51 protein-coding genes are annotated in these 56065 nt (G+C 71.5%); 22 read left to right on the top strand and 29 right to left on the bottom strand.

The annotated features are described in order from the left end of the window. Window positions 1-217: 217 nt before the first annotated feature. The 3 genes from ACFWBW_RS19685 to ACFWBW_RS19675 all read left to right on the top strand — a co-directional run bounded on the left by ACFWBW_RS19685 (window position 218) and on the right by ACFWBW_RS19675 (window position 2806). Window positions 218-841 (top strand): dTDP-4-dehydrorhamnose 3,5-epimerase family protein, encoded by a 624-nt coding sequence (locus tag ACFWBW_RS19685; RefSeq protein WP_385374102.1) that lies wholly within the window; start codon window positions 218-220, stop codon window positions 839-841. Between the two features lie 221 nt (window positions 842-1062). Then, window positions 1063-1881, top strand: coding sequence for a BTAD domain-containing putative transcriptional regulator (locus tag ACFWBW_RS19680; protein WP_385374100.1), 819 nt, complete (start codon window positions 1063-1065; stop codon window positions 1879-1881). Between the two features lie 16 nt (window positions 1882-1897). Beyond that, a complete protein-coding gene (locus tag ACFWBW_RS19675) occupies window positions 1898-2806 on the top strand; it encodes a glycosyltransferase (protein ID WP_385374098.1) in 909 nt (302 codons plus the stop codon). A gap of 132 nt (window positions 2807-2938) precedes the next feature. Here ACFWBW_RS19675 and ACFWBW_RS19670 read toward each other — a convergent pair whose 3' ends face one another. The 14 genes from ACFWBW_RS19670 to ACFWBW_RS19605 all read right to left on the bottom strand — a co-directional run bounded on the left by ACFWBW_RS19670 (window position 2939) and on the right by ACFWBW_RS19605 (window position 19103). Then, window positions 2939-3820, bottom strand: a complete 882-nt coding sequence (locus ACFWBW_RS19670) for an ester cyclase (RefSeq protein ID WP_385374097.1) — start codon at window positions 3818-3820, stop codon at window positions 2939-2941. Window positions 3821-3858: 38 nt separating this feature from the next. Next, window positions 3859-5070 (bottom strand): FAD-dependent monooxygenase, encoded by a 1212-nt coding sequence (locus ACFWBW_RS19665; RefSeq protein ID WP_385374095.1) that lies wholly within the window; start codon window positions 5068-5070, stop codon window positions 3859-3861. A gap of 92 nt (window positions 5071-5162) precedes the next feature. After that, complete coding sequence (locus ACFWBW_RS19660; protein ID WP_385374185.1) at window positions 5163-6158, bottom strand: aldo/keto reductase; 996 nt, start codon at window positions 6156-6158, stop codon at window positions 5163-5165. Between the two features lie 95 nt (window positions 6159-6253). Beyond that, entirely contained in the window at window positions 6254-7357 is a 1104-nt protein-coding gene (locus tag ACFWBW_RS19655; RefSeq protein WP_385374093.1) for a 3-oxoacyl-ACP synthase III family protein, read from the bottom strand. Then, the gene (locus ACFWBW_RS19650) at window positions 7354-9723 is read right to left on the bottom strand and encodes a beta-ketoacyl synthase N-terminal-like domain-containing protein (protein WP_385374091.1); all 2370 of its coding nucleotides are present in this window, start codon (window positions 9721-9723) and stop codon (window positions 7354-7356) included. Before ACFWBW_RS19650 ends, ACFWBW_RS19655 begins: the two co-directional genes overlap by 4 nt. 37 nt (window positions 9724-9760) lie before the next feature. Beyond that, window positions 9761-11062, bottom strand: coding sequence for a beta-ketoacyl-[acyl-carrier-protein] synthase family protein (locus ACFWBW_RS19645; protein WP_385374089.1), 1302 nt, complete (start codon window positions 11060-11062; stop codon window positions 9761-9763). Between the two features lie 28 nt (window positions 11063-11090). Next, window positions 11091-12362, bottom strand: a complete 1272-nt coding sequence (locus tag ACFWBW_RS19640; protein ID WP_385374087.1) for a beta-ketoacyl-[acyl-carrier-protein] synthase family protein — start codon at window positions 12360-12362, stop codon at window positions 11091-11093. An 18-nt stretch (window positions 12363-12380) separates the two neighbouring features. Next, window positions 12381-12809 carry a holo-ACP synthase gene (gene acpS, locus ACFWBW_RS19635; protein WP_385374085.1) on the bottom strand — a complete coding sequence of 143 codons (429 nt, stop codon included), beginning with the start codon at window positions 12807-12809 and terminating at the stop codon, window positions 12381-12383. Window positions 12810-12876: 67 nt separating this feature from the next. Beyond that, complete coding sequence (locus tag ACFWBW_RS19630) at window positions 12877-13290, bottom strand: acyl carrier protein (RefSeq protein ID WP_385374083.1); 414 nt, start codon at window positions 13288-13290, stop codon at window positions 12877-12879. Window positions 13291-13377: 87 nt separating this feature from the next. Then, the gene (fabD, locus tag ACFWBW_RS19625) at window positions 13378-14376 is read right to left on the bottom strand and encodes an ACP S-malonyltransferase (protein ID WP_385374081.1); all 999 of its coding nucleotides are present in this window, start codon (window positions 14374-14376) and stop codon (window positions 13378-13380) included. After that, a complete protein-coding gene (locus tag ACFWBW_RS19620) occupies window positions 14373-14618 on the bottom strand; it encodes an acyl-CoA carboxylase subunit epsilon (protein ID WP_385374079.1) in 246 nt (81 codons plus the stop codon). Before ACFWBW_RS19620 ends, fabD begins: the two co-directional genes overlap by 4 nt. Next, on the bottom strand, window positions 14615-16207 hold the full coding sequence (locus ACFWBW_RS19615; RefSeq protein WP_385374183.1) for an acyl-CoA carboxylase subunit beta: 1593 nt from the start codon (window positions 16205-16207) through the stop codon (window positions 14615-14617). Before ACFWBW_RS19615 ends, ACFWBW_RS19620 begins: the two co-directional genes overlap by 4 nt. A 165-nt stretch (window positions 16208-16372) precedes the next feature. After that, window positions 16373-18277: a BTAD domain-containing putative transcriptional regulator gene (locus ACFWBW_RS19610; RefSeq protein WP_385374077.1), complete on the bottom strand. Its 1905-nt coding sequence runs from the start codon at window positions 18275-18277 to the stop codon at window positions 16373-16375. 376 nt (window positions 18278-18653) lie between these two features. Continuing rightward, window positions 18654-19103: a DUF2871 domain-containing protein gene (locus tag ACFWBW_RS19605; protein ID WP_385374075.1), complete on the bottom strand. Its 450-nt coding sequence runs from the start codon at window positions 19101-19103 to the stop codon at window positions 18654-18656. Window positions 19104-19562: 459 nt separating this feature from the next. On the opposite strand from ACFWBW_RS19605, the gene ACFWBW_RS19600 reads away from it, so the two are divergent. Next, a complete protein-coding gene (locus ACFWBW_RS19600) occupies window positions 19563-20111 on the top strand; it encodes a hypothetical protein (RefSeq protein WP_385374073.1) in 549 nt (182 codons plus the stop codon). Between the two features lie 171 nt (window positions 20112-20282). On the opposite strand, the gene ACFWBW_RS19595 is transcribed toward ACFWBW_RS19600, so the two are convergent. Further along, a complete protein-coding gene (locus ACFWBW_RS19595; RefSeq protein WP_385374181.1) occupies window positions 20283-21485 on the bottom strand; it encodes an FAD-dependent monooxygenase in 1203 nt (400 codons plus the stop codon). A 270-nt stretch (window positions 21486-21755) separates the two neighbouring features. Here ACFWBW_RS19595 and ACFWBW_RS19590 point away from each other — a divergent pair, with 270 nt between their 5' ends. The 3 genes from ACFWBW_RS19590 (at window position 21756) to ACFWBW_RS19580 (ending at window position 24215) form a co-directional block, all read left to right on the top strand. Then, the gene (locus ACFWBW_RS19590; RefSeq protein WP_385374071.1) at window positions 21756-22721 is read left to right on the top strand and encodes an ABC transporter ATP-binding protein; all 966 of its coding nucleotides are present in this window, start codon (window positions 21756-21758) and stop codon (window positions 22719-22721) included. Then, window positions 22718-23539: an ABC transporter permease gene (locus ACFWBW_RS19585; protein ID WP_385374069.1), complete on the top strand. Its 822-nt coding sequence runs from the start codon at window positions 22718-22720 to the stop codon at window positions 23537-23539. Before ACFWBW_RS19590 ends, ACFWBW_RS19585 begins: the two co-directional genes overlap by 4 nt. A gap of 112 nt (window positions 23540-23651) precedes the next feature. After that, on the top strand, window positions 23652-24215 hold the full coding sequence (locus ACFWBW_RS19580; protein ID WP_385374067.1) for a YceI family protein: 564 nt from the start codon (window positions 23652-23654) through the stop codon (window positions 24213-24215). 135 nt (window positions 24216-24350) lie between these two features. On the opposite strand, the gene ACFWBW_RS19575 is transcribed toward ACFWBW_RS19580, so the two are convergent. The 6 genes from ACFWBW_RS19575 to ACFWBW_RS19550 form a co-directional block, all read right to left on the bottom strand. Then, the gene (locus ACFWBW_RS19575; RefSeq protein WP_385374065.1) at window positions 24351-25292 is read right to left on the bottom strand and encodes a thiopeptide-type bacteriocin biosynthesis protein; all 942 of its coding nucleotides are present in this window, start codon (window positions 25290-25292) and stop codon (window positions 24351-24353) included. Between the two features lie 14 nt (window positions 25293-25306). After that, entirely contained in the window at window positions 25307-26869 is a 1563-nt protein-coding gene (locus ACFWBW_RS19570; protein WP_385374063.1) for a hypothetical protein, read from the bottom strand. Window positions 26870-26951: 82 nt separating this feature from the next. Continuing rightward, on the bottom strand, window positions 26952-28892 hold the full coding sequence (locus ACFWBW_RS19565) for a TOMM precursor leader peptide-binding protein (RefSeq protein ID WP_385374062.1): 1941 nt from the start codon (window positions 28890-28892) through the stop codon (window positions 26952-26954). After that, a complete protein-coding gene (locus ACFWBW_RS19560; RefSeq protein WP_385374060.1) occupies window positions 28882-30606 on the bottom strand; it encodes a hypothetical protein in 1725 nt (574 codons plus the stop codon). Before ACFWBW_RS19560 ends, ACFWBW_RS19565 begins: the two co-directional genes overlap by 11 nt. Continuing rightward, window positions 30603-33167, bottom strand: coding sequence for a hypothetical protein (locus ACFWBW_RS19555; RefSeq protein WP_385374058.1), 2565 nt, complete (start codon window positions 33165-33167; stop codon window positions 30603-30605). The genes ACFWBW_RS19560 and ACFWBW_RS19555 overlap by 4 nt, the downstream gene beginning before the upstream one ends. Then, window positions 33164-34354 (bottom strand): hypothetical protein, encoded by a 1191-nt coding sequence (locus tag ACFWBW_RS19550; RefSeq protein ID WP_385374056.1) that lies wholly within the window; start codon window positions 34352-34354, stop codon window positions 33164-33166. Before ACFWBW_RS19550 ends, ACFWBW_RS19555 begins: the two co-directional genes overlap by 4 nt. A gap of 92 nt (window positions 34355-34446) precedes the next feature. Between ACFWBW_RS19550 and ACFWBW_RS19545 the strand changes: the two genes are divergently transcribed. Beyond that, on the top strand, window positions 34447-35013 hold the full coding sequence (locus ACFWBW_RS19545; protein WP_385374054.1) for a hypothetical protein: 567 nt from the start codon (window positions 34447-34449) through the stop codon (window positions 35011-35013). A gap of 208 nt (window positions 35014-35221) precedes the next feature. Here ACFWBW_RS19545 and ACFWBW_RS19540 read toward each other — a convergent pair whose 3' ends face one another. From ACFWBW_RS19540 to ACFWBW_RS19530, 3 genes are all read right to left on the bottom strand, one after another. Then, complete coding sequence (locus ACFWBW_RS19540; protein WP_385374052.1) at window positions 35222-35389, bottom strand: thiazolylpeptide-type bacteriocin; 168 nt, start codon at window positions 35387-35389, stop codon at window positions 35222-35224. Between the two features lie 33 nt (window positions 35390-35422). Beyond that, complete coding sequence (locus ACFWBW_RS19535; protein ID WP_385374050.1) at window positions 35423-35599, bottom strand: thiazolylpeptide-type bacteriocin; 177 nt, start codon at window positions 35597-35599, stop codon at window positions 35423-35425. A gap of 272 nt (window positions 35600-35871) precedes the next feature. Continuing rightward, window positions 35872-37383: a SagB family peptide dehydrogenase gene (locus ACFWBW_RS19530; protein ID WP_385374048.1), complete on the bottom strand. Its 1512-nt coding sequence runs from the start codon at window positions 37381-37383 to the stop codon at window positions 35872-35874. A gap of 252 nt (window positions 37384-37635) precedes the next feature. On the opposite strand from ACFWBW_RS19530, the gene ACFWBW_RS19525 reads away from it, so the two are divergent. The 4 genes from ACFWBW_RS19525 (at window position 37636) to ACFWBW_RS19510 (ending at window position 42827) form a co-directional block, all read left to right on the top strand. After that, a complete protein-coding gene (locus ACFWBW_RS19525) occupies window positions 37636-39102 on the top strand; it encodes a multicopper oxidase family protein (RefSeq protein ID WP_385374047.1) in 1467 nt (488 codons plus the stop codon). A gap of 58 nt (window positions 39103-39160) precedes the next feature. Then, window positions 39161-40741, top strand: a complete 1581-nt coding sequence (locus ACFWBW_RS19520; RefSeq protein WP_385374045.1) for a class I adenylate-forming enzyme family protein — start codon at window positions 39161-39163, stop codon at window positions 40739-40741. 121 nt (window positions 40742-40862) lie between these two features. Next, window positions 40863-41702, top strand: a complete 840-nt coding sequence (locus tag ACFWBW_RS19515; RefSeq protein ID WP_385374043.1) for a 2-amino-3,7-dideoxy-D-threo-hept-6-ulosonate synthase — start codon at window positions 40863-40865, stop codon at window positions 41700-41702. A gap of 15 nt (window positions 41703-41717) precedes the next feature. After that, on the top strand, window positions 41718-42827 hold the full coding sequence (locus ACFWBW_RS19510; RefSeq protein ID WP_385374041.1) for a 3-dehydroquinate synthase II family protein: 1110 nt from the start codon (window positions 41718-41720) through the stop codon (window positions 42825-42827). Window positions 42828-42922: 95 nt separating this feature from the next. Here the strand turns inward: ACFWBW_RS19510 and ACFWBW_RS19505 are convergent, their stop codons facing one another. Both ACFWBW_RS19505 and ACFWBW_RS19500 read right to left on the bottom strand, forming a co-directional pair. Beyond that, window positions 42923-43528 carry a LuxR C-terminal-related transcriptional regulator gene (locus ACFWBW_RS19505; protein ID WP_385374039.1) on the bottom strand — a complete coding sequence of 202 codons (606 nt, stop codon included), beginning with the start codon at window positions 43526-43528 and terminating at the stop codon, window positions 42923-42925. An 81-nt stretch (window positions 43529-43609) separates the two neighbouring features. Continuing rightward, the gene (locus ACFWBW_RS19500; RefSeq protein WP_385374037.1) at window positions 43610-44134 is read right to left on the bottom strand and encodes a hypothetical protein; all 525 of its coding nucleotides are present in this window, start codon (window positions 44132-44134) and stop codon (window positions 43610-43612) included. Between the two features lie 128 nt (window positions 44135-44262). Here ACFWBW_RS19500 and ACFWBW_RS19495 point away from each other — a divergent pair, with 128 nt between their 5' ends. Next, a complete protein-coding gene (locus ACFWBW_RS19495) occupies window positions 44263-45246 on the top strand; it encodes a LuxR C-terminal-related transcriptional regulator (RefSeq protein WP_385374035.1) in 984 nt (327 codons plus the stop codon). 41 nt (window positions 45247-45287) lie between these two features. Here the strand turns inward: ACFWBW_RS19495 and ACFWBW_RS19490 are convergent, their stop codons facing one another. Beyond that, window positions 45288-45536, bottom strand: coding sequence for a hypothetical protein (locus ACFWBW_RS19490; protein ID WP_385374033.1), 249 nt, complete (start codon window positions 45534-45536; stop codon window positions 45288-45290). A 377-nt stretch (window positions 45537-45913) separates the two neighbouring features. On the opposite strand from ACFWBW_RS19490, the gene ACFWBW_RS19485 reads away from it, so the two are divergent. Then, window positions 45914-46492, top strand: coding sequence for a DUF6000 family protein (locus ACFWBW_RS19485; protein WP_385374031.1), 579 nt, complete (start codon window positions 45914-45916; stop codon window positions 46490-46492). A 193-nt stretch (window positions 46493-46685) separates the two neighbouring features. On the opposite strand, the gene tpg is transcribed toward ACFWBW_RS19485, so the two are convergent. Next, window positions 46686-47195: a telomere-protecting terminal protein Tpg gene (tpg, locus tag ACFWBW_RS19480; protein WP_385374029.1), complete on the bottom strand. Its 510-nt coding sequence runs from the start codon at window positions 47193-47195 to the stop codon at window positions 46686-46688. A gap of 452 nt (window positions 47196-47647) precedes the next feature. Beyond that, window positions 47648-48760: a DUF418 domain-containing protein gene (locus ACFWBW_RS19475; protein WP_385374027.1), complete on the bottom strand. Its 1113-nt coding sequence runs from the start codon at window positions 48758-48760 to the stop codon at window positions 47648-47650. 914 nt (window positions 48761-49674) lie between these two features. Here ACFWBW_RS19475 and ACFWBW_RS19470 point away from each other — a divergent pair. The 8 genes from ACFWBW_RS19470 (at window position 49675) to ACFWBW_RS19435 (ending at window position 55750) form a co-directional block, all read left to right on the top strand. Beyond that, on the top strand, window positions 49675-50145 hold the full coding sequence (locus tag ACFWBW_RS19470) for a hypothetical protein (protein ID WP_385374025.1): 471 nt from the start codon (window positions 49675-49677) through the stop codon (window positions 50143-50145). A gap of 92 nt (window positions 50146-50237) precedes the next feature. Then, window positions 50238-50507 (top strand): hypothetical protein, encoded by a 270-nt coding sequence (locus ACFWBW_RS19465; protein ID WP_385374023.1) that lies wholly within the window; start codon window positions 50238-50240, stop codon window positions 50505-50507. A 45-nt stretch (window positions 50508-50552) separates the two neighbouring features. Beyond that, window positions 50553-51467 carry an ABC transporter ATP-binding protein gene (locus tag ACFWBW_RS19460; protein ID WP_385374021.1) on the top strand — a complete coding sequence of 305 codons (915 nt, stop codon included), beginning with the start codon at window positions 50553-50555 and terminating at the stop codon, window positions 51465-51467. Then, window positions 51464-52372, top strand: coding sequence for a hypothetical protein (locus ACFWBW_RS19455; RefSeq protein WP_385374019.1), 909 nt, complete (start codon window positions 51464-51466; stop codon window positions 52370-52372). The genes ACFWBW_RS19460 and ACFWBW_RS19455 overlap by 4 nt, the downstream gene beginning before the upstream one ends. A gap of 330 nt (window positions 52373-52702) precedes the next feature. Then, on the top strand, window positions 52703-53995 hold the full coding sequence (locus tag ACFWBW_RS19450) for an IS256 family transposase (protein WP_385374017.1): 1293 nt from the start codon (window positions 52703-52705) through the stop codon (window positions 53993-53995). A 329-nt stretch (window positions 53996-54324) separates the two neighbouring features. After that, window positions 54325-54912, top strand: coding sequence for a TIGR04222 domain-containing membrane protein (locus ACFWBW_RS19445; protein WP_385374015.1), 588 nt, complete (start codon window positions 54325-54327; stop codon window positions 54910-54912). A gap of 313 nt (window positions 54913-55225) precedes the next feature. Beyond that, on the top strand, window positions 55226-55534 hold the full coding sequence (locus ACFWBW_RS19440) for a hypothetical protein (protein WP_385374013.1): 309 nt from the start codon (window positions 55226-55228) through the stop codon (window positions 55532-55534). Between the two features lie 21 nt (window positions 55535-55555). Continuing rightward, window positions 55556-55750 carry a serine protease inhibitor gene (locus ACFWBW_RS19435; RefSeq protein WP_385374011.1) on the top strand — a complete coding sequence of 65 codons (195 nt, stop codon included), beginning with the start codon at window positions 55556-55558 and terminating at the stop codon, window positions 55748-55750. Window positions 55751-56065: the final 315 nt, after the last annotated feature.

Genomic DNA, 56065 nt, shown 5'->3' with positions numbered 1-56065 from the left:
GTCGAGCCGTTGCTCGGCGGGGCGGTGGTGCGTGCGGAGCGCGTGCGGTGCGCGTACGGGGCGCCGGGCCGTGGCACGGCTCCGGCGCACGGTGCGGCCGGGCTCCAGGGAGGCTCGAGGGCCGGCCGCGATCCTCTGACCGAGCGCACGGGGTGCGGTCCTCGGCCATCGGCGCTGCTCAAGCTGCTCTTGAGCGGCGGCGGCTACCTTCGTGAGCATGGAACTCCGCAGCCTGGAAGTCAGCGAACTGGCCCTGCCGGGCGCGTTCCTGCTTTCGCCCCGGGCCGTTGGTGACGAGGTCGTGGTCCGCTACGAGACGTTCCGCCAGGACGAGGTCGAGGCCGCGGTCGGAAGGCCCTTCTCGATCCGGTACAGCGAGCTGTCGACCGCGCGGCGCATGGTCCTGCGGGGCATCCACGGCACTGCCGGCGAGGGTGGCCGGCCCAGGCTCTTCGACTGTGTGCGGGGATCCGCCGTCCACGTCGTGGTGGACCTGCGTGTCGGGTCCCCGGACTACGGCCGGCACCAGATGGTCTGGCTGAACCACCGCGACCTGTGCGGGGTGTTCGTCTCCGAAGGTCTCGGCCACGCCTGGCTCGCGATCGAGGACGACACGGTGATCGCCTGTCACAGCTCCCTGCCGGAGACGCCCGGTTCCGGCTACACCGTCAGCGCGCTCGACCCCGCTCTGGCCCTGCCGTGGGGGCTCACCGGGGCGCCGGCGATGTCCGACCAGGACCTGGCCGCGCCCACCGCGGCGGAGGCACTGGCGAAAGGGATCCTGCCGGCGTACGAGGACTGTCTCGCGCTGTACGACCGCCCGGTGCCCACCGACGACTGAACCACTGCGGGTCCGGCTTTCCCCCCTCCGGCCGGACCACAGGCCCCGCGTGCCCTCACGGCGCGCGGGGCCTCAGTCATGTCCGCCACGGCCCCGCCCGTGAATCGGTCACACCCCTGAGCAGGACAAACACACCCGGCCAAGCGGTAGTGACGCACTGTCTGTGCGAGGTGGCCTCATGGGAGATTCAAGGTCCGATGACAGAGACATAAGGGGGCCGCATGCGAATCTCTGTTCTGGGGTCTTTGGAAGCCGAGCTGAAGGGCGTTCCGATCCTGCCCACCGCGGCGAAGCCGCGACAGATCCTGGCACTGCTCGCCATCTACGCGAACCAGGTGCTGCCGGTTTCCGCGCTGATGGAGGAGATCTGGGGCGATTCCCCGCCCCGCAGCGCGCTCACCACGCTGCAGACCTACATCCTCCAGCTCCGGCGCTGCATGGAGAAGGCGCTGGACGGAGAACCCGGTGGCTCCAAGGAACTGCTGCTGACCCGGCACGGGGGATACCTCCTGCACACCAAGCCGGGCAGCATCGACGCCCACGAGCACGACCGGCTGTCCTCCCTCGGACAGCGAGCCTTCGACCGCGGTGAGCACGCCCAGGCCGCGGAGCTGTTCCGGGAGGCCCTCGCCCTGTGGCGGGGCCCTGCCCTGGTCGACGTACGGACCGGCCCGCTGCTCGAGATCGAGGCGATGCGGCTGGAGGAGAGCCGCCTCGGGGTGCTGGAGCGGCGCATCGACGTCGAGCTCCGGCTCGGCCGGCACGGCGAGCTGCTCACCGAGCTCACCGCACTCGCCGCCCGCAACCCGCTGCACGAGGGGCTGCACGCGCAGTCCATGGTGGCCTTCTACCGGGCAGGGCGGCCCTCCGCGGCGCTCGACGTCTTCCAGAACCTGCGGACCCGCCTCGTGGAGGAGCTCGGCATCGAGCCCTCGCAGCGTCTGCAGCACCTGCAGCGGGCCGTACTCGGAAGCGACCCGGCGCTGGACGCCGACATCGGGGCCGGGAGCGGGCGGATGCTCGACCGCTTCGCCAGGTAACGGCCAGGGAGGAACTGTGCGTGTGCTCTTCTCGGCGGGCCTCGGCATGCCGGCGGCACTGCGCCTGGTGTTGCTGGCCAAGGAACTGCAGGCGGCCGGCCACGAGATCCGTTTCGCCGGCCCGGCCCGGACCCGCCACCGTGTGGTCCGGGCCGGTCTGGTTCCGGTACTGGCCACCCCTCAGCAGTTCAGCAGGGCCTGGCGGCCCGACCTGGTGGTCCACGATCCGCTGTGCCCGGACTCGACGGCCATGGCGGCCGAGTCCGGGGTGCCCACCATCGCCTATCTCCCGTTCGCCCACGAGCCGCTGTCGCCGCGGCCGACCGTCTGGATCGACCCCTGCCCCCCGCTGCTGCGGGACCGGCCGGAGCCCGAAGCCTGGCAAGTGCGCTGTGACGCCTACGAACTGCCGCCCCAGCCGGCGCCCTGGCTCACCGAGCTGTCGCTGCTTCCGCGCGTCTGCATCACCGGTATGCCGACCGGCAGCCGGCCCGAGGACCTGCGCCGCGCCCAGCTCTTCCGCCGGATCGCCGAGGGCGTCGAAAGCCTCGGCCTGCAGATCGTCGTACTGAACGGCGACGACCACCCCTGGAGCGCGGTGCTGCGGGGCAGCGTCGTCGTCGTGCACGGCGGGGACGAAGGGATCGTGTACGCGGCCGCCCGGTACGGGGTCTCCCAGCTGGTGCTGCCGACGGGGGAGGACGAGTGGCGGGCGGGCAAGCGACTGGAACAGGCGGGCGTCGGCGTCTGTCTGACCGACGACGACCTGGAGGGTGCCTCCAGCATGCTGCGGCTGCGCTTCCACATCGCCGAGCTGGTCAACGGCGGGCGGGTGCTTCCCGCGGCCGCGAAACTGGGCCAGAGCATCTCAGGCATGCCGAAGCCCGCCGACCTCGTCCCGGCCGTCGAGGCGCTGCTGAGCTGACGGCCGGCAAAGCAATCGACGGGCCCGCGCCGCCGGGGGATGTACGGCGTGGGCCCGTCGTCGGGAACGATCCCAGTCTGCCGACCTGATCTGGAGGGCGGCTGGAACTCGGATCGCAGAAACGTGCGCAGGTCAGCGGGATCCGTCGGGCCGGTCCCGGGTGAGCTGCGGCGGCGCCGTCCAGGCGAGACCGGCCTCCTCGTTGGAGGTGGCGGGGCCGGCCCAGGGGTCCACGCCGTGGATGTCGAGGATCTGCTCGCGCAGCCACTGGTCGAAGGGGTGCGTCGACTCCGCCCAGCGCTTGCGGGTCCGCTCCGGGTCCGCCGTCTCGAAGTGCACGATCACGTGGTCCCGGTCGGGCCGCGGGTCGACGCGCAGCACCTCGCTGGTGATGCCCAGCCTGCGCCGGGAGGCCTCGTACTCGAGCCGGCGCGGCCCCTGCAGCTCGACGGTGAGCTTCTCCCAGGCCAGCGGCTTGCCGGACTTGAGCGGAACGGTCCGGGTCACGGACCGGGCACCCTCCGCGGAGCGCCGGCGGCCCTTGCGCGGCGCCAGCATCCGCAGGCCGAGCGCGGCGAACATGTTGGACGCCACGTTGTGCTCCCAGCGCTCCGCGATCCTGCCCTCCTCGTCGAACCGCCAGATGACGATGCCGACGGACAGGAACGAACGGCCGGTGGGCGCGATGCCGAGCAGTTCGCCCAGGTGGGTGCCGCGCCAGGTGTTGTGGATGACGACCATGTCGTCGTGGGCGCTGATGTCCTCGATGGTGACGTTGAAGTCGGGGAACGCCTCGCGCAGTGCGGCGATGGTGTACTTCACGCCCTCGGCGCCCTCGGGTGCGCCGGGCAGGCCCGCGTGGTCGACGATGTCCGGCCGGTAGTGCTGGTCCACGATCGAGGCGTCGCCCTGGTTGACGAACTCGGTGAAGACGCGCCGGATGGTCGCCTGGTTTCGTTCCTCGGCGCTTTCACCCAGTGCTTGCGCCAGGTTGGTGGTGGCCGCAGTGGTCACAACAGCAGTCCTCTCGTCAGGGGCGGGTACGAACGTGCTCAGGCCGCGTTGGCGGTGGCGCCGGAGGTCCATCGGGTTCCGTAGGCGACGTGATCGCGTTCCGTGGACTGGAAGGTCTTGTTCCAGGTAAGGGACATCACCCGGTCGCGCAGCCAGACGGCGGCCGGGTTCTGCAGGGAGCCGAGCACGCCGATGCGGTGCGCCAGCAACTGCATCGGCCGGGTGCGCTCCTGGCGCTCGGCCTCGTAGGCGCGCAGGGCCTGGGTGACGGTGACACCGGGCGAGACGAGGTGTCCGGCCAGGACGAGGCCGTCCTCGATGGCCTGGCAGGCGCCCTGCCCGATGTTGAAGCTCATGGCGTGGGCGGCGTCGCCGAGCAGGGTGACCCTGCCCCGTCCCCAGACGGGGTCGGGCTTGCGGTCCAGGACGTCGCCGCGCAGGATGCTCTGCGGCACGGTGGCGTCGAGGATCCGCCGCACCATCGGGTCGCTCCAGCCGGCGTGCCGGGCGCGCAGCATGTCCAGGGTCTGCTCGGGCGTGCCCTCGTCGCGGCCTTCGGCGGGGCCGTCGGCGACACTCATCCAGTGCACGACGCCGGGGGCGATGTCGTAGTACGTGAAGCGGGTCCCCGGACCGAACAGGGCCTGGAAGGTGCCGGGCGCGAGCTCCTCGGGGCCGATCTCGGCGTGGCCGCGCCAGGCGATGTAGCCGGTGTAGTCCGGGGGCTGGGGGCCGAGCAGCTGGGCGCGGACGGCGGAGCGGACACCGTCGGCGCCGATCAGCAGATCGCCCTGCTCGGAGGTCCCGTCGGCGAAGTGGAGGCTCACCCCGTCTTCGTGCTCGGTGTACCCGGTGACCTCGGCGCCGGTGACTACGGGCGCGGTCACGGCGTCACGCAGGATGCCGTGCAGGTCGGAGCGGCCGATGGCGACCGTGGGCTGCCCGTAGCGCTCGACGAACTCGCCCACCGGCCACATGCCGATGGGCCGGCCGGCCGAGGTCGCGAAGTTGCACTCGGCCTGGGCGGGGGCGATCGCGGAGACCTGGTCGGCGACGCCGAGGTGGGCCAGGGCGAGCATGCCGTTGGTCCAGATGTGCAGTCCGGCACCGCCGTCGCGCAGTTGGGGGGCGCGTTCGAAGACGACGGAGTCGATCCCCTGCTGCTGCAGGGCCAGGGCGGTGGCGATCCCGCCGATCCCGCCGCCGGCGATGAGTACGCGGCGTATGGGACGAGGCGTCTGAGCGGACATGTCATTCTCCCGGAGAGCGGGTCGGAGGACGGTTTGCGTGGGGGTGAGGGTGTGGGGGGTGTGGCGCGTGTGGGGGGTGTGGTGCGTGGGCCTCAGCGGGTCAGCGCGGCCATCTCCGCGTCCGGGTAGCGGTTGCCGGCGGTGACGCCGTACGGGGCGATGACGTCGATCGCCGCCAGGACGTCGGCGGAGAGTTCGAGGTCGGCCGCGGAGATGTTCTCCTCGAGGTAGGTGCGCCGCTTGGTGCCGGGGATGGCGACGACGTCCTCGCCGCGGGAGAGCACCCAGGCGAGCGCGAGCCGGACGACGGTGGTGTCGGCCGCGGCGGCGAGCTCGCTGAGCTGGTCGACGACCGGCAGGTTCTGGCGGATGTTCTCGTCCTTGAAGCGCGGAGCGATGCGCCGGAAGTCGAGGCCCTCGGGAATGTCGGAGGTGTCGCGGATGGTGCCGGTCAGGAACCCGCGGCCGAGCGGGCTGTAGGCCACGAAACCGATGCCCAGCTCGCGCACGGTGTCCAGCACGCCGTTGACCTCGACGTCCCGGGTGAACAGCGAGTACTCGGTCTGCACCGCGGTCAGCGGATGCACCGCGTGAGCGCGCCGGATGGTCTCCGGCCCCGCCTCGGAGATCCCCAGGTGCTTGACGAGCCCGGCCTCGACGAGTTCGGCGAGCGCGCCGAAGCTCTCCTCCACGGGAACGTCCGGGTCGACCCGGTGCAGGTAGTAGAGGTCGAGGTGGTCGGTGCCCAGGCGGCGCAGGGTGCCCTCGATCGACTTGCGGATGTAGTCGGGGCGGCCGTTGATCCGCCACGTCAGCTGGCCGTCGGGGCCGATCTCGTTGCCCACCTTGGAAGCGAGCACCACCTTGTCGCGGCGCCCGGCCACGGCACGGCCGATCAGCTCCTCGTTGGAGTGCGGGCCGTACATGTCGGCGGTGTCCAGCAGATTGACACCGAGCTCCAGCGCTCGGTCGATGGTGGCCAGCGCCTCGTTCGCGTCCGCGTTGCCGTAACCGAACGTCATGCCCATGCAGCCAAGGCCCTGGGCCGGGACTTCCAGTCCGGGTGTACCCAGCTTGCGGTGCTTGATCGCCACGTGATGCCTCCTGGAATCGCGCCTCACGACGGAGGCGGCGTGCAATGAAGTGAATTGAGATGACTCGACAGGGCCGGGAAGGCGGCCGCTCAGGCCGCGGGCGGTGCCTGCCAGGTCAGTGACAGGCCGGTGTAGACGTACCGGCTGGCCTCGATGCCGAGCAGCACGATCCGGTCGCCGGGCTTGATGCGCCCCGAGGTCCAGCCCGCGTCCAGCGACAGCGGCACCGCGGCCGAGCCGGTGGCCCCCACATCGGCGAGGTTCTCCACGATCCGCCCGTTGAGCGCCTGGATGTCCTCGGGGGACATTCCGGCGGACTCGAACTCGTTGGCGAAGTAGTCGGCGTTGCCCTCCGGCAGCACGATCGCGTCGAACTCCCCGAGCGTCCGGCCGTCCTTCCGGGCCATCTCCTGGATCGCACGGACGAACACCTGCGGCCCGAACGTGGTGGTGCCGGGTACGTCGATCTTCATCTGGATCAGCTGGCGCCGGCGCAGCTGCTCCGCCTGCGGCACGTCCGTACCGCCACCGATGATCTCCATGCCGGGCTTGCGCAGGCCGCCCACGCACGCGTTGACGAAGGCGAACTCGTTCGGCTCGCCCGCCGACTCGCCCACGGGCTCGGCCCGCATCACCACGGCCCCCGCACCGTCACCGAACGTGTACAGCGTCAGGCGGTCCCGCATCCGCACGCGCGCCGGGTCCTTGCCCAGGAAGTGCGGCGCCAGCACCGGCGATCCGGCCTCGCTGCCCACGACCAGGGCGGTGCGCGCCGTCCCGTCGGCCAGCTGCCGCCGGGCCAGGTCCAGCGCCTGCACCCAGCCCGCGCAGGCCCCGCGGATCTCGATCGCGGCCACGCTCTCCAGACCCAGGTAGTGCTGCAGGGTGGTCGCCACGTTGGGCAGCGTGTACTCCGGCGTCGCCGTGCACACCACGATCAGGTCGACCTCTTCGGGCTCCACACCGGCCCGCTCGAGGGCCTGCCGGGAGGCACGCTCGGCCATCCGGCTGTTGTTGATCCGGTGCTCGCCCGTGACCGGGTCGATCATCCAGTACCGGGTCTTGACCTGGATGCCTTCGAGTACGTCGTCCGGCAGCGGCCCGACGTACTTCTCCAGCGTGGCGTTGTCCAGCGGCTCGCCGGGCAGGTAGGCGCCGGTGGAGAGGATCTTTACGTCGTACGCGGTGGTCATCGGCCGGGCTCCGTTGCGGGAAGGGGGACGGGGGACAGGACGAGCGAGACGTGGGTGCCGCCGAGGGAAGAGCTGTTCACAAGGACCGGGCGGGGATCCCCGCCGGCGCGCCAGGCGCCGACGGCGAGGACCGCCGACAGGTGGGCGCCCGCGCCGACCGGCTCACCGAGGACCCGCTTCGGGGCCTCGACGCGCACTCGCCCCGTGTCGAACACCCGCTCCACAGCGGCCTGTTCGGGACGGTCGGCGGCGGACAGACCCGCCGCGCTCGCCCAGACCGTCGCGATGTGCTCCGGCCCGAGCCCGGCGTTGCGCAGCGCCAGGCGCATCGCCCGCTCCACACCGTCACCGGACGGGTCCCAGCGGCCGATGCCGCAGGCGTCGGACGCGGTCGCGTGTCCCAGGACCACGGCATGGATCGGGGCGCCGCGCCGCTCGGCACTCTCCCGGCGCTCCAGCACCAGCGCGATGCCGGCCTCGGCGAAGGTGTACCGGCGCCCGGCCGCCGAACCGAACAGCGGGATGCTGCGGTACGCGGCCAGCGTGGCCGGCGAGAACGCCTCCACCGCCGGCACCAGCAGGCGCTCGGCCCGACCGGCACGCAGCATGTCGTACGCGACACCCAGGGCGGCGGCACCCGCCGCGTGCCCCGACGTCAGCGTCGACGTCGGCCCCTTGGTGCCCAGGGCCATGGCGACGTGGCCGGCCGCGCCGCTGTACACGGTGTTCGTGAACACGGCGGGGTTCGCCTCCCGCGCGCCGTCGGCCAGCAGCGGGACGGTGAACCGTTCGCTGCTCTCCATCGGCCCGATCGCGGTGCCCAGCACCACGCCGGTCGCGGCGACGGCGTCCGCGTCGCCGTCCGCGCCCGCGGCGCCCAGGGCGGCGCGGCACGAGGCGATGGCGAGCTGGGAGACCTTGTCCATGCGCCGGCGCTCCCTGGGGGTGCCGACGGCCGTGCGGTCGAACTCGGCCCGGGCCACGCGCAGTCCGTCCTCGGGCGCACCCTGCCGGCGTCCTGCCGCGTACGCCTCCCAGAGCGCCTCGGCCCCCTCGCCGGCCGAGGTGATCACGCCGAACCCGGTCACGACGACGTCGTCCGGGCCGACGGCCGGAGCCGGCGCGCCGGGGCCGCCGGGGCGGGCGAAGGCGATGGTGGCGTTGGCTCCGGCGAACCCGAAGTTGTTGGACAGCGCGGTGTCCAGCACCATCGGCCGGCCCGTCCCCGCCACCGGGTCCAGACCGCACTGCGGGTCCACCTCGGTGAAGGACGCGGTGGGCGGTGCCACCTGGTCGCGCAGGGCCAGCACCGTGACGATGCCCTCCACCGCGCCGGCCGCGCCGAGCAGATGGCCGATCATCGACTTGGTACTGGACAGCGAGACCTTCTCGGCGGCGGCCTCGCCCAGCGCGGCACGCACGGCCTTGCTCTCCGCCGAGTCGTTCTTCTCCGTACCCGTGCCGTGCCCGTTGACGTACCGGACGTCGTCCGGGGTCAGACCCGAGACGCTCAGCGCCGAGCGGATCGCCCGGGCCGCACCCTCACCCTCCGGGTGCGGAGCCGTCGGGTGGTGGCCGTCGGCGGACAGGCCGTAGCCGAGGATCTCGGCGACGACCGGCGCGCCGGTACGTTCGGCCACCTCCCGCGACAGAAGCAGAAGCATCCCGCCGCCCTCGCCCAGCGTCAGACCCGACCGGTCCTTGGAGTAGGGCGCCGCGGGCTGCGGGGAAAGCGACCACAGACTGCTGAACCCGGCGAACGCCGACTCGGTGAAGGCATCGCTGCCCCCCACGAGCATCGCGTCGGCCGCGCCCGCCCGGATCACCTCCAGGGCGTGCGCCAGCGCATGGGCACTGGCGGCACAGGCCGTGTTGGCACTGAGCACCGGGCCCTTGAGGCCGAAGGCGGCCGACAGCGCCTCCGCGCCGGCATGAGGCGGCACGAACGTGTAGCGCTGCCAGTCCGGCGCGCCACCCTCCTGCACCTCGCGCAGGGCGATTTCGGCGCTGCGCCAGCCACCGTGGCAGGTGCCGTAGGCGACCCCCCAGCGCTCGGCCGGGATGTCCGTGCCGACCCGCAGGCCCGAGGAGGCCATGGCCTCCTCGGCGGCGGTCAGCGCGAAGTCGATCGACCGGTCACGGGCCTCGGAGTCCGGCGCGTAGTCGTACGCGGGCGAGCAGGGTTCGGTGATCTCACCGCCCAAGCTGGTCTGGTAGTCGTCCATGGGCAGGCGGCGCACGGGCGAGATCGCCACCCGCCCGGCGCGCACCCCGTCCCACAGGGCCTCGGCCGAACCGCCGTGCGGGGTGATCGCACCCACTGCGGCGATCACCACGCCGACGGTCTGGTCAGGAACGTCAGTCATGCGTCAGCTTCCTTCTCTGCACGGGCTGCTCAGCCGTTCACACCGGCCTGGACAAGGTCAGGGCCACGGCCTGTCCCTCGATGCCCCGGGCCAGCGCCATCGCATGGGACGGCCTGCTCTCCCGGGCGCTGCCGCGGACGTGGTCCAGGGCGCACACCGGGTCGGGATGGTCGAGGTTGAGCGTCGCGGGCACGACCCCGTGGTGCAGCGCCAGCGCGGCCACGGCGGCGTTCAGCGCACCACCGCCGCCGAGGAGGTGGCCGGTCTGCGGCTTGGGCGTGCTGACCGGCACCGACGAGGCCGCCGTGCCCAGCGCGGTCCGCAGGGCGATGGCCTCGCTCGAGTCGCCCATGCGGGTCCCGGAGCCGTCCGAGGCGATGTAGCCGAGGTCGTCGGCGGCCAGGCGGGCGTCCTCGAGCGAGCGCCGCACCGCCCGGGCCAGACCGCGGCCCTCGGGGTCCGCCGCCGGCGGCGTACGGGCGTCGTGGCCGGCGCCGTAGCCGGTCACCTCGGCGTAGATGCGAGCACCACGCCGCAGCGCCGCCTGCTTCTCCTCCAGCACCAGCAGGGCCGCGCCCTCGCCGGGGAGACCGCCGCTGCGGTCCCGGTCGTAGGGCCGGTACGCCCCCTGCCCGCGGTCGTTGCGGGTGGTCAGGATCCCGAGCCGGTCCAGCAGCGTCATCGACCACCAACTGGTGGCGTCGTCGTAGCCGCCGGCGATCGCCACGTCCGCGTCCCCGCGGCGCACCGCGCGCATGGCCCGGCCGATCGCGGTGGCGCCGGCGTCCGCGTAGCCCGCGAAGAAGGTGCTGGAGCCCCTGATGCCGTACGTCTGCGAGATGTTGAACACCGCGCCGGCCGGCAGTCCCTCGACGAAGAACAGCGGCGGCATGATGACATCACCGTGCTTGGCGAGGTGCGCCAGGTCGGCTGTGCCGTCCGGGCGGCGGATCACCTTCAGCTCGTCGATCAGCTGCTCCATGCGCCCCAGCGACTTGTTGCCGCCCAGGTACAGGCCCGTCCGGTAGCCGAGCTCGTCACCACCGTCCTGCTTGTGCGGCAGGCCCGCGTCGTCGAGCGCGATCCGGGCCGCGGCCAGCGCCAGGCGGTCACCGCGGTTGATGGTGCGCAGCTGGCGCTTGGTGGCGTACCGGGTGGCGTCGAAGTCGGGGATCTCGCCACCGAGCCGGGTCTGCAGCGGCTCCGGGTTGTACGCCTCGATCGGGCCGATCCCGCACTCGCCGGCCACCAGTGCCTTCCAGTTGGCCTCGGGGCCCTCGCCCAGCGCGGTCACCAGGCCGATGCCACTGATGACGACCTGACGTCCGCTGTCGTTCATCGCGCTCCTCCATGTCGCTGTCGGGTCGTCATCGCTTCTCCTCGTAACGCCCCACGACCAGACCGACGTTGGTGCCGCCGAAGGCGAACGCGTTGATCAGGGCGTTGCGGACCTCCTGCTTGCGCGCCGTGTTCGGGACGAAGTCGAGGCCGAGCCGCCGGTCGGGCGTCTCCTGGTTGATGGTCGGCGGCACCACGCCGTGGTTGATCGCCCCGATCGCGGTGAGCAGGCTCAGCGCCGCGGACGCGGCGGTCAGGTGACCGGTCATCGACTTCGGCGAGCTGATCACCAGCCGCTCGGCGGCGTCGCCGAACACCTTCTTGATCGCCGTGGTCTCCGACAGGTCGTTGCCCGGGGTGCTGGTGCCGTGCGCCACGACGTAGTCGATGTCGCCCGGTTCCAGGCCGGCGTCCGCGATCGCCGCCTCGATGGATTCGATGGCGCCGCTGCCGTCCGGCGGCGAGTCCGTCATCCGCCAGGCGTTCAGGCTGGTGCCGTAGCCCAGGACCTCGGCGAGGATCCGCGCCCCGCGGGCACGGGCCGACTCCAGCTCCTCCAGCACCAGCACGACGCCGCCCTCACCGAGGACGAACCCGGAGCGCTTGTCGTCGAAGGGGCGGCTGGCCCGCTGCGGATCGTCGTTGTAGTCCTTCGTCAGCGCACCCAGCAGGCCGAAGCACAGCACGTCGAGCCAGGTCGTCAGCGAGTCGTAGCCGCCCGCGAGCATGAGCTTGGCATCGCCCTCCTGCAGGGAGCGGAACGCCTCCCCGACGGCGTGCCCGGAGGCCGAGCAGGCGGTGGACACACCCAGCATCGGGCCGGTCGCGTCCACCATCCGGGCCATCGCCGCGGACGCGATGTTCTGGCTGTAGGCCAGCGAGGCCGAAGGCGCGTAGGTGGTGAACGCGTCGTCCCGGCCGGTCTCGTCGCGCAGCGCCCCGACGTCCACCAGCCACTGCAGGTCCGGCCGGTCCACACACGCGCCCATGGCCACGCCCATGTCCGCGCCGTCGTACGTGTCCCCGTCCACCCCGGCGTCGCGCAGCGCTTCCCAGGCCGCGCCCACGCCGAAGGTGCCCGGCCGCAGCAGACGGCGCAGGCCGACCGAGGCGGGCACGGCGTCGTCCAGCCGGTAGTCCTTGACCTCGCCGGCGATCGTCACGTCGAAGCCGGTGGTGTCGATCGTGGTCAGCCGGCCGACTCCGCTGCGCCCGTCGACCAGTCCCTGCCATGTGCTCGGCGCGTCGTTGCCCAGCGGCGTGACGGCACCCACGCCGGTGATGACCACCCTGCGGCTCATCGCGGTGCCTCCGTCTCGTCAGGCCTCATGCCGTTCGTCTCCTTCTCCCGTGTGCGTGGTGCGGACTGGTGCGTCGTGCGGTGCCTCGGGCATGCACACCATGACGGCGTGCGCGACGGCGAGACCCCCGCTGTGGCTCATGCTGACGTCGATGGAGTGCATGCCGAGGGACCGGGCAACCACCTCGACCTCGCCGTGCAACCGCACCTGGGGGCGGCCGGCACGGTCGTTGACGACCTCGATGTCCGTCCACTCCATGCGCGGGCCCATGCCCGTACCCAGGCTTTTGAGTACGGCCTCCTTCGCGGCCCAGCGGGCGGCGAGGTGCTCACCACCCCGCTTGCGCCGGTCGCAGTAGGCCAGCTCGCGAGCGGTGAACACCCGCTCCCGAAGCTCCGGTTGTGAGCTCATCAGCTCATCGACCCGGGAGACCACGGCCAGGTCCATGCCCGTGCGCACCCGCAGCGGAGGCGGGGCGGCGCTGTCCCGGTACGGTGGCCCCCCCGCCCCTCGCTCACGCAGCGGCCGCGGCGAGGGCGGCACGCTCAGCCACCAGATCCGTCAGGTTCTGCACGGTGAACAGCGACAGCACCTCGTCGGCCGTAAGCTTCCCGGCCAGCTCCTCCACGTCGATCTGCGGCAGCGACTTCTTCAGCTGGGCCAGACCGACCGCGTTGATGATGTCGTCCTCGTCGGCGAACTCCTCGTCGGGTATCCCGCCCTGGAGGAGCTCGGCGATGTCCGAGACCTTGATCTTCACGTCCGCCGCCTTCTCGATGCGGAACAGGACGTCCAGCAGGTCGATGGACTCGGCGTCCAGATCGCCCAGCAGCGTGGCCTCGGGCACGGCCTCCTCGATGTCGATGCCCAGTGCGTCGGCTACCGCCTCCTGGACGATGGCGCCGAAGTCCTTACCGTCGTACGACATGTGTCTTTCAACCTTTCGTAGATATCGCTCGTGGATATCGCTGGAGATGGACGAACCGGGGCGGTGCGGCAGGCGGAACGTGCGACGTCAGGACGCCACCGGGTCCTGCCACTTCTCCGGTGACAGCTCGCCGTGCAGCGCCGTGAGCCGGCGCGGGTCTCCGGTGGAGCGGGTGCGGGCCTCGCCCAGGGTGCGGCGGGCGAGCCCGCTGAGCACCCGGCCGGGCCCGAGCTCGGTATACGCGCCCACCGGGTGCCGGGCGGCCGTGCGCAGCACCTCGACCCAGCGGACGGGACCGGTGAGCTGACGCCGCAGCAGCTGCCTGGCCTCTTCTCCCGAGCCGATGTAGGTGCCGGTGACCGAACTGATCACGGGAAGCTCGGGATCGGCGAACGGGTGGGCGGCGAGCGCCTCGGTGAACTCCTCCTCCACCGCCGACATCAGCGAGCAGTGGAAGGGCGCCCCCACGTCCAGCCGTACGACCTGGTCGGCGCCGGCTTCCAGCGCCGACCGGCCGGCCGATTCGACGGCCGACGCGTGCCCCGAGATGACCGTCTGGAGGGGCTCGTTGTAGTTCGCGACCTGGACCAGGCCGTGACCCTCGACGCTGTCGCAGGCAGCCAGCACGTCCTCCGCGGACAGGCCCAGTACGGCAGCCATCGCGCCGGGCACCTCGCGGGCCACCTCGCCCATCAGCTGGCCGCGCAACCGCACCAGCTGCAGGGCCGACTCCAGGGACAGCACCCCGGCGGCCACCAGCGCCGGGTACTCGCCGAGGCTGTGGCCGGCGGTCGCCGCCGGCCGGTAGCCGTCGGACCGCAGCAGTTCCCAGACGGCCAGGCTGGTCGTGGCGATCGCGGGCTGGGTGATCTCGGTCCGGCCGATCTCCGCGGCACTGCCGGTCACACAGATCTGTGACAGCGGCAGTCCCAGGATCTCGTCGGCGCGGGCGAACAGCTCCCGGGCCGCCGGATAGGTTTCCAGGAGGTGCTTGGCCATGCCGGGCCGCTGCGAGCCCTGTCCGGGGAACATGGCCAGGCAGCCGGACGTCGTACCGTCGCTGCCGGGGCCGGTCCAACCGGTCATCGGGTAGTCCTTTCATGGGTCGTTGCGGGGGTGCGCTGCCAGCCGGCCGCGTCCGGAGCCTCGGCGGGCAGCGAACGCTGCCAGCCCTCCAGCCGGGCCCAGCGGCGCTCGTCGCCCGGCGGCGGAGCCAGCTCGCCGGGACACCCGCGCAGCGCGGCGAGCACGACGAGCAGCCCGGCCAGCTCCTCCGGTGTCGGGTTGCCCCGCAGCACCGTCAGCGGGACGCTCCCCGGCGCGCTCACAGCGGCTCGTTTCCGTGCTTGCGCAGAGGCTGCCGGGCCCGCTTGGTACGCAGCATGTCCAGGGACTTGATCAGCACCCGCCGGGTCTCCGCCGGGTCGATGACGTCGTCGACGTGGCCGCGCTGCGCGGCGACGAAGGGATTCATCAGCTGCTCGGTGTACTCGGCGACCAGCTCCTTGCGCAGCTTCTCCGGCTCCGCAGCCTCGCGCAGCTGCCGCCTGAAGATGATGTTGGCCGCGCCGTCGGCGCCCATCACGGCCGTCTGGTTGGACGGCCAGGCGAAGGACAGGTCGGAGCCGATCGACTTGGAGTCCATGACGATGTACGCCCCGCCGAACGCCTTGCGCAGGATGACCTGCACACGCGGCACCGTCGCCTCGCAGTACGCGTACAGGAGCTTCGCGCCGCGCCTGATGATCGCGTTGTGCTCCTGGTCGGTGCCGGGCATGAACCCCGGCACGTCGACCAGGGTCACGAGCGGGATGTTGAACGCGTCGCAGGTGCGCACGAACCGGGCGGCCTTCTCCGAGGAGTCGATGTCCAGCACCCCCGCCATGGCGGCGGGCTGGTTGCCCACGATGCCGACCGCGCGGCCGTCCAGGCGGGCCAGGGCGCACACGATGTTCGGCGCCCAGTTCTCCTGGATCTCCAGGTAGTCGCCGTCGTCGACGATGTGGCCGATGACCGTCCTGATGTCGTACGGCGCCCGGTCGTCGACCGGTACCAGCTTCAGCAGTTCCTCACAGCGCCGGTCCGGATCGTCGTGGGGCCTGCTGTACGGCGGCATCTCGGCGTTGTTCGACGGCAGGTAGGAGAGCAGCTCCCGTACGCCCTCGAAGCAGAGCTCCTCGTCCGGGGCGACGAAGCTCGCCACGCCCGTGCGGGTGCCGTGGGTGTACGCGCCGCCGAGCTCCTCCTGCGTGACCTTCTCGCCCGTCACCGCCTGCACCACGTCGGGTCCGGTGATGAACATGTTGGCCATGCCCTCGACCATGAACGTGAAGTCGGTCAGCGCCGGCGAGTAGACGGCGCCGCCCGCGCAGGAACCGAGCACGACACTGATCTGAGGCACCACGCCCGAGGCGCGGACGTTGCGGGCGAACAGCTTGCCGAAGCCGGCGAGCGCGTCGATGCCCTCCTGGATCCGTGCGCCACCGCCGTCGTTGAGGCCGATGACCGGGGCGCCGACGGAGTCGGCGAAGTCGAGCAGCTGGTGGATCTTCGCGGCGAACGTCGCTCCCAGCGCGCCGCCGCGCACCCGGGCATCGTGAGCGAAGACGAAGACCGTACGGCCGTCGACCTCGCCCCAGCCCGTGATCACGCCGTCGCCCTCGGGATGCGTGTGCTCCATGCCGAAGCCCACCGCCCGGTGCTCGGCGAACAGCCCCAGCTCGGTGAACGTGCCCGGGTCGAGCAGTTTCTCGATGCGCTGGCGGGCAAGCAGCTTGCCCTTGGAGAGGTGGCGGGCGTCGGCCTCCGGGTCGTGCCCGAAGTGTGCCTGCGCCCTGCGGGTGGCGAGCTCGTCGGCCAGATCGGCCATCGTGGCTGCACGCGCCGGTGTCGGTAGCCGAACTTCCGTGTCGGTCATGCCGAGCTCCGGCAGCACGGCCTGGGGAGAGTCAGGAGGCGTCATTGCGGTCCCACTCCTTCCTGCCCTGTCGCGTAGGTGGCTTCGGATACGACTCTCCGGTACCGGGGTGGGAGCGGGACTGGAGTGCGTCTTGAAGGCGGGTGTATCACCAGGTGGGCCGCGTCAGACGGCCAGGCGGACGGCCCCTTCCAGGGCGCCGGCCCGGCCGGAGCCGAGCTCCTGGGCGAAGCTGCGCCGCAGGCCGTCGAGGCGGTAGCGGGTGGGAAGGTGGCCCCCCGCGGGCTCGACCACGCTCAGGAAGTGGGCCTCCACCAGCTGCTCGCAGGCGTCCTCGACGGTGGCGAAGTCCTTCCCCAGCACCGGGCAGGCCAACTGGGCGTCGAACTCGGGCACCGGCAGGTGGCCCAGGCAGCACAGCGCCTCGCGGGCATCCTCGGGCAGCGCGTTGTACGAGGCCGTGAAGCTGGCCCGCACGCTCAGCGAGCTGTACGCCAGCTCGTCCAGCCGCCGGCCCTCGTCGCCGAGCCGCTCCGCGTAGCGGCTCAGCGACCAGTGGGGGCGGCTGTTGAGCCTTAAGGCCGCCGCACGCAGGGCCAGGGGCAGCCCGCCGCAGTACCGCGCGATCGTCGCCGCCGCGGCCGGCTCCCGCTCGATCCGCTCCGGGCCCAGCATCCGCGCCAGCAACCGCACACTGTGGCCGTGCGGCAGGTCCGGAACCTGCAGGACGCGGGCGCCGAGCGGCGTACTGAGCCGGCCCCTGCTGGTGATCAGCACCGCGGCGTCCGAACTGCCCGGCAGCAGCGGCTGCACCTGCGCGTCGTCGGCCGCGTCGTCGAGGGTGAGCAGCACCCGGCGCCCCGCGAGCGCCAGCCGGTAGACCTCGGCACGCTCGTCGGGGTCGGTCGGGAGCCGGTCGGGGTCCGTACCCAGCACGCGCAGCAGCCTGCCCATCACCGCGTACGGGTCCGCCGGCCGGGTGCCGCTGCCGCGCAGCGCCGCGTACAGCTGCCCGTCGGGGTAGGCGGACACCAGACGGTGCCCCAGGCGCACGGCCAGCGCGGTCTTGCCGACGCCGACGCCGCCGACCAGCACCACCGCGGGCGGCTGCGAGGCGGTGGGCTGGGTCAGGGTCCGCTGGATCACGTCGAGTTCGCGTTCGCGCCCCGTGAAGTCGGGGAGGTCGAGCGGGAGCATCTGCGGGACCTGCGGGGCGGCCCGGGGGCGGTCGAGGACCTGCAGCGTGCCCACGCCGTGCGTGACGCCGCCGTGCGGGTCTCCGCCACGCGGGTCGCCGCCGCGCTCGGGCGGCGGCACGGGGTCGACCGCCTCGCCGCGCAGGATCGTCTCGTACAGCCGCTGCAGCCGCCGCGACGGATCCGTGCCGAGCTCCTTGGCGATCAGCCGGCGCATCGCCTGGTAGTACTCCAGGGCGTCGACACTGCGCCCCTCCAGGTAGAGCGCGAGCATCAGACGCTCACAGAGCTGCTCGGAGAGCGGATCGGTCAGCAGCGCGGCACGCAGTTCCGCGAGGACGGTGCCGGGCCGCTCCAGGCGGATCTCGGCGTCCGCCCACTGGCTGAGCGCCTCGTGGTGCAACTGCCGCAACGTCTCCCGCAGCCGGGCCGCCCAGTCACCCTGCATGCCGCCGAGCGCGTCGCCCCGCCACATGTGCAGCGCCTGCTGGAGCAGCGTGCTGCGCTCCTGATCGCCGAGGCCGTCCTGCTGGGCGCTCTTGAGCAGCCGCCGGAACCGCACCAGGTCCACGGCGCCGGGATCGGCCGAAATCTGGTAGCCGGCCGGGGTCCGAACCAGCCCGATCGGCTCGGGCAAACCGGCCGAGGCAGTGGCCAGCGCCCGGCGCAACCGGGTGATGTACGTGTGGACGACATTGCGGACCCCCGCGGGCGGCCGGTCCCCCCATACCCGGTCCACAAGGGACTCCAGTGGCACCGGCCTTTCCGGATCGACCAGCAGGACGCCGAGGATGCTGCGTTGCCGTGCGGGGCCGAGATCGGCCAGGGCACTGCCTGTCCAGAGTTCTATCGATCCGAGTATCCGGAGCTCCATCGAAGATCACCCGTATCCCTTCAGTGTCCGAAAAGCTAACTCCGGCCGGTGCAGCGCCCCTTGATTCCCGCTCTGCCGCGCCGGCCCAGGTCGGCGCGATAACGCACGTCACCCGCCCCGCGGAAATTCGCGGGGCGGGTGACGGATGCTGGGTGCCGGGCTCTAGGGCAGGGTGGCGGAATCAGGCCGTCGCCGCCCGCTTGCTCCGGCGGGCACGCTGACGACGGCGAAGAGCGGACCCTTCAGTTGCCGGGCGTACGAATCGCCCGGCAGGCTCCTCGGGCCTCATCTGTGAGCACACGAAGGCCCGAGCCGGTGCTCCGGCTCGGGCCCATTACTGTCCGGGGGCTCGACGGCCCCCACCGCGGGGAGACCGTCAGACCGAGGTCTTCACCGGCTCGGACTCCTCGGGCCGAGCACTGTCGTGGTCCTTGACTCGCTTCCCGAGCAGGATGAAGAACAGCACGAGCCCCACCGTCAGGATGATGTGCCCCAACCCTCCGACCAGGGAGAAGAGTTCGGGTACCTCGTTGCCGAGCACGGTCTGGGTGCCCCGGTAGAACATGCTCAGGCAGGTGATCGTGAGGCCCGTGTTGTAGATCCAGAAGAAGTAGTTGAACTGCTTGTTCCCGGACAGCCTGAACACCTTGTCGAGACCGAGAACTATGAGGAAGACCAGCATGCCCAGCGCGAGCAAGTGGGTGTGGAGGACGCCGAGCTGGGTCTCGCCCTCGAACTCGTTGATCTTGGTCAACTCTCGGTAGTACAACCCGGAGAGCGTTCCGATGATCATATAAACATGCGCCGCGACGTATGACTTACGCATCCCCGTGCCCCGCTCCCTGCTGATCCAATCGCGCCCTGACGGTGGCCATTGAAGCACCTCACATAGCCTGTTCGGCGGAATCCGAAGGATCATTCGAGCCCGATTCGAGTGACATTCCACGGCCCCTATAGCGCCACCACTTCGATGTGGCGTATTGCTCCCCCCTCTCGAGCCACCCGTCGCGACAAAAGGCGTCCGTAGCACCCAAGACCCGCACGAGAGACGGCGCCCACCCCGATCGGGGCACCCACCAACGCCGGCCTCCGGCTCCCTCCCGGCCCTCCGCCTCAAGCACCCCTCAGCCCCCCGTCCACTCCCTCTCCGCTCCCCCCTCCGGCGGCAACCTCGTCCGACCCGGGGCGGGTTGGGACCACAGGAGCGGAGCCTGACGTCTTCCACCCGTATGGCACCATGATCCAGTCCTGAACACGCAGGACGTTGATTCTGGGGGGAATCCTGATGTCCCGCATGCACTTGCTCGCTGCGCCCGTACTGGCTGCCGGCCTGGCATTCGCCGCCGCGCCGAGCGCGAGCGCCGCCACCACGGCCACCATCAGCAAGGCCGAGTACGACCTCATCAAGATCGGCACCACCACGGCCAAGATGCACAGCATCGCCGACAGCGGCGCCTGCAAGCTCAAGAGCCGCGACGACTCCGGCGGCGTTGCCTACCGGCACTACGCGTGCAAGGGCAACAAGCCCTACAGCAGCGCTTTCTTCGACTTCGTGAACGGCAAGCTGGAGATCAAGAGCCAGTTCTCACTGGACGGCCTCGAGTCCAACGGCAAGATGACCAAGACCAAGTACGGCAAGATCAAGGTCGGCAGCACGATCACCCAGATGCACGAGATCGCCGGCAAGGGCACCTGCGTGCGCGTCGCCCAGTCCCTGAGCCGCACCGACAGCATGTCGATCTACGACTGCGAGCAGGCCGCCACCTTCGGCATCGCGAGCTTCCTCTTCGAGAACGGCAAGCTCACCACGCGCAACCAGGCGGGCCTCCGCTGACGCGACCCGATCTGAGCTGACCCGAGGGGGGCGGCGCCGCCAAGGCACCACCCCCTCACGCACACCCGCCACCCGGCGGCTGCGACACCGCGGGTGAGTGTCCGTGGTCCGACAACGCGGCGAGGTGCCGTGCCGGGCGTCGCGACCCGGCAAACCTTTCCGGTCACAGCACTAGACGCCGGCCATGACGCTGCGGCCGGTCTCGTGCGCGTACAGGGTCGCCCGGTCGCGCAGGGACGCACCGACCGCCATCCGGGCGTCGCGCCGCCGCTGGGCCGGCCCGTCGGGCAGGTGCAGGAAGTCCGCGTTGCCGCGCGAGGCCCGCTGGATCTCGGCGGTGCGAGGGACGCGCAGGGCCTCGTACCGGGCCAGCCGCTCGGAGACCGTGGCGTCCGATTCCTGCGTCAGGCAGGACGCCAGGTCCATCGCGTCCTCGATCGCCTGGTTCGCGCCCTGGGCCATGAACGGCAGCATCGGGTGCGCGGCGTCTCCCAGCAGGGTGATGTGCGAGGTCGACCACTGGCGCAGCGGACCCCGGTCGTGCAGGGCCCACTGGTGCAGCACCTCGGCATTGCGGGCGATGTCGGAGACCAGCCCGGTCCAGCCGCCGAAGGCCCGTACGAGATCGGCCGGATCGGCCGGGGCCGACCAGGACTCGTGCGGAGCGTCCGGCATCGGGACGGTCGCGGCGAAGCTGATCTGCCGGCCGCCGTCGACGGGATAGCAGACGAAGTGCCCGCCCGGCCCGAGCCACAGCCGCACCAGGGCCTCGCGGGCCTCCGACGGCAGTTTCTCCACCGGCACGAGACCGCGGTAGATGCCGAGCCCGGAGAACACCGGGTCGTCCTTGCGCAGGACCTCGCGCACCGTGGAATGGATGCCGTCCGCGCCCACCAGCACGCCCGCCTTGCGGACCGTACCGTCGGCGAAGGACAGCCTGGCACCGTCCGGGGTCTGCTCCACCGAGTCCAGCCGGCTCCTGAGCCGGACCCGGTCCCGGTCGCCCAGCGACAGCAGTGCCTCGTGCAGATGCGCCCGGTGGATGGTCCGGTACGGGGCCCCGTAGAGCCGCTCGCACTCCTCGCCCAGCGGTGTCCGGGAGATCGGGCGGCCGGTCCAGCCACGCACCTCCATCGCCTCGATCCGCACGCCCCACTCGCTCAGCGCGGGCCCCAGGCCCAGACGGGCCAGCGGCCGCAAGGCGTTGGGGGAGAGCTGCACTCCCGCACCCACCTCGGCGAACCGGTCGGCCTGCTCGTACACCGCGTACGGCGTACCGGTCGCGGCCAGTGCGCCGGCGAGCGCAAGACCACCGATCCCGGCACCCACCACGGTGATCTGCCGTTCCTCCTCGGCGTTCTCGCCGACCTCCATGAACCGCACGTCTCCGACCGCCCTTCCTCTGCCACGATCTGCCGGCCTGTTCCGGCTTCGAGCTTCGGTGCCCCCCACCCCGGCGGCAATGCCGGATCACCCGTGACCTGACAACTGTCGTGACTTCCGTGACCTCCGTCATCCGGACGTCCCGCGGAGCCGGTCCTACCGCTTGGCCGCCCCTAACGTCGGCGGAGCGCCCGGGAGTTCCGTTCTACGGGCGATCCAACGACCCGGGAGGACCACAGTGAGGCATCCGGAGGAGCCGCAGTGACCGCGGTGGCCGTAGAGGGCCTGCGCAAGAAATACGGCGACCACGAAGCGGTCCGCGGCGTGGATTTCACCGTGGAGGAGGGCGAGATCTTCGCCCTGCTCGGCCCGAACGGGGCGGGCAAGACCACCACCCTGGAGATCCTGGAAGGCTTCCGCCAGCGTGACGAGGGCCGGGTGGAAGTACTCGGCCGCGACCCCGGCACCAAGGACGGCGGCCGCTACCTGCGCGGGCAGATCGGCCTCGTGCTCCAGGACATCGCCGTCGAGCCCTACCTGTCCGTACGCGAGAGCGTGGCGCGCAACGCCGGCTACTACCCGGCCCCGCGCGACGTCGACGAGGTGATCGACCTGGTCGGCCTCGACGAGAAGCGCGGCGCCAAGGTCAAGGACCTGTCCGGCGGCCAGAAGCGCCGGCTCGACCTGGCGCTCGGCGTCATCGGCAACCCGCAGCTGCTGTTCCTGGACGAGCCGACCACCGGCTTCGACCCGAACGCCCGCCGCGGCGCCTGGGACGTCGTCCGCAACCTGCGCGACGCCGGCACCACCATCGTGCTGACCACCCACTACATGGACGAGGCCCAGGCGCTCGCCGACTCGGTCGTCGTCGTCGCGGCCGGGCAGGTCGTGGCCTCGGGGACCCCCGAGACCCTCGGCGGGCGCGACAACGCCCTCGCCCGGATCCGTTTCGCGCTGCCGCGCGGCGCCGTCGTCTCCGACGTGCCCGTCCCGGTCGCCGAGGTGGCCGAGGGCCTGGTCACGGCGGAGGTCGAAGAGCCCACCGTCGCCCTGTTCAAACTCACCGACTGGGCGCTGCGGCGCGGCACTCCACTGGAGCGGCTGACCGTCGACCAGCCCACCCTCGAGGACGTCTACCTGGGCCTGACCCGCGAGTACGCGGTCCAGGAAGCCTCCTCGCCGTCCTCCGCCGGGACACGGCGCCGGCCGAATCGGAGCCGATCATGACCACCCTGACCCCGACCACGACATCCCGTACGGGGGGCCGCCCGGCCGCCGCGAACGGCGAGCGGGGCGCACTCGCCCTGCTCTGGCACCAGATCCGGTTCGAGCAGCTGTCCTTCTGGCGCAACCCGCAGTCGATGGTGTTCACCTTCGTCCTGCCGATCGTCATCATCGGCATCTTCGGCGCCGTCTTCAGCGGCGGCGAGGGCGAGACGTTCTTCTTCGGCCTCTCGGGGATGCAGTACTACACCCCGACCATCGCCGCGGTCTCCGTGCTGGGTGCCTGCTACGGCCAGCTCGCGATCGTGCTGGCCATGCGCCGCCAGACCGGCATCCTCAAGCGGCTGCACGCCACACCGCTGCCCGCCTGGGTCTACTTCGCCGGACTCCTCGTGCACTGCGTGGTGGTCTCGGTGATCGACGTGGCACTGGTCTTCGGCATCGGCTCGCTGTACGGCGTGACGCTGCCGACGGCGTGGGCGGTCGTCGCCCTCACCCTGATCCTGGGCGCGGCGAGCTTCTGCGCGCTCGGCGTGGGTGTCGCCTCGCTCATCAAGAACTCCGAAGCCGCCCCGGCGGTAGTGCAGTTCATCCAGTTTCCGCTCGTCTTCATCTCGGGCAGCTACTTCCCCATCCACGCCGAGGTGCTGAACAACATCGCGGGCCTCCTGCCCGTCAAGCCGTTCAACGACGCGATGCTCGCGCCGTTCACCGGTGACGGCAGCTTCCACTGGAAGGAACTGGCCGTCCTGGCGGCCTGGGGCGTCGTCGGCGCCCTGATCGCGGTCCGCAGCTTCCGCTGGGACCCGCGACCGGAGTAGTGCCAGCCGGGCGACAGCCCGTACGGCGTGTACGTCCCCGGGGGGCCTCGACTGTGGGGCCCCCTCGACGTGCCGCGACCCCGTGAGACCCCCTCCCGGAAGGAATCTCCCCATGTCCTCCTCCCTCTCCTCATCCGCCGCCACCACCGCCGTACGGAGCCTCGACGGGCTGAGCGGCCTCTGGGACATCGACGCCGAAGCCAGCTCCGTCGAGTTCCGCGCCCGGCACTTCTTCCTCCTGCCGGTCTCCGGCCGGATCCCGGTCAGTGCCGGCGCCGTACAGCTCGACGCGGGCGGCGCGCTGCGCGCCTTCGACATCAGCCTGACCGCCGCCGACTTCAACACCGGCAGCCCCGGACGGGACCGCCAGGTCACCGGCGCCGGCTTCCTCGACGCCGAGCGCCACCCCGTCCTGCGCTTCACCGGCGACCGCCTGAACGGCGGCGCCACGGCCGGCTGGACCGTCGAAGGCCGGCTCACGGTCAAGGGCAACAGCGTCCCGCTGACCCTCTACGTGGACCCTGCGGGCATCGAGACCGAGGACAGCGGCACGCGCGCCGTCGTACGGGCCACCGCGGAGGTCGACCGGCACGCGCTCGGCGTGAGCGCGATGCGCGGCATGGTCGGACCCCGGCTGCGCGTCTGCGTCACCGCCGTCTTCGTCCGTGGTCTGTAGCCGGCGTCGTCCCACCGCTGTGCCGTCACCGCCGCGGCGCCCGGGTACACCGAAGGCCCGGCCGGAAAATCTCCGGCCGGGCCTCGGCGTTGCGGGACGCGGCTTCGCGCGGACGAGCCGGCCGCGTGCGGCCGCTCAGCCCGCGGGCGCCCGGCGCAGGGCCGCACCCGCCGGTGCGGGGAAGGCGTTCGCCAGCCAGGCGTACGTGCGCAGCTCCTCCAGCATGCTCAGCCCCAGCCGGTTGTGCAGCATGTGCGTGTGCGAGGACAGGATCACCCCCGGCGGTACCGGCGAGGCCGCCCGTACCGCGTCCACCAGCACCCCGGCCTCCTCGTGCCAGCCGCCGAACGGGCCGTGCGCCAGCGGGTCGACGGCGGAGCCGCCCCCGTCCCCCGCGATCGTGGTCACCGAGTCCAGCAGCTCGTCCCCGTACCCCGCCTGCGCCGCCCAGCCCCGCCAGGCCGCCAGGCCGTGGGCGAAGTACGAGGCCCGCTCGTCCGGGCCGCCGAGCGCGGCGGCCGCCGCCATCGTCCCCCGCAGGGCCAGCTGTGCGCGGTGCGCCTCACCGCGGATCCTCGGTACGAGGGCCAGGACGAGCTCGCTCGAAACCCGGAACAGCCGCTCGCTCGCGGGCATCAGCGCGGGACCTCCGTACCGGCCGTACTCCGGCTCGTACCGGGCGGCGTGCACACCGGGCGGCAGCAGCGCCTGGAGGGAACGGTTCTCCCCGCTCTCCCCGGCCGCCAGCACCCCCGCGCCCGCCCGGAACGCCTCGGTGTCCAGCGGCTCCTCCTGCGGGGTGAGCCGGCCCGCCCCGGCCAGCCGCGCGCCGAGGGTCTTCTCGAACTTCGGGAGTTCGTCCGGCGCCAGACCCGCGACCCGCAGCCGCAGGTGCGGGCCGCGCTGCCAGTAGCGGATGAAGAACCAGGGCCGGCCGTCCAGGTGCCGGACCGCCGGGCCGATGGCCTCGGCCAGCACCCGGTCGTGCGCGGACCGGTCGGTGGTGCCCAGGTGCAGGTGCCAGGCCGTCCAGGCCATCTGCCCGTCCGTCCGCTGGTTCGTCTGCTCGTCTCTCATGTGTGCGGTTCCCTTCACCGTCGCAGGTCGAGCAGCGCGCCGCTGGTCTCCTGCGGGACCCCCACGACCGCGGACAGGACGATGGTCTCGTCCTCCTCCAGGCCGAGGACACGCTGCGTGGGTATCTCCTTGAACGCCCTTACGGGCCGCGCGAACAGCCCCGAAGCCGCCGCCGACAGGCACAGCCCGTGCACCGCCCAGCCGGCCGCGTGCTGCGCCGCGCCCCAGCCCCCTGGACCGAGCCGCTCGAACAGTTCCCGGGGCCGCACCGAGAGGAACACCGACATCGGGGCGTTGCGGATCCCGCAGCCGTTGACCGGCGAGACCCCGTAGCCGTACTGCTCCTCCAGCCGCTCGGCGGCCGAGGCGTCCGCGCGTACCAGCCGGGCCACGCCGCGGTCCGCCCGGTGTACCCCGTCGGCCGTGCCGTCGACCCCGTGCGTCACCACCGTGATCCGGATCCCCGCGAAGGCCGCCGCGAGGTCCGGGCCGGGCGGCGGTACGGACAGCCAGCGCAGCGCGCTGTCCAGGGCCTCGGCCGGCACCCGCCTGCGCCGCCCGGTCATCCCGTGCAAGGCACGCGGCATCCGGCCCGAGTGGCGCCGCCACAGAAGCTCCGCCCAGTCGGGCGCCACCGCCGAACGGGCGAGCCCGGCCGGGATCGCGGAGGTCAGGGTGTGCGCCCGGCCGTCGTACAGCTGGCCGCGGTTGACCCGTACGAGATCCGCCAGCGCGGGATCGCCCGCGGCAAGCGGGGCCGGCAGCGGGACCGCGCCGGTGCGGGCGCCTGAGGGCGTCCCCGTACCGCCCAGTTCCACGGTGAGCGGCAGGGACCACTCCCAGGGCGCCTCGAAGCCGAGCCCGGCGAGCAGCCCGTGCGCGTCCGGGCCGGGCAGCCGCAGACGGGCGGGTACCCCGAAGAGTTCCAGGCCGATGCCGAGCGAGCGCAGCACCATGCCGAGTTCGATGGCGACGAGCGAGCCGCGGAACCACTTGTAGGCCGCCGGAACCGCCGTGTAGCGGCCGGTCAGCGCGATCCGCCGGGCCGGGCCGGGATCCGGTACGCCGGTCAGCGCGTGCAGGTCGGGCTCCAGCAGCCGCCAGGGCCGCGGGCCGCCGCCGTCCACGAAGGCGTGGACGGGGAACAGGCAGCGGGCGGAGGCGTACGGGCGGTGGTCGTTGTACGGGTTCTCAGGCTCCCGGCGCTGCGGCCCGAACGCCGTGACCAGCGCGTGCGCGAGCCGCTCGGAGTCCGGCGGCCCCGCGGCGGCCGGCCCGCTCGCCGGACCCGCCGCCGTCGGCCGATCCGGCCGGTCCGGGTAGCGCAGGGCGGAGAGCAGCCCGGTGGTGCCCAGCGGCAGCACCGTCCGCGCCCCCTCCCCGGTCGGCGGCGCCGGCCGCACGTGCGTGTCCGGCGGGGCCTCGGGGGTCCAGGTCCAGTGGGGAGGTTCGGGCTGGTCGGCGCCCGCCCCGTACGCGTGCCAGAGCGGTTCGCGCGCGATCGAGTTGTCGCCCTCCGGGCCGGGCAGGTCGACCGGGCAGGGCCGCCGGGTGCGAAGCGGAGTCGTGGGCGTCATCTGCGGGCCTCCAGAGAGAACGGGGCCGGGGCCCGAGGGGGGATCGGGCCCCGGCCCGGCCAGGGGGTGGATACCGCAGCCGCTAGGGGAAGGGGTGCGGGTCGTACGGGACCGGGCGGCCCTCCTGCGCCGTGCCGCGCAGCGCCGCCGTCAGCCGGGGAAGCCCCGTCAGCCGCTGCTGCGCGTGCCCGAAGCACATCGGGAGGATCCCGGGCACCACGGAACGCGCCACGTGGATACCCGCGTCCGCGTGCTCCCGACTCGTCTGGTCGACCAGCACGATCCGGTCCAGCCCGGCCCGCGCGAACAGACCCCGGACGAAGTCCAGCGCCCCGCGCACGTCACCGCCCGACTCCACGGCAAGCTTCTGCGGCCAGCCCGGGAACGCCTCCCCCAGGCTCACCCGGGGCCCGCCGAGTCCGGCGGTGGCCCGCTCCCGCATCTGCGGCAGCGAGTAGAGGCGTACGTGGTCCTCCAGCTCCTGGACCTGCCACGGGTCTTCGATCATCGGCTCGACCTGCTCACGGGTCCAGTCGATCGGGTTGGTCACCAGCTGCGCCACCTCGCGCAGCGCCCCGCGGATCGCGGACTGCGGATCGGCGCCCGAACCGGCCGAGGAGAAGGTCGCCGGGAAGGGGTTCTCCCGGTTGACGGCCAGCACCCACACCACCGGCAGGGCGATGTCCTGGGTGACGACCAGCAGGTGCACGTCGAACCCGCGGGCCTCGATCAGCTCGATCATGGCCCGGCTGGTGGGGTCGGTGATCGAGGACGTCGGGATGTACGGCAGCGGGGCCGCCCGGTACCACGACAGCAGGAACGCGTCCCGCTCGGCCAGCTCGAACAGCGAGTGCAGAGCCGCCTCTTCGAGGTTGGCGCCGACCGCGCAGCCGCTGGAGGACTCGTAGAAGTAGTGCTCGCGCTCGTGCGGACCGACCGCGCGCGCGGCCCGCCGGTCCCGCCGGAACGCGTACTCGTACTGGTAGAAGGCGTGGTCCGCCGGCACCAGCAGGGGTCGGCCGTCCGCCAGGTCGTGGCCCCACACCCAGTCCATCGGGGTGTCCTCGGTGAAAGGGGTCACGCGCGAGGTGGGATGGTCCAGTTGCTCGGCCGTGTAGCGGCCCAGCCCCGAAGGATCAACGGCCCGCTCGCCCAGTTCCCGGTATGAGTGCCCGGTCAGGACCGGGATGTCGTACGGGAAACCGCCGAGCCGCTCGTAGGCCTCGAGCACCGCGACCGGCTCGGTCTCGGCGAAGGTCTGCGCCCGGCCGTGCCCCATCGCGGGGGCGTCCGGCACCACGGCCATGCTCATCGCGAAGGGTGCGTGGGACTCCCGCAGGATCGCCCGCACCGGTCCGAAGCGGTCGTCGACCAGTCGCTCGCGCAGGACCCCGCGCTCGATCAGCCGGCTCTCCCGCGACCGGGTCGGATCACCGGCGGAGGCCGGACGAGACCGCAGTGCCAGCGGCAACGGCTCCGCGGAGCTGTTGAGGCCGGCCGCCGTCGGCCCGCACACGGGGCAGTGGAAGCTGCGGGCGATCCGGCGGCGCCGGTTCCCCGCCGCCGAGACGACGTACAGCTCGCCCGGGGCCAGGGGCCGCTGTGCCAGGTGCTCCAGGGTCGCCCGGAGCATTTCGGGCAGCAGCGGTGCGGCGGCCCGGGGGGCGGCGGTCGCCCGGCCGAGGTCGCCGACCAGCGGGTGGTCGAGGATCGTGCGCTCACGGACCTCGGCGCAGCCCGCGCAGCCGCCGCCGTCCGGGTCGCCGGCCCGCCACAGCGGTCCGACGAGGACCTCGTCGGCGAACACCCGGACCGACAGCACGTCCGTGCCGCGTTCGATGGCCCGCGCGATCTGCTCCCGCTCCCAGTCCAGGTCCCAGCCGCGGTTGACGGCGACCGGGGCGCCGCTGGCCTCGACCAGCGCCGTCAAGGCCGTACGCCAGTCCCCGTCCGGGGTGTCGTACGCCGAGTCCGTGCCGGGCCCGAAGACGGCGGGTGTCTCCAGGGTCAGTTCAGCCGGCATCGGGAGCCTCCTGCGGGGGTGTGGCGGTCACGGCCTCGACCGGGCCGTGCCAGAGGGGGAGCGGACCGAGCACCGGGTCGGTGCGTACGGCCCGGCCGCGGTAGCCGGTGCCGGCCCGCGCGGTGAGCTGTTTGCGCAGCCGCCCGAGCACCGTGCTGTCCGCGAACAGCAGCGCGTCGGTGGAGAGTTCGGCGACGCTTCCGAAGCCGCTCGCCTGGACCCGGGCGAGCGCCGTGCACAGGGCCGTACGGACGGCCTCCTCGGGGGTGGCGCCCCAGCCGCGGCCCAGCGGAACACCGCCCAGCGTCACCCTGGCGAGGCGCCAGTCCAGTCCGGGCAGCCGCAGTGCCACGACCTCGGGATCGCGCCCGGCGGCCAGCAGGCCCGCCAGGATCCGCGCGCCCTCCGCGTCGGTGGGCGCCTCGGGCTCCTGCTCCAGCGCCGGGTCGCCGGCGAGGATGCGCAGGGCCCCGTCGAGCAGCCAGTGCTCCTCGGTGAGACCGGCCGCGGGCGTACCCGGGCGAGGGGACCGAGCGCGCAGGGCCGCCAGCGCGGCGGCCACGGTCGCGGTCTCCTGGTGCGCGGCCCAGCCCACCAGCGCGCCGCTCTGCCCGGCCCGCTGCTCCGTCGCCCGCAGAGCGAGCGGCATCTGCGGCAGGTCCTCGCCCGCCGCGGAGGTGAACAGCCCGGTCCAGCGGCGTGCGACGGCCCCGACGGCCTCCAGGGCCTCCTCGGCGTCGGGCATCGGCTGGGCGGGGGCTTCGTCGAGGGTGCTCGGTCGGCCGGGCGCGGCCGCCGGGTGAAGAGCTCCGCCGATGTCCACCGGGTCGGTGGCCAGGTCCGCGCCGTACACGACGTGGGCCGTGCCGGGCTCGGCCGTGCCGGTCAGGGTGTCGAACAGCAACTGCCCCGCCAGTGCCCCCGCGAGGGCATCCGCGACCGGCCGCGAGGCTGGTTCGGAGGCCTCCGCTTTGGCCCAGGCCAGCGCCCGGTCCCGGAAGGCGGCCCACACCAGGTCCCGGCCGCCGCCGGTCAACGCCGGCCCGGTCAGGGCGACGCGGCCGCCCAGCGCGACGGTGAGAAGGGGGACGCCGTCCGGAACGGCTGCCGGGTGCTGCGTCACCCCCGTGGTCATCTCCGCAACCGCGTCGAGGCCTTCGTAAGCGGCCTCCTGCGCGGCCTCAGGATCGCCCTGGTGCGCGGCTTCGTGCGCGGCTTCGTAGGCGGCCAGCGAAGCGGTCTCGATCACCTCGTACGCCCCGGCCCGGCGCAGCCCGCGGGCCGCCGGCCCGGTCGCCTCGGGTGGCCCCGCCAGCAGCACCCGGGCCGCCCGCAGCCGGGCGAACGCCGCGTAAGGGTCGTCCAGCGCCGACTCCAGCCGGGCCAGTGCCTCCGGGAAGCGCTCCCGCAGTTCCGTCCCGGGAGCCGGGACGGTGAAGAGGGCGGGGTCGAGCAGCATGCCGCCCTCGCGCATCTTCGCGATCAGGTGCCGCACGGCCGGCCGGGACTTCTCGGTGCCGATCGCGGCGACCAGCTCGTCCTCGGTGGCGCCGGACTCCAGCAGCGGCATGCAGCCCTCGGTCACCGCGTACAGCAACTCCGAACCGCTCAGCACGAACCGGCCGCGCGGACCGCTGACGTACACGCCGTTCGGTACGGGCGCGAAATGCAGGTCCGGCCGGGCGACGATGGTCTTCGCGGATGTGGTCGTCACTGCTCCCCCTCGGGGCCCTGGTAGGTGAACCGGCCGCCGGGCTCGCGGCCGACCTCGACCACCCACTCGGTGGCATGGGTGCCGTCCTGCACCCCGGGCAGCGCCTCTTCGAGGTAGCAGCCGTTCGCCCCGCGCCGCTCCAGCATCCGCGGCAGCACCCGGGTGCCGAGCGCGCTCGCCAGGTCGGCGTACTGGGGCTTCTGCTGGAGCCGCTTGGACTGCACGTCGGGGGCGCCCACCGACAGCGGGCCCTCGTCCTCCGGCGCATTCTTGATGACGACCTCCTCCGGTACCCCGTACCGGGCCCGCCAGGCGGTGAGGGCCAGCAGCCGCTCGTGCTCGTCGGGACCGGCGGCGACCGCGGCGTCCAGCTCCTCGCCGCCGTACCAGCGGCGCCGGCCGATCAGTACGTTGCCCACCGCCATCCGGGGCGCGACGCGGGTGGCGCTGCGGTCCCAGGGGGTGGCGGCGTGCCAGCTGTTGGGCAGCGAGTTGAACAGCCGCCCGCTGATGACCAGTCCGGAGGCCACCGACAGCGGCGGCGGGAACAGCCCCGGGTGTCCGGTGCCGAGCGGCAGGACCCGCGTCGGCCGGCCCTCGGGGTCCTCCACCCGAAGGGTGTCGGTGTCCGCGTCGTGGACCAGGCGCAGCGAGAACCAGTCCTCGGGGCGCAGGCCGCCCGGCAGGATCGGCGCGTGCGCGTTGACGTTGAGCCGGTGCAGTCCCAAGTCCTCGGTGACCCGGGCGCCGTCGGCTCCGTAGGTGCGCTGGAGCCTTTCGGCGAGCAGGGGCAGGGCCCGGCCGCCGAGGCGGCGGTCCGCGTCGAGGAAGCGGGCGTAGAGCATGCCATGGCCGGGCAGGCCGTCGTTGAGGATCAGGTGCCCGTCGCCCTGCTGGAGCAGGACCCCGTACACGAGCCGGTCCTGGCGGAACCGCTCGGGCAGGGCCGCGGTCAGCTCGCGCACCTCGGCGGAGGTGAAGGTCAGGGTGTCCGCGCCCTCGTCCGCCGTCTTCGACAGCCGTGCGTGCACCGCCTCGGTCAGCTCCTGGCGCAGCAGGTACATCCGCTCCAGCGAGCCGTCGGCAGGACCGATGCCCTTGAGCCCGGACGGATCGCCCGTGCCGCGCGGCCCGTACACCGCGTCCATCGCGGCGGCCCGGCGGGAGACTTCGCCGACCACGAAGGCGGCGTTCGCGGCCAGCGGTACGTTGGCGCCGGCCCCGAAGCGTTCCACGAACGCGGCGGTCATCAGGACGCGCACGTCGTGCAGCCAGTCGAAGACGGTGAGCAGCTCCACGGCCGGCCCGAGGTCCGCCAGCGGCTTGTGCCAGCGCTCCGTCGCCACCTTCAGCGGCGGCATGACGAAGTCCTCCTCGACGGTGATCTGCGAGGGCCGGCCGGCGATATGGCTGAGCCGGGCCAGTGAGCCGCGCAGTTCACCGAGGACGGCGCCGCGCTGCTCGGCCGGGGCGGACGCCAGCTTCGGCAGGCTTGCGCGCACCTCGGCGGCGGTCTCCTGCGCCCGCGGATCGGCGGGCGTCAGCAGCTCCTCGTAGTCCCCGTTGCCGTCCTCAGCCTCGTTGAAGGTGCAGAGCAGGCCTTGGCCCACGGCCTGGCGGACCCGGGCCTCGGCCTCGGGGCGCGGCCAGCCGGAGCGCTCGGCGACGTGGTCCACGACCGAGGGGAAGAGCCGCGGGCCCATCGACACCGCGTCCAGCAGGTGCCCGGCGGGTCCGTCCAGCGGGACGGCCATGCGCCGCATGCCCTCGGCGGTCAGCTTGAGGAAGAAGAGCTTCCCGCTCTCCGGGTCGGGCGCCGACGTGGGCGGCAGCCCGACCCACTTGTCGTCCAGGTCGGTCAGTTCGGCCTGCGGGAGCCCGCCGAGCACGTAGCCGAGCATGACGCGGTCCAGGCCCGCGAAGGCCACCGCGCCGGTGAACGGCACGTCGTCCGGCGCGACACCGGCCGGGTCGGGCTCCGCGATGCCTACCGCCGTGAAGCGGGAGAGCGGGCTGGTGCGGACCATCGCCCGCGTCACGTACTGGATGAGGCCGCGTTCCGACTTGCGGGTCTTGGAAGTGACCGGGCCGGGGGCCGCCACCGCCGTGCGGTAGCGCTCCGCCTCCTGGTGCACCTCGGGAGCCACCAGCGCCAGGGAACGCAGCAGGTCGGGGTCGGCGAGCAGCCCGGCGAGACCGGCCCGTTCGCGCTCGGCGGCCTCGGGATAGCCGGCCACGAGCTCGGAGCGCAGCCGCTCGTGCCGCTCCTGGGCGGCCAGCCAGCGCGTCATGGCGGGGGTCGGGGAGAGTGGCGGGGTCTTGGGGGCGCGTCCGGCCAGGACCGTACGGCGCAGGGAGACCAGCTCGCGCCGCTCGGGGCCCTCCACGGCGCCGATGCGCTCGTACAGTTCGTCGGAGCAGGCGGTGGTCGCGGCGGCCAGTTCGGTGTGGGCCCCGGCGTACTCGGCGAGCAGGGCTCGCTGGGCCGGGTCGCCGATGCGGGCGCGGCGCAGGGGGTTGACGCGGAGGAACCAGAGAGGCTCCTTCAGGGGCTCGGTCATCTGGAAGCTCCGGATTCTGTGAGGGCGCTGTCGCCGAGCGAGCCGTCGCCCCGCCCGCTGAGGTCCTGCCGCTCCCGCAGCCGCTCCTGCCAGGAAACGCCGAGCACGTCGTCCATCGTCTCGGCGATGGCGAAGCACATGTAGTAGCGCTGCATGGGGGAAACGGTCAGCAGCGGCAGCTGCTCGTAGAAGAGGTTGGTCAGCAGACGGAAGGCGGCGAACCACTTCGACGGGTCGGCCACCACCCCCGACTCGCCGACGGCCCGGTGGAAGTCGCTGTCCGGCTGCGCCCCCTGCGGGACGGTGCGGACGGCTCCGGGCGGACCCATTTCGCTCTTGTCCACGCCCGCGGTGACGGAGTCGAGCAGATCGAGGGTCAAGGTGCCCGCGGCGACCGCGTTCTCCAGTGCGCCCGCGCAGTAGGCGAAGGCGGTGCGCCACTCGGCGGCGGCGGGCGAGACCTCGCCCGACACCCGCTGTTCCACCACGGTGCGCAGCCGCTGCGCGTCCCGCGCGTAGCGCTCCTGGAACACGGGCCGCACGTCCTTGGTGGGCGCCGCCCAGGCGAGGAAGGCCTCGACGTGGGAGCGCGGGGAGAAGACCCCGTACGCGGGTCCGAGCGCATGGGTGTCGGCCAGCGCGGCGAAGGCCTCCGCGAGGCGCACGGTGGCGCTGCGCGGGTCGGCGGCGATGGCCTCGATCATGCTCATCAGGGGTTTGGCGAGAGCGCCGGCGACGACGGTGCGGAAGGGATCCAGACGCGGTTCGGCACTGTCCCCGGCGGTCGGCTCGACCCGCTCGACGGCGCCGTGCTCGCGCAACGGGAGGTACGGCGGAGGGACTGCTTCCAGACGGCCGAATTCACGAGCCTGGACGAGGTATTGCTCCTCGGTCAGCGCCCGCGGCGGGTCGAGCGGTCCGGCGTCCAGGCGGGCCGCGACGCCCGCCCAGTCGGGCCCGGGCATCCCCGGCACCGACAGTGCGAGGATGTCGACGTACGGCCCGTGCAGCCAGCCGCGCCGCAACTGGACGGCCGGCGCTCCTTGTACGGTCAGAGCACGTGCGACGGGAACGACGTGACGGGCCAGCCAGGCCGGCGAGACGGGCATCCGGGTATGGAGCCGCACCCCCGTCAGGCCGGTCGAATCCGGCGTCACGGCCGGGCGCTCCGGAGCATCAACCCCCATGGAATTTCGCACCTTTCGAGTGATCGAAATAGAACGCGAGCCCGTGGCCGGAAAACACCATTAGGCGGACAAGCCGGTTGTACGCTCGCGCAATGACTTTGGACGCCGTGGACACGGCCGAGTGCGAGGCGCTCACCCAGAAACTGCGCCGCCGCGGGGCGATCGTGCTCGCCTCCTTCGCCCTGGTGTGGGCGTTCGCGGGCGGGTCGGGGATCGCTTCGATGCCGGTGGCCGTGACCGTCGGCGTGGTGGCGGCCGTACTGACCGCCGGGGCGGTGGTACTGGCCTTCCGGGGCGCCGCCGGCGCCCCGGTGCGTCAGGTGCGGCTCCCGGAGAAGTGGAACCGCGGTGTCGGACTGGTCAACCTCGCCGAGGTGGTGGCGATCTTCGCCGTGATCGCGGGGTCGAACGCGGCCGGCCGCCCCGAGCTGATCCCGGCGGGCATCTGCCTGGTGGTCGGCCTGCACTTCTTCCCGCTCGCCCGCCTATACGACCAGTGGCAGTACAAGTGGACCGCCGCGCTGCTGACCGCCGTCGCGGTGGCCGGCTTCGCCGCCGTCGCGGCCGGGGCTGCGGGGGAGCCGGTACGGGTCGTGGTGGGACTGGGGGCCGCGGTGGTGCTGCTCGGCTCTTCGCTACACGTCGCCGTGCGCGGTTGAGCCAAGAATCGACAGCACCGCCTGTGTTGCGACGCTTCGAACTGTGACGCTTCGAACTGTGACGCTTCGAACTGTGACGTTTCGAACTGTGACGTTTCGAACTGTGACGCTTCGAAAACTGCGACTTCTAGAACAAGGATGTACCCATCCGACCCATTGGCCGGATGGGCGCATCCTTTGTTGCTCTCAATCAGTCAGCGGGGACTGATCAGCAGGCGGAGCAGGTCGAGCTCGAAGACGACGAGGTGCCGATCGAGCCGCTGGATGCGCCCAGTTCCGGGAGGGCCACGCCGTCGGCGACCTCGAGGGTCTCGAGCTGGTCCACGTCGAAGCCGTCGAACGCCGCGTCGTCACCGTTGATGTCGTTGATGCTCATGATGGTGTGCCTTTCGGTCCGAGAGAGCCTGGGTCAGCAGGCGGAGCAGGTGGAGGACGAGGAGGACGAGGTGCCGATCGAGCCGCTGGAGGCACCGAGCTCCGGGAGGGCCACGCCGTCGGCGACCTCGAGGGTCTCGAGCTGGTCCACGTCGAAGCCCTCGAAGGTCTTGTCCGCGTCGGCCGCGTTCTTGATGTCGTCAATGCTCATGTGAATTCCTTTCCGAATTCCCTGAGAAGCGGGATTTGTTCTGTTTCCCGCTTTCGCTTTTCTCTGCGCACCCTCTCGGCTGCACAACTAGAGAATGCCCCCGGACCTGGCCGCCGCCAAGGGTTTTCGGCCGCTGCCTGACAGTTGTCACGCCGCACGTAATCCACGTCATGTGCCGCCCTCGGAAACGGAATGCGAAAGCGCCGATTGCCCCGGGAGGAACAGGGGGAAACCGGCGCTTTCGGACGGTGCGGGGGGCGCGGCGGGCCGGCTCAGCGGTCGCCGCCAACGGTCCAGTCGGGGCTGTTGAGCATCTCCCAGCCCTCCCCGGGCTCGCCGGCCACCGAGTCGTCCGGGGCGCGGCTGCCCAGCAGGAAGTCCCCGACCGAGGACTCCCGCAGGTAGTCCAGACCCAGCACCCGCGCCGACATGTCCGCGTCCCCGTTGCCCAGGCCGCAGGGAGCCAGCCCCATGGCCGTCGCGACCAGGTACATCGTCTGGTAGAGCACGCCGGTGTGCCGCAGCGTCGTCGCGTAGGCGATGCCCCGGTACTTCCACGACATCCGCTGGAAGCGGGCCGTCATCGTGATCAGGACGTCCGGTCTGGCCTCCATCCCGGTGGCCCGCGAGGCCACCAGGAAGAGCGATTCCCGGTCCGCCTCGGCCGCGTTGACCAGGACCAGCGTGTGCGCCACCGGGTCGTAGTAGTAGCTGCCCGGAGCCAGCCCCGCGCAGCGCCGCACGGTGACGTACAGCTCCAGCTCGTAGCCCTGGCCGCCGCTGGGGTAGGGGCGCGAGATCACCTCGTCGCGGTCGCCGCCCGGCCCGGGGGTGTAGTGCGCGCGCACCCGCTGGACCCGGTACAGGAACTCGCCCAGCTGCTCGGCCGTCATCTCCCCGTCCCCGTACCCGCGGATCGAGCGGCGCGTCTCGATGGCCTCGGTCAGCGACGGGTCACGGCGGGCGATCTCCGCCCGGTCGGGCCGGTGCAGCGGCGTCACCCGCCCTTCGGGGACCGGCTTGACGGCCGGCTGCGGGTCGATCTCCCCGCGGTAGGGGTAGACCGCGCCGAAGACGTCGTCGTAGCGCCCCGAGCGGACGCGGGAGTGGAAGAGCAGGTCGTGGAAGTCCCACTGGCGCAGGGTGGGGTCGGTGTCCGACGGGAAGGCCCCCGAGGCGTCTGCGGCCTCCGCCAGGCCCGCCCCCGCCAGGTGCGCGAGCAGATCGCGCACCTCCTCGGCGGCCAGCGCCGAGCCCTCCCCCAGCACCTCGGCCGAGGTGGGCGCGCCGAGCGCCGCCACCAGCTCTCGCGTCCCCGGATCCGTGAGCACGGCCCGGAACTTCACCAGCGGCGACTCCAGTACGAGCACCCCCGCACGGCTGCGGCAGAAGGCGAAGCGGGACAGGCGCAGCACGGCGCCCGGCGCGGGCGCCGCCGGCTCCAGGTGCGCGTCCCGGGCCACCGGCTCCAGTCGCAGCAGCTCCCGGCGCCCGGCGGCCGGGCCGCTGCTCAGCACGGTGTGCAGCAGGAGGTGGCCCGTACGGTCCAGGAGGTGGCGCACGCCCGCTCGTTCGGCCGGCTTCAGTCCCTCCAGTAGTTCGTCGAGCGGTTCGGGGCCGGCCGCCAGGCGCGTGAGCGCGGTCCGCACGGCGCCGCGTACGGGCCGCAGGACCAGGCTGGTGGCCGGGCCGGTCAGGGTGGCCGTCTCGCCCTCGAAGGCGAGCCGGACGTCCCCCCGGAGCACCGGGGCGGTGCGGAGCGGCGACGGTGTATCGGTCGGCATTACGGGGTCTCCCGTCGGGCGGTCCATCGGTGAAATTCGGACACGCCACTATGGGGGCCGCGCCGGCCTGCGGCCCGGGGCGGCGGAAAACCGGTGACACGTAATTCCCAATTCGGTGACCGAGGTCATTCACTGGCGTGACAGATGCAAGGTGCACCGGACAAACGCTAGGTGCTCCCCAGGGGGGCGCCCATGCTCGGAAAACGAAAAGACCCTTCACACCCTTCATGCGCAGGACGTAAGGAAGTTCCCGTGCTCACTCGTCGTCATGCAATCAGTCTCGGCCTCTCCGTGGGCGGTTTCGGCGCGGTCGGCGCCGCGGGCGGGCTCTTCCAGACGCTCGTCGCGAGCGGCACGGCCGAGGCGGCCCCGGTCGGCGCCGAGGCGCTCGCGCCGGTCACCCCGTTCACGGTGCCCTTCGCCACACCGCCGGTGCTTGCACCGCAGCTGAGCACCAGGGCCATCGACTACTACACGGTCAAGATGGCCCGTACGAGTCATGAGGTCCTCCCCGGTACGCGGACGGACCTGATGACCTATAACGGCTCCTTCCCGGGGCCGACCATCCGCACCCGGCGCGGACGCACCACCGTGGTCCGCCAGGTCAACGCCCTCGACATGCCCACCTCCGTGCACCTGCACGGCGGCAACAACCCCGTCGCCATGGACGGCGGAATGATGGACACCATCGGCCCGGGCCGCAGCCGGACCTACGTCTACGCCAACGACCAGCCCGCGGCGACCCTGTGGACGCACGACCACGCCCACCACATGGAGTCCGAACACGTCTACCGGGGCCTGTCGGCGGCGTACCTGCTCGCCGACGACACGGAGGACGCCCTGGGACTGCCCTCCGGCAAGTACGACGTCCCCGTCGTGCTGCGCGACGCCCGTTTCGACGAGAACGCTGCGCTGGTCTACACGATGGACGACGCCTTCAACCGGACCACGATCCTGGTCAACGGCAAGCCGTGGCCCGTGATGAAGGTGGAGGGCCGCAAGTACCGCTTCCGCCTGATCAACTCCTGCAATCTGCGCATCTTCGTGCTGCGGCTGAGCGACGGCGGCCTCATGACGCACATCGGCGGGGACGGCGGCTTGCTGCCGGCGCCCGCGAAGATGCCCGTGGCCGTCCTGTCCCCGGGCGAGCGTGCCGACATCGTCCTGGACTTCTCCTCGTACGCGCCCGGCACCCAGCTCGTCCTGGAGAACCTGATAGGCCCCGGCCCGGCCGAGCTCGTCGGCAAGGTCATGCGCTTCGACGTCGGCGAGAAGGTGCCCGACAAGAGCCGGGTCCCGGACGTGCTGAACCCCTCGGCGCCGCTGCCGGTGCCGACCGTCGAACGGGCCTTCGCGCTGAAGATGGACGCCGACGCCGCGACCGGCTCTGGCGCGTCCATCAACGGCAAGCTCTTCGACCCGAACCGGATCGACACCGAGATCGCGTGGGGCTCCACCGAGGTCTGGACGGTCAGCAACACCAGCACCGAGGTCCCGCACAACTTCCACGTCCACCTGGCGCCGTTCCGCATCCTCGAACGCGACGGCCAGCCGGTCGCCCCGACCGAGGGCGGCCTCAAGGACACGGTCCTGCTGTGGCCGGGCCAGAGCGCGAAGCTCCAGCTCACCTTCGACTCCCACCGCGGGGTCTACCCGTACCACTGTCACATGATCGACCACTCCGCCATGGGAATGATGGCGCAGATGAAGATCGCCTGACGCACCGTCATTCCCCCCCCCGCCACCTACCCCGGGCCTCCCGGAAAGGAGGGAACACATGGCCGCCCCAAGCAGCCCGTACGTACGGCGGATCCTCGACGTGCTGGAGCAGGACCGGGCCCGCGCCGTCCTGCACGGACGCGACAACAGCGTCATGGCGGGTGAGCTGGCCGACTCCATCCTCGGTACCACCGCCCTGCTACACGCCCACGGCGTCGGTCACTCGGACACCGTCGGCGTCCTGACCGGCCCCAACCACCCGCTGATGCTCAGCGCCCGCTACGCGATCCACCTCCTGGGGGCCACCTCCGTATACGTACGCTCGATGAACCCCCGGACCGACACCGAGACCTTCTCCCTCGCCACGCAGACCGGCCTGCTGCGCGACACCGGGGCCCTGCTGCTCCTGGTGGACGAGGAGAGCGCCGAACGCGGGCGCTGGCTCGCGCACCGGATGCCGGAACTCACCGTCCTGCCCATCCCCTGGGAGCGGCCGCCCCAGGCCGCGCTGCCCGTACGCTTCCCGCCCGTCCGGCCCGACGACCTCTGCGTCGTCGACTTCACCAGCGGCAGCACCGGCCGGCCAAGGATGGTGGAGCAGCGCTACGGCACCCGGGAGGAACTGGTGCAGCGGCTCGCGGACGGCCTCGATCCCCGGGGACCCGCGACCCTGCTCTCCGTCACCCCCATCAGCCACACCACGGCGCCGATGGCCGACGCCGTGCTCTCCACCGGAGGGGTCGTCGTCATGCACGACGGCTTCGACGCCGGAGAAGTACTACGGGCGTTCGCCGAACGCCGGGTCACCGACGTGTACCTCGCCGTACCCCACCTCTACCGGCTGATGGAGCATCCGGACGCCACCGGCACCGACCTGAGTTCGCTGCGCCGCATCACCTACAGCGGCACCCCCGCGGCCCCCGCCAGGGTGGCCCGGGCCGTCGAGCTCTTCGGGGACGTGCTCATCCAGGTGTACGGGACCACGGAGGCGGGCGGCATCAGCAGCCTCAATCCGCTCGACCATCGGGAACCGGAACTGCTCGGCTCGGTGGGCCGGCCGTTCCCCTGGGTGTCCGTGGACATCCGGGTCCCCGGCTCGGGCACGGCCGCGGAACGCGGCCAGAGCGGAGAGATCTGGGTCACCTCGCCCACCATCACGGCCGGTTACCTCGACGACGAGGAGCTGACCGGGACGGTGCTGAGGGACGGCTGGCTGCGCACCGGCGACCTCGGCCACTGGGACGCGTACGGCTACCTGCGGCTCGACGGGCGGATCGGACAGGTCATCAAACACGGCGGCCTCAAGCTCGACCCGGCCCACATCGAGGCGGCCCTCCTGCGCCATCCGCAGGTGCGCCAGGCCGTGGTCTACGGGGTCTACGACCGTGACCTGGTCGAACAGGTGCACGCGGCGGTCGAGCTCAACGGCGGGGCCACCCGCACCTCGTGCGACCTGAAGGGCTTCGTCCGCGACGTGCTCACACCGGAACACGTGCCGGCCTGGATCTCGTACTGGCCGCAGATCCCGCTCACTGCCTCGGGGAAACCGGACCGCACCTACCTGCGGGCCGTGACCACCCCGACCGAAGACTCCCCGGGCAGTCCGGCCCGCCCGGGGCCCCGCCACGCCGTCGCGTGACGGACCCCGCGCACCGGCTGTCCCGGTGCGCAAAGAGAAAGGGCACTCCATGACAAATTACGGGCATTTTGCCCGGTCACTCAGGCTCAGGCGGCTCTATCGCCACAGCACCGCAGGGTTGATGATCACCCCGCTCGACCATTCGATCCATGACGGTCCCGTGGTACCCAAGGGCACCACGCTCGACCACCTGGCGGGCCAGATCGCGGCTGGGGGTTCGGACGCCGTCGTCCTGCACAAGGGCAGCGTCCGCCACATCAGCCCGGAGCGGTTCGCCGCGATGTCGCTGATCATCCACCTCAACGCGAGCACCAGCCAGGCACTGGACCCGAACGCCAAGTACGTCGTCGCCGACGTCGAGGAGGCCCTGCGGCTCGGGGCCGACGCGGTCAGCGTGCACGTCAACCTCGGCTCCGACGACGAACGGCAGCAGATCGGGGACCTCGGCCGCATCGCGGACGCGTGCGACCGCTGGAACCTGCCGCTGCTTGCCATGGTGTACCCGCGCGGGCCCCGCATTCTCGACTCCCGTGACCCGCAGGTCGTGGCGCACGCGGTGACCATCGCCGCGGACCTCGGGGCCGACCTGGTCAAGACCGTATTCCTCGGCTCCACGGCCGAAATGCTCGACCTGACCGCGGCCTGCCCCGTTCCGGTGCTCGTCGCGGGCGGACCGGCACTGGACGCGGAGGAGGACGTCCTGGAGTACGTACGCGCCGCCATCGCGGGCGGTGCGGGCGGCGTGGCCATGGGCCGCAACATCTTCCAGGCCGCGGACCCCCGAGGGCTCGCCTTCAAGGTGGCCCGCATCGTGCACCACTTCCCGGAACAGCACTTCACGCCGGACGGGTTCAACCCCGGCGCACCCGCCGGCCCCGACCCCGGCCCCGGCGGCGTACGGCGCTTCGTCGACGAACGGCTCACCCCCGCCCATCTCGAAGATTCCCTTTCGACCATCTGACAGGAGGTCCGCATCATGTCGGACAACAAGCTCTGCTGGCTTGACATCCGTAACGCCGGTCCCGCCACCGGCGCCGTACTCGAAGAGGCGGTACACCAGAAGATCGACGGCGTGGTCGCCGCCGACCCGGCCGTCTTCGATGGTCTGCCCCCGACCGTCAAGAAGGTCCTGCTGTTCGAGGACGGCCAGGTCCCGGCCGACCTCGGCGGCGCCGACCTGGTGATCGTGCCCGGCGGCAAGGAGGCCCGCGCCGAACTCGCCCTGGCCCACCCGGACGTGGAGTTCGGCCGGTACGTCGAGATCATCGACGCCGACACGCTGGAGGACGCCTGCCTCGCGGCCCGGCTGGAGGCGTGGAGCGTGCTGCGCTTCCGCGACCCCACGAAGATCCCGCTGGAGATCGTCATCGCCGCCGCGTCCGGAGCCCCCGGCTCGATCATCACCACCGCCGCCGACCAGGAGGAGGCCGAGATCGTCTACGGCGTCCTCGAACTCGGTTCGGACGGCGTCCTCATGGCGGGCTCGGAGGTCGGCGACGCCACCGCGCTCCGTACGGCGGCCACCGCCCGCACCGGTGAGATCGACCTCGTGGAGCTGACCGTCACGGCGGCCACGCACATCGGCATGGGCGACCGTGCCTGCGTCGACACCACGACCCACTTCCGCAAGGACGAGGGAATCCTGGTCGGCTCGCACTCCAAGGGCATGGTGCTCTGCGTCAGCGAGACCCACCCGCTGCCGTACATGCCGACGCGCCCCTTCCGGGTCAACGCCGGCGCGCTGCACTCGTACACCGTCTCGCAGGGCGGCCGGACGAACTACCTCAGCGAACTGCACGCGGGCAGCACCGTGCTGGCCGTGGACGTCTCCGGGCGCACCCGTCCCGTCAGCGTCGGCCGGGTCAAGATCGAGACCCGGCCGCTCATCTCCATCGACGCGGTCGCGGCGAACGGACAGGCGGTCAACCTGATCCTGCAGGACGACTGGCACGTGCGGGTCCTCGGTCCCGGCGCGTCCGTCCTCAACAGCACGGAGCTGAAGCCGGGCGACACGATCCTCGGGCACCTGCCGACGGCGGACCGCCATGTCGGCTACCCGATCAACGAGTTCTGCCTGGAGAAGTAGTACCCGAGCGAACGACGCGATCGCTCTCCCGTCTAGCCCCGGCACGCTCCGTGCCGGGGCCGGCGTGCGTCCGCACCGAGCCGGCCCGCCGGGCCTCACAGCCATCCGTGCTCCCCGGCGATGCGCGCCGCGTCGAAGCGGTTGCGGCCGCCGAGCTTTTTCATCGCCGCCGAGGTGACATTGCGTACGGTCCCCGAGGCCAGGTACAGCTCCCCGGCGATCTCCCGCACCGTGGCGCCGCCCGCGGTCAGCCGTAGTACGTCCGTCTCCCGCACGCTGAGCGCCGCCTCGGCGTCGGCCGGCGGCCTCATCAGCGCCGGGTCCACGGTCAGGCAGCCGCCCGCGACCCCCATGAGCGTGGTGATCAGCTGCGGAATCCGCGCAGTCTTCGGCACCAGTCCCAGCGCACCCGCCGCCATGGCCCGTTCGACGACCGAGGGCGTGGCCGCGCCCACCATGATTGCCACCCCGCACCACTGGTACAGCGAGCGGACCTCCGTGGCCACCTTCAGGGCCTTGCCGCCCATGGTGCTCTCACTGAGCAGCAGGACCGTCGGACGGTGGCGCTCGACGGCTGGCAGCACCGCTTCGGGGGCCGTGGCGAGCCCCACGACGTCCAGACCGCTCGCCCGGTTGAGCGTTTCGGCGAATGCCTCCAGGACCAGCTGGTGATCGCCGGCGACCACGATTCGTACGGACATGAAAGGACCCCCGGACTCGATACAGAAGGTGGACCGGCCGGTGACGGCCGGACAGCGGCTGGGCTGGGACGCTGCGAGCTCTCACGTCCCGTGGTCCGCGTCCTGGCGCGGACGTGGGCCGTCGGCGAGGAGCTGCCCGACGACGGAGTCGGCGGCCTCCTCCAGGCTCACGCCCTCGCGGAGCGTGACCTCTATGTGCCGCACCCCCGGCGGCAGCGCCGCCGACAGCAGCGCCGACGCCTCCCGGAACAGCCCGGCCAGGGCGCTCCCGCCCGAGGCCGGGGCCAGCACCACGACGGCCGCAGTGACGGGCCCCATGTCCGCGGCGATGTGCGCGGGCAGCGCCCGTACCGACTCCGGCCGGTCCACGTCCACCCGGTACGGCAGCGCCACCAGCCCGAGCGAGGCGAGCTCCTTGCAGAGGAAGGCCGCGTTGGCCGCCGCGTCGTCGGCGCGCTCGCGGTGACCGGCCCCGACCACCGCGACGGACGCCCCGGCGAGGCACAGCCGGCGGGTGAGGACCCGGCCGATTCCGATGGTCGCGTCGACTACCAGGACGATGCTGTGGGCCAGCGGCAAGTCTGCCGGAGGCGCTGGGTGGAACATGGGAAACCTCCTGGGATGGCCGTCGTACGGTCGGCTGGGACTCGCATCCGGCTGTCGAGGAGCACGATCAACGGGGTACCGTGCGGGATGCCGTTCAGGCGTGGTTCGAATAACGGGGAGAACGCCACGTGGACGAGGTTTTGGAACTAGATCAGCAGACGCTGGGCGTGTACCGGGCGATCCTTTTCCACAGGGAGCACGACCCGGAGAAGCTGGCCGCACTTCTGGACAGCACGCCCGAGGACGTACAAGCGGCCCTCGACAAACTGGCCCAGCTTTCCCTGCTCGCCACGTCGCGCGAGGCACCCGGCGGGCTGCGCCCCGTCAACCCCTCGCTCGGCCTGAAAGTACTTCTCCAGCGGGAGGAGCACGAACTGGCCTCGCGACAGCAGCGGATCGAGCAGAGCCGGGCCGCGCTGTCCGCCCTCGCGGCCGAGTACACGGCGTCGAGCTGGTCGGGCACCCTCGACGGAACGGAACACCTGGACACGGTCGACGAGATCCGCATCCGCCTCGAAGCGCTGTCGGAGTCCTGTACGAGGGAGGTGCTCGCCTTCCACCCGGTCAACACCGTCACCCAGGAGTCCATCGAGGCGGGCCGGCCGCTCAACGAGCGCGCGATGGCGCGCGGAGTGCGGTTCCGGACCATCTACCTGGACAGTGTCGCCAACGACCGCGTGACCAAGAGCCACGCCCAGTGGATGGCGGAACGCAACTGCGAGGTACGTACCTCGCCGACCCTGCCGATGCGCCTGCTCGTCGTGGACACCACGGCGGCGATCGTCGCGGGTCTGCCTGGCCAGGCCCAGCCGTCCGCACTGCTGTTCAACAGCGAGCCGGTCGTACTGGCGATGCGGGCGCTCTTCGAGGCGTACTGGGAGCACTCCAGCACCTTCGGAAACATCGGTGAGGCCACCACCGTAGGGCTGACCCCCCAGGAGAGAAGCCTGCTCAGGCTGCTCGCCACGGGCCTCACCGACGATGCCGTGGCGCGCGCCCTGGGCATCGGCGTCCGCACCGAACGGCGCGTCGTGGCGGACCTGATGGACCGCCTCGGTGCGTCGAGCCGCTTCGAAGCGGGGGTGCTGGCGGTCCGCCGTGAGTGGATCTGACGCGGGGGCCGAAGCGGGCATTGGCCGGGCCGGGCCGGTGGTCACGGCTTCTTCGGGGCGCCCCAGACGAAGTCGTCCGGGTTGTCCGTGAGGCACTGCGGGATGTTCAGGTCGGCGCAGGGGATGTGAGGGATGCCGGGCATCGGCGGGGCCCAGACGAAGTCGTCGGTGGTGACGACGGGGGTGACCGACGGGCCGGCGGCCTCGGCCGGGGCAGCCCAGAGCAGGGCGCTGAGCGCGGTGGCGGCGACGGTGGTGGCAACGGCGGTACAACGGGCGATGGAAATCATGGTGTTTGTCCCCCTGTAGGCAAAACTGGTGCGGTGCGGCGTTCCTGTTTCGTGCGGGAGGTGCTGCGGCGCCGGACGCCAGTGGTGTCCATGCTGTCGGCGGGTTCCTGAGGCCCTCGACTGCATGACCAAAGGAAATCACCATCGGAGCCCTCAGGCCCCGGTTTGGCGGGCCAGGAAGCTGCCTGGCAGGAGGCTGCCCGCCCGGGGTCCCGGCGGCCAGGAGGGCTGAGGACCACACGCCTGCACGCCTGCACAGGCAGTGGAGGCCGCCCGTCGGATCCACACCGCGACCGCCCACCCACAACTGGCCGCGGCCCTGGCCGCCACGTTGTTCACCGGCGCCTCCTTCCAGCAACTGGCCACCGCCCGACGCGATGACTTCCACAGGACCCCCGCTCTCCTCGCCCTCCACGACCGAACCCGCTTCACCGACGGCTGCGCCACCTACGGCGTCCCGCTCTGGGCCGCCGTCTTCCTTCACGCGGCCACCCGCTACGCCGACCTCACCGGCACAGGGCATCTGCTGGCCGATCCGGGAAAGCGCCCGGCCGTGCTGCGCCTCGCCGAGACGGCCAGGGTCCGTCCGCCCCAGCCGCCCGGGGCGGTACGCACGAGCGGGAATGGCGCCGTGGTGTTGTGCGGGGTTGGCGTACTGCGTGGCCCTGGCCGGGTTCGGCGCGCCGCGCGACGGCGATCTGCTGTCCGCCTATCTCGATCGCTACCTGCGCCGCCCGGACCTCGCCTACGACCAGACCGTAGCCATGGGCGCGCTCGTGTTCCTCGACCTGAATCTCGGGGGCGGCCAAACCGCTCGCTTCCTGGGCCCAGACGGCTTGTGGGAACAGTGGCTCCACGACGCACCCCACATGCAACGCACTGCGGACCCCGCCACCTACCTGAGCCTGATCCGCCGGCTCTGCGCCTTTGTCGACGACTGCGCGGAAACACGATGACCACAGCGTCTGCCTGTCCAGTGTGACGAGGGCCGCGGGTAGCAGCGCCCACCACTGGGACGACCCGGACCAGACCGGGAACGCGCTGGTCTGGCCGCAGCGGACACCATCCCTCGGTGACGCCAGGCCTGCTCTCGCGCAAGCCGCCGGGCCTCGCCGCACGGCCCGCTGACCACGGTGGGCGGCGTCTTGGTCACTGGAGGGCGAACTCGATGAAGTCGATGTCTTCGAGGGTGACGTGGAGGCCGTGGGCGCGGTGGCCGGCGTCCCGGAAGTAGACGTGCCCCAGCGCGCGACCGAGGATCAGCTCGTGCTGCTCCTCGCTGGCGCCGGCGTCCAGGGCGGCGAAGATCTGCTGTGTCACCGTCCCAGTCAGGCGCCCCGTGATGCGCCGCAGGCGCGGGTCGTCGGAGCTGGCAGGCCCGGCTTTGAATCCGAATCGGGCGTGGGTATGGACGACCACGCCGCCTTCCTCGGCCGCCGCCCGCCGGCGTGCACGGATCAGCGGCTGCCAGCGGGCCCGCACGAGTTCCGCGATCTTCTGCTCGTGACGGGGGTGCGGGCGTCCTTGGCTTCCCGGTTTGCGGGTTACCCAGCGTTGGACGGTCCGCTGGGACACGCCCAGGACGACGGCGACCTGCCGGGTGGAACCGCGCTCCCACCGCGGCAGGGCCTTCAGCTGATCCGTCGTCGTCGAGGGCACCGCCGCGTGGACAGGAGCCGCTCCAGCCCCTCACCTATAGCCCTCACGATCCCACCAGCCCCCTCGACACAGCACCCGAGTCCCAGCAGGTCCACGATTCCCACCATCGCGTAGCGGCGGGGGCTGTATCCGGCATACCGCGGACGTCAGGATCCATCGTGCGGTAGAGAGCTTGTCCGGTCCCGTCCCGAAGTCGCTCCTCGCATCAACTGGTGTCCACCCAGAAGGGTGCGCACGCCATGGGGCGAGAGGCGCTCAGGGGGCGGCTGGCACCCAGTCGACACCGAGCTCGGCGAGCGCCGCGAGCTGGGTCTGGTCGAGCTGGTCGCGGCGTTGTTTCTGGTTGGCGATCCAGACGCCGGTGCGGTGCTGGGTGCCGTCGGGGAGGTGTTCGGTGTGCGTGGTAGTGCTGGGCGGCGTCGTAGCCGCGCTGGCAGTTCTGGCGTTCGGTGTCAGTGTGTGGCCGCCGACTGGTCACGGTCGTGCGGGAGCCGGGCGAGGGTGACCGCGCGGAGCAGCCATTCCACCGGGCCGTATCGGTATCGGGCCATGAGCCATGTGCTGAGGGCGAGTTGGGCTCCGTACAGGGCGAGCGCGCCGGCTACGACGGCGGCCGGGCTGAGGCGGTCGTACAGGGCGAGGCCGTAGGCGGTGAAGACGAGGGCCATGACGAGGGACTGGCTCAGGTAGTTCGTCAGGGCCATCCGGCCGGCGGAGGCGAGGAGTACCGCGATGCGCTCGCCTCCGGCCGTTTTCATGAGGAGGAGCATGCCGCAGATGTACGCGGCGGTGAGTGCGGGGGCTGTGACCGTTCCCACCGCCTCGCCGAGGATTGTCCAGCGGGGGCCGAGCGGGCCGCTGACGGCCAGGGCCATGAAGATGCTGCCGGGCAGGCCCACGGCGGTGCCGAGCACGCAGATGCGGCGCATCCGGGCCGCGTACTGCCCGGTGTCGGTGAGGAGGCGGCGCTTGCCGCAGTGCATGCCGGTCAGGAAGGCGGCCAGGACGAAGCCGCCCATCAACGACACGGCGAGGAGCGCCTCGGGCAGCTGGCTGATGTTGGCCTGTACGACGGACATGGGGTCGCCGCGGTAGTCGGCGACCAGTGCGGCGAAGCCTGCCGTGAGTTCGGCGTCCAGTGCGGCCGCCTCGGCGTCCGACATGAGCAGGGAGGTCAGGCCCACGAGGAGCAGGAGGCCGGCCGCGCAGCCGTACACGACCTTGGTCGCGCGCAGGGCCGCCCCGGGCGTGCAGTTCCGTGCGGCGATCAGGATCAGGCCGAGCAGCGCGTAGGTCATGAGGATGTCGCCGGTGTAGAGCAGTACGGCGTGCAGGAGGCCCAGGACGAGCAGGCCGAGCGAGCGGCGCAGCATCCGGGGGACGGGGCTCGCGCCGTCGCGTGCGGCGGAGTCCTGCTGGAGGGTGAAGCTGTATCCGAAGAGGAACGAGAACATCAGGTAGAACTTGCCGGCCGCGAATGTCAGGACGATTCCCTCGACGGTCCGGTCGAGTGTGGAGGCGCGCGGGTCTTCGACAGATCCGAGGCCGTACGGCCCTGCCATCATCGTCGCGTTGACCAACAGGATGCCCGCGAGGGCAAAGCCGCGCAGGGCGTCGACTTCTGGTATTCGCGCAGGCCGCTCTGGCCGTGTGTGAGCAGCCGTTAAGGGCACTGCTTCCCCCAGGGTGTCGTGGGTGTGTGGGGGCTTCTACCCCGGGTTGCCGTACAGCGCTAGCCAGCGTAGTTGAACGAACTCGGCCGGATGGGTCGGAGCCGAGAAGGGGGAGGAGTGGCCTTTTCGGGGCGGCCTCGGTCGTCCGGCGGGTACCGCGGGGCGGGCTGCGCGCTGGGTCAGCGGTTCGGGTCTGGCGGTGCGTTGCTATGCCGACGTGCTGAGGGGCCCTGCAGGTCCGGGAGGGTTCGGCAGGCTGTTATTGAACATTGGTCAAGACCGCCTGGATCGCGAGATCCTGACCATTCCGATTGCGTAAGGAGAGGGAGCGCGTCACCCGAGCTGCAGGTTTTTTGCCATTCCATTCCGTATCCCGGCATGAGTATCGACCGCCGGGTCCATAGAAAGCATTTTCTGGTTCAACCGGAGTGGGTCGAACTACCGGACGCGGGCTATCGGCGCTGGAGGAGTTGACGGACTGTTTCGCGACAGACGGGCCGGATGTCGGCAGCACGGGACGACTGGAGTGATTGGGCTCGGCAGGACCGTGCTTGAGTGGCTGTCAGCTTGTGTGAAGCAAAGGGTTCCGTGGCGTGTCGCCCATGGCTTGTTTGCTGCACCCGTCGATTGATCAAGCCCAGAGCTGCGGGTACGTTCCCTGAGCACACCCCGGCCAGACCAATCAGGTCGGCACACGGGGAGAATTTTGGGGGAAGAAGACCGCGGGGGACCTTTCGGTTTCCACGCCAGCTCAGGCCGCCCGGACGGGCTTCCTCCCCTTGCGATTGAACGCAAGGAGATTTTACATGAACCGCAACACAGTCCGTATGGCGGCGGTCTCGGCCATGGCCGCCCTCGCCCTCGGCGCTGGTGCCGGCCTGGCACAGGCGTCGGAGGCCACCCAGGCACGTCCGGCGGCCGCCGCCCAGACGACCCTGTCAGCGGCCGACGCCCGGGCCCTCCTCGCCAACCCGGCCATCTCGGCCGAGTTGAACACCGCGGAAGCACAGGCGTTGCGCGCCGTCGCCAACGGCACCGCCACCGAGGCCGAGACCCGCCGCGGCCTTAGCGCAGCCGCCAAGGCCATCTTCAACCTGCTGAAGAAGAGCGGGAAGACCCTGAAGGGTGCCGCCAAGGCGGCCAAGGCCGGGTGGCTCCAGTTCCGGGCCTACATGAAGGGACTGCCCTGGTACCACCCGGCGCGCGCCGCCTGGTTCGTGGCCAGTGGCGAGATCCAGTACCAGCTGTACGTCTACCTCCGCAACCTGGTCGTGTAGGGGAAAAGGGGGGTGCCCCGGTACCGGGGCACCCCCGCTCCCGCGATTTCCAGGCGGCGCATCGTCCAGCCCAGTTCGTAAGGAAGAAGCCGATGGCCAGCACTGAAGCCCGCCGTGATCTGAGGCACCTGTGGGCCTCGCCCGCCTACTTCATCACTCCGGCCTTCGTCGCATTCAATGTGTTCGACAACCGAGGCTGGGGCTGGGGTCTGATGGCCGCCAGTCTCCTTGGACCGCTCGCCGCCCTGGTCTGGGGTGCGGTCCGGCGCGACAGGCCCGACACGTTCGCGATCGTCCCGGTCGGGGCAGTGGTGCTGTTCACCGTGCTCTTCGGCATCACCAAGGGCTTTCCCTGGTCCTGACCAGCGGTCAGAACCATCCTCCGTGCGGAATGTAAGGAACATGCTGTGCTGCAAGGCGATGTACTGGCCGAAGCGCGGGGCCTGCGGCGCTCGTTCGGCAGCAGAACGGTCCTCGACGGTGTGTCCCTGACGTTGCACGCGGGCGAGGTAACCGGCTTCGTCGGCGCCAACGGTGCAGGGAAGACCACCGCCATCCGTCTGATGCTGGACCTCGCCAGGGGCGAGGGCCAGACACTTTTCCTCGGCCGGCCGCTGCACGCCTGGGGATCCCCGGGAAGGGTCGTGGGCGCGGTTCTCGGCGGGGTCGCGGGTCATCCGAACCACCGGGTTCGGTCGCACGTGCGGATGGTGGCCGCCGGGTGCGGCGCATCCGACCGGCGGGTGGATGACGTGCTGGAACGGGTGGGGCTCACCCAGGCTGCCCGGCTGAAACTCTCCCAGCTCTCTCTGGGGATGGCGCAGCGGGTGGGAATCGCGCAGGCGCTGCTCGGCGATCCGCCGGTGCTTATCCTCGACGAGCCCGCGAACGGCCTTGACCCTCACGCGATCCGCTGGCTGCGCGACTTCCTGCGGGCCCAGGCCGGGGAAGGCAGGGCCGTCATGGTGTCCAGTCATCTGCTGGGTGAGATGGAGCAGCTCGCGGACCGTGTGGTGGTGCTGTCCCGTGGCCGCGTTGTGGCCGCCTCACCGATCGCGGACCTGCTGTCCCGGGCGGGCGGCCAGGCCGTGGTGACGGTACAGACACCGGACCTGCCGCAGCTCGCGCGCCTGGTGAAGGAGAAGGGCGGCCGACTGGAGCCGGCCGGCGGGCCGAGCGCGCACATTACGGGCCTGGACCGGATCAGGGTCGCCGCCCTGGCCGCGGAGGGCGGCGTGCCCCTGCACTGGCTGTCCGATCAGATGCCCTCACTGGAGGACTTCTACCTGTCCATCGCGGAAGAGGAGTTCAAGATCTCATGACCGCGCCCCCGACACACACCCCGCCGGCCACCGGCGTCCCCATGTCCCCCTCTCGTGGCACCGTGCAGGTGACCCCGGCCGCCGAGGCGTTCCGCAACGCGTGCCGCTACGAGTGGCGACACCTCGCGGGCCTGCGCTCCACATGGGTACTCCTCGGCGTGGTAGCCGCAATGAGCCTGCTGACCGGACCGGGCCTCCTCATCGACCTGGACAAGACGACGAGGATCAGCGCCGCGGAGATGGGCGACCTGCTGGCATGGGCGCCGATGACAACCCAGATCCCCATGCTGTGCTTCATCGTGCTGGTCCTCGGCACGGGCCCGGTCTCGACCGACCTGGTGCGAGGCGCGGCGCGCACGACCTGGCTGGCGGCCAACGGACGCCGCACGGCGTACACGGCGAAGGCCACCGTCGGATTCCTGGTGGGCGCCGGCGTAGCAGCCACCAGCGCACTGGTGGGCGCGATCTCCTCGGCCGTCGTCCTGGCCGTATCCGGAGCGCCGCAGCCGGCATGGGGCGCGGTGCTGGTGCCCGTGCTGCGGTTCGTACTGTGGATGGGCTGCTGGGCGCTGCTGTCCATGACGCTGGTGGCGCTCATGCGGAACAGGATCGTGCCGGTAGTACTCCTCTGCCTGTGGCCGTTGCTGGGCGAGCGACTGGCAGGTCTGCTGCTCGGCTACATCCCCGGACTGGACGGCGTGGACAACTGGCTGCCCTTCGCGGCCGGCAGAGCGATGCTCACCGACGTCTCGGCGTTCACGGGAGAGGACCGATCGTTCGCGGCGACCATGGTGGGCTCGGACCTCGCGACCCCCGTTGCCCTGGCGGTCTTCCTGCTCTACACGGCGGCTCTGACCGCGGCGGGCTACTGGGCATACAGCCGCAGAGAGGCTCCGACAGGCTGACGCCCCATGCCGTCTCACGCCCGACCGGCGGTGAAGGAGATGGCGCCGACGCGGGCCTCGACGGCCGAACCGTCCCAGCCAGGGCGAGAGACCTGAACTACGCCCGGTCGATGTCGAGGTCGGCGAGCGCGCGTAGCTGGCCGGTGTGGATTTGGTCGCGGCGGGCTCTTTTCCTGGTTGGCGATCCAGACGCCGCCGAGCGTGGTCAGCCGCTCCTGCTGCTCGGGCAGCAACCGCGCCCAGGTGGCCGACTGCTTCTGCTGCTGGATCCAGCCCCCGAGGGGGTCTGTAAAAGGAACGGTGTAACTCCTGATCAAGGAAGATGCACCGATGACCAGCAACAACGTGAGTGAGCCCGAGGCCGTCGAGGCGGCCGAGCCGCAGCAGTCCGCGTCCGTGGACCAGCAGTTGATCGAGGAGTTGGTGGGCCGGGCCCAGGCCGAGAGGCTGCAGCTGACCGGCGAGGGCGGGCTGTTGCAGCAGCTGACCAAGCGGCTGCTGGAGTCCGCTCTGGAGGGCGAGATCACCGATCAACTCGGCTATGACCGGCACGATCCGGCCGGGAAGAACGGCGGCAACAGCCGCAACGGCACCCGCTCCAAGACGGTCCTGACTGATGTCGGCCCAGTGGAGATAACGGTTCCCCGCGACCGTGAGGGGCCGTTCGAGCCGAAGATCGTGCGGAAGCGGCAGAGGCGCCTGTCCGGGGTGGACGAGATGGTCATCTCGCTCGCCGCGAAGGGGCTGACGACCGGCGAGGTCCAGACCCACCTGGCCGAGATCTATGGCGCCGACGTCTCCCGGCAGACGATCTCCACGATCACCGACAAGGTCCTGGAGGGCATGGCCGAGTGGCAGAACCGGCCTCTCGACCCGGTCTATCCCGTGATCTTCATCGACGCCATCCACGTGAAAATACGTGATGGCGCGGTCGCGAACCGGCCCATCTACGTTGCACTCGCTGTCACCACCGAAGGCCGGCGGGACATCCTGGGGCTGTGGGCCGGCGACGGCGGCGAGGGCGCCAAGCACTGGATGCACATCCTCACCGAGATCAAGAACCGCGGCGTCAGCGATGTCCTCATGCTGGTCTGCGACGGACTCAAGGGGCTGCCCGACGCGGTCGAGACCGTCTGGCCCCGCACCACCGTCCAGACTTGCGTGGTCCACCTGCTGCGGAACTCCTTCCGCTATGCGGCCCGCCAGGACTGGGACAAGATCGCTAAAGTCCTCAAGCCCGTCTACACGGCGGCGACCGAGGAGGCCGCACTGGAACGGTTCGCGGAGTTCGCCGACGCGTGGGGCAAGAAGTATCCGGCGATCGTCCGGCTGTGGGAGAACGCCTGGGAGGAGTTCGCTCCGTTCCTCCGGTTCGACACCGAGATCCGCCGGATCGTCTGCACCACGAACGCGATCGAGTCCGTGAACGCGCGGATCCGCCGGGCGGTCAAGGCCCGCGGCCACTTCCCCAACGAGCAGGCCGCACTCAAGTGCGTCTACATGGCGATCATGTCCCTGGACCCCACCGGCAAGGGCCAGACCCGCTGGACCATGCGCTGGAAGACCGCCCTGAACGCCTTCGACATCACCTTCGACGGCCGCCTCTCAGCAGCCCGCCAGTAACCTCAACAACCCCAGTTACACCGTTCGTTTGACAGACCCTGCTAAGTCGAAGGTGGCGCCGTATGCCTGTCGGGGACGACGCGCGCGCCGCCGTCTACAAACCGCGGGTGGGGGCTGGACTGAGCAGGTTCACTGATCCGCGACACGACTGCTGTTGTCCGTTGTCATCCAAGCGAGGCGTTTTGACAGCGAACACAGTCGTTGCGGCCGTCTTTGGCGTCTTGAAGCTCAGAAGAAGCTCTGACCATAGGTAAAGGCTCGCCGGAGCGGCAGCGTCGGCGAGATCATGCGGGTCTGAGAGCGACATGTGGGCTTGAGGGGGACGCAGGATGACGCGGATGTTCCGGCGCGGAGAAGCGGACAGTGGCGGCGGAGACCTGGAGGTCTACCAATACGCCTACCTTGCCGGCGGGGGCCTGCGGGTCGCGGAGAGTGTGGTTGTCTCCCTCATCGAGCGCGGGACGCTGTCCTTGGGGGCCGCCCGCCTACGCGTCATCGGTGAGGAGCGCCCGGAACACCCGGTGGAGCTCGCCGTCATCGCCGCCTGCCCGCGGAGCAAGCCGGTGAGGGAGGTCATTGAGGCTGTCAGGCATTCCTCCGAGGTCGACGAACTCGCTCGCCGCCTTGTCTCTCTGGGGCTGGTGCGTCGCAGACGACGGAAGCCCACCCGCGCCGGACGGCGACGCCTCGCGGACGCTGCCTCGGCGGGACATGTGCCCGGGTACGCGCTCCACGGTCCCGCCGCACTCGTCCCTGGATCCGCCCGACGCGGGACTGCCGGCGCCCGCCCCGTCCCCGGCACCCTCGGGCGCACCCTGATCCGCATGGGCAAAGCCCTCGACGACGACCGCGGTCACGGAACGGACAACGGCGCGGATGGAGGCGGTCTCGGCGGAGGCGGTGGTGGTGGCGACTGACAGCAGTAGGCACGGCGGGGCTTCAAAGCTGTTGCCAACGAAGATAGTCCGCCCTGGTCAGCGGATCGCAGTCGGCTGTCTTCGCTGACAAAGGACAGCTGTGTGGCGAGGTTTCCTCGCTATGAACCGTTAGTTCAAGTCTGTATCCGACTGTCATTTTGAGTCAGATTATGCGGCTCTTGGTTGGTCGTTTTGGTGTCGGCGATGTGGGGCGGGCTGGCCCTCGCGTCCGAGATGGCATGTGACGAGTTCACTGGGAAGAATCGGGGGCAGCCGGGTGGCAGTGGAGTTTTGTTCTATGTGAGGAGTTGCCGTGACCAGCTTTGTCATCACGGTCCCGGGTACGTTCGTGTCGGATGTTGCCGCTTCCGTGCCTCTTGCCGTCGAGCGGAAGTTGGCCCCGCGACACACGGAGGTCAGTGAGAACGAGGGACTGCGCCTCCTCACGCTGAACGAGGACGGCACCTTCTCCATTCGGCTTGAGGTGGAGGCCCCGGACAAGTACGAGGCGGAGCTCGATGCCATGCGGATCGTCACGGCAGCGCTGAAGGAGGCAGGCCTCTCAGAGTCCGATTGCCCACTCGGCCCGCCGGCCGTGACCGGTATCGACAGCGGCCTGTGATCCCTCGTGGAGGAGCTTGTGGTGGCGAAAAGTGAGTGGCCGGAGCTGACGGGGAAGTCGGCGGAGGAGGCCCGCGAGCAGATCCGGGCGGAGTTCCCGGAGATCACGGTCCATGTGGTGCCCGACGGCAGCATGGTCACGATGGACTTCAACGAGCAACGCGTGAGGCTCTTCGTGAAGAACGGCAAGGTGGTCCGGGACCCCAGGCGGGGGTAGCGGCTGCTGCTTGCCAGGACTGCGAAGCAGGCCTGGTCCTGGAGGCGGAGCCGGAAGGACCAGGGGTGGGGAGCGGAGCGGACCCACCCAACGGGCCGCAGGCCCGGACCCCGTGAAACGGGGTCACCTCCCGCGCGCAGCACGGGAGCCCCGGGGCCTGCGGAGCAGGCCCCGCTCTGGTGGAGCGCAGCGGAACCAGAACCAGTCCGGAGCGAAGCGAAGGACTCCCGGCCGAAGGCCGGCCATGGCTCGGAGCGAAGCGGAGAGCCAGGCGCCGAAGGCGCCCCGGCCGAGCGTAGCGAGGCCGTTCAGTCC

The sequence above is a fragment of the Streptomyces sp. NPDC059957 genome (genome assembly GCF_042730015.1).
GTDB lineage: Bacteria > Actinomycetota > Actinomycetes > Streptomycetales > Streptomycetaceae > Streptomyces.
The sequence above is the reverse complement of the archived record's forward strand: the minus strand, read 5'-3'. Positions and strand labels throughout refer to the sequence as shown.

What these genes read in the sequence shown, in the direction of transcription:
- ACFWBW_RS19595 (WP_385374181.1), bottom strand. Translation starts at nt 21,485, where the DNA reads ATGGAGGTCGGCGAGAACGCCGAGGAGGAACGGCAGATCACCGTGGTG.
- ACFWBW_RS19615 (WP_385374183.1), bottom strand. Translation starts at nt 16,207, where the DNA reads ATGACCGACACGGAAGTTCGGCTACCGACACCGGCGCGTGCAGCCACG.
- ACFWBW_RS19520 (WP_385374045.1), top strand. Translation starts at nt 39,161, where the DNA reads ATGGCCGCCCCAAGCAGCCCGTACGTACGGCGGATCCTCGACGTGCTG.
- acpS (WP_385374085.1), bottom strand. Translation starts at nt 12,809, where the DNA reads ATGGACCTGGCCGTGGTCTCCCGGGTCGATGAGCTGATGAGCTCACAA.
- ACFWBW_RS19540 (WP_385374052.1), bottom strand. Translation starts at nt 35,389, where the DNA reads ATGAGCATCAACGACATCAACGGTGACGACGCGGCGTTCGACGGCTTC.
- ACFWBW_RS19475 (WP_385374027.1), bottom strand. Translation starts at nt 48,760, where the DNA reads ATGATGGCAGGGCCGTACGGCCTCGGATCTGTCGAAGACCCGCGCGCC.
- ACFWBW_RS19600 (WP_385374073.1), top strand. Translation starts at nt 19,563, where the DNA reads ATGTCCCGCATGCACTTGCTCGCTGCGCCCGTACTGGCTGCCGGCCTG.
- ACFWBW_RS19645 (WP_385374089.1), bottom strand. Translation starts at nt 11,062, where the DNA reads ATGAACGACAGCGGACGTCAGGTCGTCATCAGTGGCATCGGCCTGGTG.
- ACFWBW_RS19530 (WP_385374048.1), bottom strand. Translation starts at nt 37,383, where the DNA reads ATGCCGACCGATACACCGTCGCCGCTCCGCACCGCCCCGGTGCTCCGG.
- ACFWBW_RS19575 (WP_385374065.1), bottom strand. Translation starts at nt 25,292, where the DNA reads ATGAGAGACGAGCAGACGAACCAGCGGACGGACGGGCAGATGGCCTGG.
- ACFWBW_RS19445 (WP_385374015.1), top strand. Translation starts at nt 54,325, where the DNA reads ATGACGCGGATGTTCCGGCGCGGAGAAGCGGACAGTGGCGGCGGAGAC.
- ACFWBW_RS19515 (WP_385374043.1), top strand. Translation starts at nt 40,863, where the DNA reads ATGATCACCCCGCTCGACCATTCGATCCATGACGGTCCCGTGGTACCC.
- ACFWBW_RS19470 (WP_385374025.1), top strand. Translation starts at nt 49,675, where the DNA reads ATGAACCGCAACACAGTCCGTATGGCGGCGGTCTCGGCCATGGCCGCC.
- ACFWBW_RS19545 (WP_385374054.1), top strand. Translation starts at nt 34,447, where the DNA reads ATGACTTTGGACGCCGTGGACACGGCCGAGTGCGAGGCGCTCACCCAG.
- ACFWBW_RS19610 (WP_385374077.1), bottom strand. Translation starts at nt 18,277, where the DNA reads ATGGAGCTCCGGATACTCGGATCGATAGAACTCTGGACAGGCAGTGCC.
- ACFWBW_RS19685 (WP_385374102.1), top strand. Translation starts at nt 218, where the DNA reads ATGGAACTCCGCAGCCTGGAAGTCAGCGAACTGGCCCTGCCGGGCGCG.
- ACFWBW_RS19630 (WP_385374083.1), bottom strand. Translation starts at nt 13,290, where the DNA reads ATGTCGTACGACGGTAAGGACTTCGGCGCCATCGTCCAGGAGGCGGTA.
- ACFWBW_RS19500 (WP_385374037.1), bottom strand. Translation starts at nt 44,134, where the DNA reads ATGTTCCACCCAGCGCCTCCGGCAGACTTGCCGCTGGCCCACAGCATC.
- ACFWBW_RS19555 (WP_385374058.1), bottom strand. Translation starts at nt 33,167, where the DNA reads ATGACCGAGCCCCTGAAGGAGCCTCTCTGGTTCCTCCGCGTCAACCCC.
- ACFWBW_RS19680 (WP_385374100.1), top strand. Translation starts at nt 1,063, where the DNA reads ATGCGAATCTCTGTTCTGGGGTCTTTGGAAGCCGAGCTGAAGGGCGTT.
- ACFWBW_RS19585 (WP_385374069.1), top strand. Translation starts at nt 22,718, where the DNA reads ATGACCACCCTGACCCCGACCACGACATCCCGTACGGGGGGCCGCCCG.
- ACFWBW_RS19505 (WP_385374039.1), bottom strand. Translation starts at nt 43,528, where the DNA reads ATGTCCGTACGAATCGTGGTCGCCGGCGATCACCAGCTGGTCCTGGAG.
- ACFWBW_RS19550 (WP_385374056.1), bottom strand. Translation starts at nt 34,354, where the DNA reads ATGGGGGTTGATGCTCCGGAGCGCCCGGCCGTGACGCCGGATTCGACC.
- ACFWBW_RS19570 (WP_385374063.1), bottom strand. Translation starts at nt 26,869, where the DNA reads ATGACGCCCACGACTCCGCTTCGCACCCGGCGGCCCTGCCCGGTCGAC.
- ACFWBW_RS19490 (WP_385374033.1), bottom strand. Translation starts at nt 45,536, where the DNA reads ATGATTTCCATCGCCCGTTGTACCGCCGTTGCCACCACCGTCGCCGCC.
- ACFWBW_RS19665 (WP_385374095.1), bottom strand. Translation starts at nt 5,070, where the DNA reads ATGTCCGCTCAGACGCCTCGTCCCATACGCCGCGTACTCATCGCCGGC.
- ACFWBW_RS19565 (WP_385374062.1), bottom strand. Translation starts at nt 28,892, where the DNA reads ATGCCGGCTGAACTGACCCTGGAGACACCCGCCGTCTTCGGGCCCGGC.
- ACFWBW_RS19510 (WP_385374041.1), top strand. Translation starts at nt 41,718, where the DNA reads ATGTCGGACAACAAGCTCTGCTGGCTTGACATCCGTAACGCCGGTCCC.
- ACFWBW_RS19605 (WP_385374075.1), bottom strand. Translation starts at nt 19,103, where the DNA reads ATGCGTAAGTCATACGTCGCGGCGCATGTTTATATGATCATCGGAACG.
- ACFWBW_RS19640 (WP_385374087.1), bottom strand. Translation starts at nt 12,362, where the DNA reads ATGAGCCGCAGGGTGGTCATCACCGGCGTGGGTGCCGTCACGCCGCTG.
- ACFWBW_RS19485 (WP_385374031.1), top strand. Translation starts at nt 45,914, where the DNA reads ATGACTTCCACAGGACCCCCGCTCTCCTCGCCCTCCACGACCGAACCC.
- ACFWBW_RS19535 (WP_385374050.1), bottom strand. Translation starts at nt 35,599, where the DNA reads ATGAGCATTGACGACATCAAGAACGCGGCCGACGCGGACAAGACCTTC.
- ACFWBW_RS19580 (WP_385374067.1), top strand. Translation starts at nt 23,652, where the DNA reads ATGTCCTCCTCCCTCTCCTCATCCGCCGCCACCACCGCCGTACGGAGC.
- ACFWBW_RS19655 (WP_385374093.1), bottom strand. Translation starts at nt 7,357, where the DNA reads ATGACCACCGCGTACGACGTAAAGATCCTCTCCACCGGCGCCTACCTG.
- ACFWBW_RS19450 (WP_385374017.1), top strand. Translation starts at nt 52,703, where the DNA reads ATGACCAGCAACAACGTGAGTGAGCCCGAGGCCGTCGAGGCGGCCGAG.
- ACFWBW_RS19455 (WP_385374019.1), top strand. Translation starts at nt 51,464, where the DNA reads ATGACCGCGCCCCCGACACACACCCCGCCGGCCACCGGCGTCCCCATG.
- ACFWBW_RS19650 (WP_385374091.1), bottom strand. Translation starts at nt 9,723, where the DNA reads ATGACTGACGTTCCTGACCAGACCGTCGGCGTGGTGATCGCCGCAGTG.
- fabD (WP_385374081.1), bottom strand. Translation starts at nt 14,376, where the DNA reads ATGACCGGTTGGACCGGCCCCGGCAGCGACGGTACGACGTCCGGCTGC.
- ACFWBW_RS19465 (WP_385374023.1), top strand. Translation starts at nt 50,238, where the DNA reads ATGGCCAGCACTGAAGCCCGCCGTGATCTGAGGCACCTGTGGGCCTCG.